Here is a 57,671-nt window from a genome sequence, read left to right on the forward strand (position 1 = left end):
TTTGAACAAAATAAATAATTTTTGTATCCGTTAAAATGATTCTCGCTCAAATTATTCAACAACAAATCAAATTGCTTGTTGAACGAAGGCTGCGGCTGAATGTGAAATTCAAATTTCTTAGTCGTCCTAAAAATAGCTTTAGAACTCAATTCAACTACCGAAAAATCCAGAGCACGCTTTACAAATGCTTTTTGATCCAGAAATAATTGTTCCGGAGTGGCATGTTTGATATCCTTAGACAATTTTTCAAAAGCTTCTTCGGCTCTTGCAAATTGTTTGTCTAATTGTGCCAATAAATCCTCGGTATTCTGAATAAAAAGTACTGTTTGCTCCGAAATATAATCTAAAAAACTCTCTCTATTTTCTTGAAAAACCTTGTTTTCTACATTGGGAATAATGGTAATTTTCTTTTGTTGTTCCAATGACAATTGGGTAGCCACATCAAAAGTCCGGATACTTTCGACCTCATCACCAAAAAACTCGATTCGGTACGGATTATCATTTGAAAAAGAAAACACATCCACAATCCCGCCACGAACTGAAAATTCGCCTGGCTCCGTTATAAAGTCGACTCTTTTAAATTCGTATTCGAATAAAACTTCATTGATAAAATCAATCGAAATTTTATCGCCCACACTTACTTTCAAGGTATTTTTATCCAAATCCCGACGAGTAACCACTTTTTCAAAAAGTGCTTCGGGATAACTCACAATTACCGCTGGTTTTTTACGGGAATTAATGCGGTTTAATACTTCGGCACGAAGCAAAACATTGGCATTGTCGGTTTCTTCTATTTGGTACGGACGGCGGTACGAACTGGGATAAAACAAAACATCCTGCTCGCCAATCATTTGTTCTAAATCGTTCAGATAATAAGCCGCTTCTTCTTTGTTATTTAAAATCACCAAAAAGGGAAGCTCTGCTTTTTTAAACGCCGAACGAATCACGAATGAAACAGCCGATCCCAGCAAACCGCTCAAATGTAATTTTACTGTATTTTTTTCCTGTAATAAAGCAACAATTTGCTGCGTTTTAGGCGAAGTTTCGTAGAGGGTATATAAGGCAGATTTACTCAACTCTGGCGTCGTTTGGGTTAATTATTGCTCGTGTACTGGCCGGGATAACGGATGGATTGGGCAATACCATATTCGGATTATTAGGAATCGCCCGAGCCGAATCCAATAACATTCTTCTCATTTCATCTTCTCCTTCTTCAACCGGAATTTTACTTTTCTCCGTTAAAATATCCATCTGACGTTGCAATGTGGCTAGTTCTTTATTGATTTCGCCCACTAATTGTACTACTTTCTGATCCGGAATTTCGTCCAGATGAATGTACATATCCATCAGACGAACCTTAGTAATCAAAACTGAAATACGGGTTTTTATTTGGGGTTTATTAAATAATTCCGGGACATTATTTCGTAGTGCCAATGCTTTCTTAGAAATTGCTTTGGCTTTTTGCTGGTAAGCACTAATGGTCATTTTAGGTTTACGAGCTAATTCCTCAATAAACAAGCGCAACTCATTCCAGGTTTTTACTGTTTCTTCGGTAGCTTCATTAATAGGTTCGTCATAAAAATCCCAGCCTTTTTTGATATTTTCAAAAATGACTTTTTTCTTTTGGGCATCTTTGGCATTTTCAGCCAGCCTTTTTTGTTCGTCTTCTCCTTTACAGGAAGCCAGCAAAATCAGCAGACCAAAAATATATACTAGTTTGTTTTTCATCGAATTTTTCATTGAACGGCAAAGTTACAAAGTAAATTGATATTAAAAGAGGCAAATCTTGCTATGAAAATGCTCTTTTTGGGCGTTACCCAAGGGTCGGGCTTTTCGTTTCAATCTTTTGTTTTTTAAAGAGAAAAACAAAAGGATTTACACTGCAATCCCTAACGCAACTCCCTACTTCACCTCAACACTATTATTTTTCAATTGTACATCAGCCATTAAACCACTTGGGTCAATGGTAATTTTTTTGATGCTGCTTTTAGGCTTTGAAATGGTCAACTCGTATTTTGGGTTAGCCCAAGGCCAGTCATTCAACACTGTTCTTTTTATTGACGGATTCGGATTTTCTTTTTCAAAATACATCATTCGCAACGGAATATAGAAACTTTCAACAGTTCCATCAGTATATTCGACTAAAAGATCAATAGGCATTGGCATGCTTCCTATTCTTTCCAAACTTACTAGTGTAGTTGCTCCTTTTTCTGTAACGGATTTAATTCCGTAATCAATAGTGTTTGTCGTTTGTGTCCAATCATTTAAATACCAATCGAGTTCTGCTCCCGAAACGCGTTCGGCAGTACGCTTAATATCATTAGGAGTAGGATGTTTGAATTTGAAATCCTGATAATATTTTTTGATCGTCTTAGCTAAATTATCCTGACCAATCAAATAACCCAATTGCGACAGAAAAATACTTCCTTTGATATAAGAAGAAATACTATAAGAGCGATTTTCGTCGTACCTGTCGCCATGTGTGGTTTGTGGCTGCTCTTTACCTGATTTTACCAAATCAGCATACAGTAAATAATTTGTTTTAAAAGGATTTGATTCTTTTTTAACTGCAAATTCATTGACAGCCAAATCCTCTACATACGTGGTAAAACCCTCATCCATCCACGGATGTTTAGACTCATTAGAAGCTAAAATATGCTGAAACCAGGCATGACCTAACTCGTGAGTAGCGGTACCAAAAATCCCTTCCAGAGTTCCGTTTCCTAAAATCAGAGTACACATGGCATACTCCATTCCGCCATCACCACCCTGAATAAAAGAATATTGTTTGTACGGATAATCGCCAATTGTTTTATTATAAAAATCCATCACCTGAACCATTAAAGGTTGTAGATTTTTCCAGTTTTCAATAATCTTTGGATTGTTTTTATATAAAAAATGCAAATCTACATCATTGGGTCCTTTTACCACATCATGGATGTATTCTTTATCGGCTGCCCAGGTAAAATCATGTACCATTGGCGCTACAAAATGCCAGGTCAGGTTTTTGGTTCTTTTGGGATATTTTACTTCAACACCGTTTTCCTGATAACCATGTCCTATTTCGTTAGCGTTTTGTAAATAACCTGAACCTCCTAAAACATAGTCTTTATCAATAGTAATTTTGACATCAAAATTACCCCAGACACCGTGAAATTCTCTGGCGATATAAGGATCGGCATGCCAGCCTTCAAAATCAAATTCGGCTATTTTAGGATACCATTGCGACATCGAAAAAGCGATACCTTCCACATTGTTTCTGCCCGAACGACGAATCTGAACCGGAACCTGTCCGTCAAAATTCAATGTAAAAGTAGTTTTAGAATGAGGCAAAATGGGCTTTGCCAAAACCACTTCTAAAATAGTACCGGTAATTTTTGTTTTTGCTTCAACACCATCTTGTTCAAAATTGCTGATTTTTAAATAGCCTGTTTCATCGGGTTTCAAATTCTGGATTCGGTTTTCTTTAACCTCTTTTCCATCCATTTTTGTTTTTCTCACCATTCGGGCATCGGCGTCCTTGATATTACCGGCTCTTTCGGCCATTTCGCTGCCGGGCTGGAAAGCATTTGGATACAAATGATAATATACTTTCTTCAAAGTATCCGAAGAATTATTGGTGTAAACCAGTTCCTGCGTGCCCTGGTATTGATATTTCTTAGCATCCATAACAACATCCATTTTATAATCAACGGCTTGCTGCCAATAAGGAGCATTTTGGGCAACTAAAGAAAATGCATTTGATAAAATTAACGATAACAGCAGAATTTTTCTCATTTGTATTTAATAAAAAAAGGAAGGATAAATACCCTTCCATTTGATTTTTAATTTATAAAATTATTTTTTAGCCATTTGATTTGCCATCAAAATGGCGTTATAAGCGTTTACTATTTTGCCAGTTTTTGATAATTCATTAAAAGGTCGAACGTCCTGTGGATTTCCACCTACCACAACATCGTTACTGATTACCACACCCGAATCCATCAAAATCTGTTTTACTTGTGAAGCCTTCAATTTTGGATAATACGAACGAATTAAAGCTGCAACTCCGGCAACATTTGGTGCAGCCATTGAAGTTCCCTGTAAAAACTTATAGGTATTCTCAGGAGTTGTAGCGTAAATTTTTACTCCGGGAGCAAATACATCTACATTTATTTTTCCAATGTTTGAAAAACGAGCCACGATATTTTTTCCATATTCAAAATTCAAAGCGCCCACAGTGATTAAATTATCTGAAATCTCCGTTTTTTTATCTTCAGAATCATTTGGGAAATTATCATAGAAATCAATATTTTTAGCATCATTTCCAGCGGCATGAACGATTAAAACATCTTTCTCAGCAGCATATTTTATAGCATCAAAAACCCAGTTTTTATGTGGAGAAAAACTTTTTCCAAAGCTTCCGTTAATTACTTTTGCTCCATTGTCAACAGCATAACGAATCGCTAATGCAATATCTTTGTCATACTCATCTCCATCAGGAACGGCACGTGCAGTAAGGATTTCAACATTATTAGCAATTCCGTCTCCTCCAATGTTGTTGTTTCTCACCTGCGCTACAATTCCGGCAACATGAGTTCCGTGTAAAGCTTCATTTTTATCGGGACCTATGACATTGTTGTTCCCATAATTAGTATCGGCAATATCATTAGGGTTATCTCCCAGTACTTTTCTATAGTCTGTATCTAAATTATCTTTTTTTAAGAGTTCCTCTTTAGCGTCTAATTCTTTTTGAATTTCTGTCTTCAAATCGGCAATTGGCATCCCAAAAGAAAACATCTTTTGGATAATCATAGTGCTTTTTTGAACCAAAGTATCCTTAGAATCAATAGTTTTCACCTCATCTAAGGTATAGATTTCTTTTTTTAATTGTTTTTTAATAATATCGTCCGCTTTAGTTGCTTGAGCTAATAAAGTACCTAGATAGTTTTTCTCGTTCTGTGCGTCAGAGATTTTTTTATCGTAGATTTTTTTAGCTTCCTGATAAGTGGCTTCATCTACCAGCGATTTGTCTTTAATGATTCTCTCATATTCTAAATGTTCTTTAGTAATGTCACCCAGAAAATTCCAACCATGAATATCATCTATATAGCCGTTTTTATCATCATCAATTCCGTTGTCAGGAATTTCTTTTGGGTTAGTCCAGACTACTGATTTTAAGTCTTCGTGTTCAATATCCACGCCAGAATCTACGATTCCAACGATTACTTTTTGAGCTTTTCTGTTTTTAAGCAATTCGGCATAAGCTCTATTGACACTCATTCCGGGAACGGTATCTTTTACGATATCATATTGATTCCAAAACTTCAATTGGTCATCCGTTAAAGCCTTCTTTTTTGTAACATTTTCTGGCGCTGTAATAGCAGTTATTGATTTATAATTGGGCAATTTTTGTGCCCCACATCCTGCTAAAACTATAGCAGAAAACAGCGAAAGGCTAAGGGATTTTACTGTATTCATATACATTCATTATTTTGTCAATTTCAAATATAGATTAAAAATAATTTTTCTATTCGAAAATTTTCAGGATTAACACTAGATTAAGATATCAGCACAACTAAAAACCTCCGATAATCGCACACCTTTTTCGGTGTGCTGCACCGTTATAATCTCGTTATGTGCATCATGTTCCATAAATAAATAGTAATTATTATCGGCTGCAGCGTTCATGAACTTTGTCTTTTCATCCATTGTTAAAAGTGGTCTTGTATCGTATCCCATCACATAAGGAATAGGAATATGTCCGGCTGTTGGCAACAAATCGGCACAAAAAACGATGGTTTTACCTTTGTACTGAATATGCGGAATCATCTGTTTTTCGGTATGTCCATCAACAAATAAAATTCCTAAATCCAACTCTGATTTTTCTAAAAAATCGGCTTCGTTTCTGGCAATAAAATGCAGCTGTCCGCTTTGCTGCACTGGCAAAATATTCTCACTCAGAAAAGAAGCTTTTTCACGGGAATTGGGTTCAGTTGCCCATTGCCAATGATTTTCATTCGACCAAAATCGAGCATTTTTAAAAGCCGGTTCGTAAGCTGTTTTATCTGCATTCCACTGAATACAACCTCCACAATGATCAAAATGCAAATGGGTCAGAAATACATCAGTAATATCGTCACGGTGAAACCCAAATTTAGCTAAAGAACCATCCATAGAATGCGTTCCCCAAAGCGAATAATACCCAAAAAACTTCTCTGATTGCTTATTTCCCATTCCGCTATCAATCAAAATTAAGCGATTGCCATCTTCAATGAGTAAACAACGTGCAGCAATATCAATTAGATTATTAGCGTCAGCGGGATTGGTTTTGTTCCAAATTGTTTTGGGTACAACACCAAACATGGCACCGCCATCCAGTTTAAAATTACCGGTTTCTATCGGATAAAGTTTCATATCTTTTATTTAAAAAATTCTAAAATAATTAGCAATGGCAATTTATGCAAAAGGAATGCATTTGTAAAAATAAAATGACTCAATATTATTTAATAAACCAAAATAAAATATACTCATTCTAAATAACTATGATAAATAACTATTATCTATTTGCTTATTAGTTATAAAAATGTTATCTATTGTGCAATACCGTTTTTATGCCTTATCTTTGCAGTTAATTTAGACAAAATCAACACACAATGATAAAGGTTTCTGATACTGCCAAAAAGAAAATCATCGACTTGATGAAAGAAGATGGTTTTGATGCCGCCACAGATTATGTAAGAGTAGGTGTTAAAAGCGGCGGATGCTCGGGCTTATCCTATGATTTAAAGTTCGACAAAAACAAAGGTGAAGACGATAAAATCTTCATAGACAACGACATTACGATTGCCGTAGAAAAAAAATCATTTCTATATCTGGCCGGAACAATTTTAGAATTTTCAGGTGGATTAAACGGAAAAGGATTTGTTTTTAACAACCCAAATGCAAGCAGAACTTGTGGATGTGGAGAAAGTTTTTCTTTGTAAAACCAGACTACAATTTTTTAAAGAATTTTTTTAATCTTTAAATTTTCACCCAAGTCTCACAGGCTGCCGGAGAAAATAATATTTAAATAAAAAAAATGAGTAAATATACAGAAGACGATTTAAAAATCGAACTCGAAACGAAAGAGTACGAGTACGGATTTTACACCAATTTGGAATCGGAAACGTTTCCTATTGGTTTAAATGAAGATATTGTTCGTGCCATTTCACAAAAGAAAGGCGAACCTCAGTGGATGACGGACTGGCGCATTGAAGCTTACAAAGCCTGGGAAGAAATGACTGAGCCGGAGTGGGCCAATGTAAATTATGTTAAACCTGATTTTCAGGCTATTTCTTACTATTCAGCACCAAAAACGGTAGACCCGAATAAAACACTTGACGATGTAGATCCTGAACTTTTGGAAATGTACAAAAAGTTAGGCATCTCTGTTGATGAGCAAAAAATGATGAATAATGTAGCTATGGATATTGTAGTTGACTCGGTTTCTGTTGCTACTACATTCAAGAAAACATTAGGCGAAAAAGGGATTATCTTTATGAGTATCTCTGAAGCTATCAAAGAACATCCGGAATTAGTACGTAAATATTTAGGAACAGTAGTACCGCAAAAAGATAACTTTTATGCCGCTTTGAACTCGGCTGTTTTCTCTGATGGTTCTTTTTGTTACATTCCAAAGGGTGTGAAATGCCCTATGGAATTATCAACTTATTTCCGTATCAATCAGGCGGGAACAGGTCAGTTTGAAAGAACTCTGGTTATTGCCGATGAAGGAAGTTATGTGTCTTACTTAGAAGGCTGTACAGCTCCAAGTCGTGATGAAAATCAATTGCACGCAGCAGTGGTAGAATTAATTGCACTTGACGATGCTGAAATTAAATATTCTACGGTTCAAAACTGGTTTCCTGGAAATAAAGAAGGAAAAGGTGGAGTTTACAATTTTGTAACCAAAAGAGGTTTATGCGAAACCAATGCTAAAATTTCGTGGACTCAGGTAGAAACAGGATCTGCGATTACGTGGAAATATCCTTCCTGTGTATTAAAAGGAGATAATTCAGTAGGCGAATTTTATTCTATTGCAGTCACAAACAACTTCCAGCAGGCAGATACCGGAACAAAAATGATTCATTTAGGTAAAAACACTAAATCGACTATTATTTCAAAAGGTATTTCTGCAGGAAAATCTCAAAATAGTTACAGAGGATTAGTGCAAATAAGTCCAAGAGCCGAAAACGCCCGTAACTTCTCTCAATGTGATTCCTTATTAATGGGTAACAATTGTGGAGCACATACTTTCCCTTATATCGAAAGTAAAAATCCAACCGCTAAAATTGAGCACGAAGCAACTACTTCTAAAATTGGAGAAGATCAGGTTTTCTATTGCAACCAACGTGGAATACCTACTGAAAAAGCGATTGCCTTAATCGTAAACGGTTTCAGTAAAGACGTATTGAACAAGTTGCCAATGGAATTTGCCGTTGAAGCTCAAAAATTACTGGAAATCTCATTAGAAGGTTCAGTAGGATAATCATAATCAAAGTATAAAAAACACATTCGAAAAATGTTATCAATAAAAAATCTACAAGCCTCAATAGGCGATAAAGAAATTCTTAAAGGAATTAACCTTGAAGTAAAAGCAGGAGAAGTTCATGCAATTATGGGACCGAATGGAGCCGGAAAAAGTACACTTTCTGCAATCATTGCAGGAAATGAAAACTACGAAGTTACAGAAGGTGAAATCTTGTTAGAAAACGAAGATATCTCTGAATTAGCTCCTGAAGAAAGAGCACACAAAGGCGTATTTCTTTCGTTCCAGTATCCTGTAGAAATTCCTGGAGTTTCGGTAACCAACTTCATGAAAACCGCTATCAACGAAACCCGTAAAGCCAATGGTCAGGAAGAAATGCCGGCTAACGAAATGTTGAAAGTAATTCGTGAGAAATCAGAATTATTAGAAATTGACCGTAAATTTTTGTCGCGTTCTCTTAACGAAGGGTTTTCAGGTGGAGAGAAAAAACGTAATGAGATTTTTCAAATGGCAATGTTAGAGCCTAAACTGGCTATTCTTGATGAAACTGATTCCGGATTAGACATCGATGCTTTACGAATTGTGGCTAATGGAGTAAACAAATTAAAAAGTGATAAAAACGCTATTATCGTAATTACACACTACCAAAGATTATTAGAATATATCGTTCCTGATTTTGTTCACGTATTATATAACGGTAAAATTGTAAAATCCGGTGACGCCAGTCTGGCTTTAGAATTAGAAGAAAAAGGATACGACTGGATTAAACAAGAGCAAGAAGTATAGAATTAGTTTACAGTTACAGTTAGCAGTTTACAAAACTCACAACTCATAACTTATAACTCACAACTAAAAAACAAAATGGAATTAAAAGAAAAATTAATATCATCGTTCATGGCCTTTGAAGAGCGCATCGATGTTCATTCAGAACTGCATGATGTGAGAACTTCAGCTTTAAAAAACTTTGAAACAAAAGGTTTCCCTACTAAAAAAGAAGAAGCCTGGAAATACACTTCGTTAAATGCCATACTGAAAAATGACTTTACCGTTTTTCCTAAAAAAGACAGTGCAATAGAATTTAATCAGGTAAAAAAATACTTTATTCACGAAATCGATACTTATAAAGTAGTTTTTATTGATGGTATTTTTAGTTCTCATTTGTCTTCAACCACTCACGATGGAATCGACGTTTGTTTGATGTCTTCGGCATTGACAAAACCAAAATACAAAATGGTTATTGATAATTATTTTAACAAAATTGCCAGTAAAGATGATAGCCTGACTTCATTAAACACTGCTTTTGCCTGTGAAGGTGCTTACATAAATATCCCAAAAAGCAAAGTAGCTGACAAACCTATTGAAATCATGTATTTCTCTACAGGAAATGAATCAGCATTGATGACACAGCCGAGAAACTTAGTGATTGTAGGCGAGAATTCTCATGTACAAATTATTGAACGTCACCAAAGTTTAAGTGAAAATCCTGTTCTGACTAATTCAGTTACCGAAATTTTTGCTCAAAAACGTGCTATTGTAGATTATTATAAAATTCAAAATGATAATCATCAGGCTAATCTAATTGACAATACTTATGTTTCTCAGCAAAAAGAAAGCCATGCTTCTGTGCATACTTTTTCTTTTGGTGGAAACCTTACCAGAAACAACCTGAACTTCTACCACTACGGCGAAAGGCTGACAAGTACACTGAACGGAATTACCATTATTGGTGAAAAACAACACGTAGATCACTACACATTAGTAAATCATGCGGAACCTAACTGTGAGAGTTTCCAAGATTACAAAGGAATCTTCTCGGACCGTTCAACAGGAGTTTTCAACGGAAAAGTGTATGTAGAAAAAGAAGCTCAGAAAACGAATGCTTTCCAAAAAAGCAACAACATTTTATTGAGTGATAAAGCAACTATCAATGCGAAACCACAATTGGAAATTTTTGCCGATGATGTAAAATGTTCACACGGATGTACTGTGGGGCAATTAGACGAAACGGCTTTATTCTATATGCAACAAAGAGGAATTCCTAAAAAAGAAGCCAAAGCTTTATTGATGTACGCTTTCTCTAATGCAGTTATAGAAAATATCAAAATACCGGAATTAAAACAAAGAATTACTAAAATCATCGCTATGAAATTAGGCGTGAAATTAGGATTTGATTTGTAATATTAAAAAAACAATACTGCTGACGCAAAGTTTTAATTCATTTAGAACTTTGCGTTTTTTTTATGACTGAAATTTTACAGCCAAAAAGACGTTTATTTATTTCATATCAATTAAACTGATACAACAATCAATCAAAACGAATAATAGCCGTTAAAAACAATTTTAGTTTTAGTACTTTTGTATAATAGAATTTTTCTAAATAGTTATGCTGGACATTCAAAAAATAAGAGCCGATTTTCCAATTCTGAACGAAAAAGTAAATGGAAAACCATTAGTATATTTCGACAACGGAGCTACTTCGCAAAAACCACAGGTGGTTATTGATGCGATTTCAAAATATTATCAGGAAATCAATGCCAACATTCACCGTGGCGTTCATACACTAAGCCAGTTAGCCACTGATGCTTATGAAATTTCCCGTAAAAAAGTACAAAATCACATTAATGCCAAACATGCTCACGAAGTACTTTTTACTTCAGGAACAACTTTTGGAATCAATTTGGTTGCTAATGGTTTTGCTTCCATTTTAAAACCAGATGATGAAGTGATCGTTTCACATTTAGAACATCACAGTAACATTGTGCCCTGGCAAATGCTTTGTGAAAAAACGGGAGCTGTATTGAAAGTCATCCCAATGAACGAAAACGGAGAATTAATCATGTCGGAATACGATAAATTACTTTCTGAGAAAACTAAAATTGTTACGGTAAATCATATCTCTAATGCTTTAGGTATTATCAACCCTGTTAAATACATGATTGATAAAGCTCATAAAGTGGGAGCTGCAGTATTTATTGACGGAGCACAATCAGCTGCACATTTAAAACCTGATGTTCAGGCGCTGGATTGTGATTTTTATGCCTTTTCAGGACATAAGATGTGCGGGCCAACCGGAACCGGAATTTTATACGGAAAAGAATCGTGGTTAAACAAATTACCGCCTTATCAGGGCGGTGGGGAAATGATTAAGGAAGTAACTTTCGAAAAAACTACTTACGCAGATTTACCTCATAAATTTGAAGCAGGAACGCCCAATATTGCCGGAGGAATCGTATTAGGAACCGCTATCGACTATTTGAATACTGTTGGGTTTGAAAACATTCAACAACAAGAATTGGAATTGTTAGCTTATGCAACCCAGCGTTTATCAGAAATTGAAGGTCTGCGTATTTATGGAAATTCAAAAAACAAAACCTCAGTGATTTCTTTTAATATCGAAGGAATTCATCCTTATGACATTGGCAGTATTATTGATAAATTAGGAATCGCAGTAAGAACAGGACACCATTGTGCCCAACCTATTATGAATTTTTATGGAATTCCCGGAACTATAAGAGCTTCATTCTCTTTTTACAACACCAAAGAAGAAATTGATGCCTTAGTTGAAGCGGTTAAAAAAGCCCAATTAATGTTATCCTAAAACAAATATGAAAATACTATCGTTATTATTATTGACCTTTTTTCTGGGCAAAGGCTGTCAGGGTGATGTACTACAAAATATGGATACAGCACAAATAACATACACAGCAAATACCAGAGGTTATTATTACGAAGTAATTATAGAAAAACATATTGCGAGTATAAAAAAAAACAGAGCAGAAAAAGCTGTTGTTGTTAAAATATCAGATACTGACTGGAAAGAGCTGGTTAATCTTTTTCAGGAGCTGGATTTAGAAGAACTGAAAAATCTGAAATCACCTACCGAAAAACGTTTTTATGATGGTGCAGCAATAGCCAGTCTGAAAATAAATTACGAAGGCAAAAACTATGAATCACAAAGTTTTGATCATGGTTTTCCACCTGTAGAGATAAAAAAATTAGTGACTAAAATAAATTCATTTGCAAAACAAAACAATGAAAATTAAAGATATACAAGAAGAAATAGTGGACGAATTTTCGATGTTTGATGACTGGATGCAGCGTTATGAATACATCATCGAACTGGGAAAAAACCTTCCGCTAATCAAAGAAGAATCAAAAATTGACGAAAACTTAATTAAAGGCTGTCAGTCTAAAGTGTGGTTACAAGGAGAGAAAAAGGATGATAAAATAGTTTTTACGGCTGATAGTGATGCCATATTAACCAAAGGGATTATTGCCATTTTAATTCGTGTTTTTTCAAATCAGACCCCTAAAGATATCATTGATGCCGAAATGGATTTCATTGACGAAATAGGCTTAAAAGAACACTTATCTCCTACCAGGGCTAATGGTTTGGTTTCGATGATTAAGAATATAAAAATGTACGCTTTAGCATTTGATTCAAAAAAATAAACTTTTTAAAACAGAAACAAAAAACTTATAGGACTTATATGTTTAAAAAAATAAGCCCTGTAATTTAACAAAAAAACAAAAAAATGGAACAAGAAATAGACACCAACCAATTAGGAGAAGCAATCGTAATGAAATTAAAAACAATTTACGACCCTGAAATTCCTGTAGATATTTACGAATTAGGATTGATTTACGATGTAATGATCAATACAGATTATGAAGTAAAAATCCTGATGACACTGACCTCTCCAAACTGTCCGGTAGCGGAAAGCTTGCCAAGAGAAGTTGAAGAAAAAGTAAAATCTATTGAAAACATCAAAGGTGCTGAAGTAGAAATTACTTTTGACCCGCCGTGGAGCAAAGATTTAATGAGCGAAGAAGCAAAATTAGAATTAGGAATGCTTTAAAAAATTGCAGTCAATGTTTAGGAATCAGTACACAACTGAAAACTAAACATTGAACACTGAACACTAGAATAATGGAAGAAATTGTAAATAAAGTAGCAAACAGCGCTTTGGAAGTTTTCGACTTAGAAGATTATTATCCAAAAGGCATTCGCTCGCAAATTGATATTTCGCAATGGTTACTCGAAGGATTTTTATTAAAAGAAAAAGACTTTAGAGAACAGCTTAAAAATCATGACTGGACTCAATATCAGGATCAGTACGTAGCAATTAATTGCAGTACTGATGCCATTGTTCCTGCATGGGCTTCTATTTTAGTAGCAATACAATTAGCCCCTTTTGCTAAAAAAATCATCAATGGAAACAAAGAAGATTTAGATGCAGCTTTATACGAAGAATTGTTACCTAAAATAGATTATAAAGTTTACGAAAATAAATCAGTTATTATAAAAGGCTGTTCTAAAAAACCAGTTCCCACAAGGGCTTACGTGTTAGCTGCCCATTATTTACAACCTTTTGCAAGAAGCATTATGTATGGAGAGGCCTGTTCAGCAGTGCCTTTGTATAAAGCAAAAAAGTAACTAAAACCCAAATAACATTTATATGAAAAAACTAATTCTATTTGTTGTTGCAATTCTGGCTACGTTTACAATACAGGCTCAGGAAACAGAAAAAGACACTACAAAAGTATGGACAAAAAAAGGCAATATGTCCTTATTGTTAAGTCAGTCAGCGTATAACAGACAATGGCTGGGTGGCGGAACTTCAAACGTGGCTGGGAATTTTGGTTTGAATTATGACTTTAATTATAAAAAAGGGGATGTAGTATGGGATAATAAATTTATACTTGCTTATGGTTTAAGTAAAATTAAAGGAAATGAAAATACAGCTAAAACAGACGACCGCCTCGAATTAAATTCTATGTGGGGAAAAAAAGCTAAAGCTAAAAACTGGTATTATTCGATGTATTTTAACTTTAAATCACAAATGGATGTGGGTCTTGACAAAAACAACGAGGTGATTTCTCACTTTTTCTCTCCGGCCTATTTTCAATTTGGACCTGGTTTCTTATGGAAAAAAGATAACAATGCCAGTATTAATATTGCTCCGGCAGCAGGAAAATTAATTTTGGTTCACAAGCATTTTACAGATTTAGGATCTTCATTTGGTGTTTTACAAGGTGATAATACCCGCTTTGAATTTGGAGCCAGCGTTTCTGCTTATTTCAAATTTGTTGCTGTCACAAATGTTTCTATAGAAAACCGTCTGAATTTATATTCTAATTATTTAGAAGATCCGCAAAACGTTGATATCGATTATCAAATGAACGTGGTGATGAAAATCAACAAATACCTTTCGGCAAATATTGCTTTGCAAACCATTTATGATGATAATGCTATAAAAGGGGTTCAGGTTAGAGAAGTTTTTGGATTAGGAGTTAATTATGGTTTCTAATCTGTTCTGTAGCATAAAAAATCCCTTTTTAGAACTGATTCTGAAAAGGGATTTTTTTTGAATTAAATTTCGTTGTTCTTACGTCCTATGATAAAACGAATACCAAAACCAACATTTAATGGATAAGTTCTGGCATTGGAATATTTTGAAAGCGGATTATTAGTAAAATGAATAGGGAATCCTAACAGAAAATCAAAACGAAAAGCCTTAGATCCCAAACCCATCAAAAATCCGGGCTCAACTACAAAATATTCCGAATGGATTTGATCTTTGGTTGTATTTAAATGATTTCCATCGTAGAATAAATAACTGTTTTTTAAACAAAAAACAGCATCTCCTTTAATTCCTCCTATAATTTTACCTCCGCTAATTCCTGCATTTAACTGAACAAAAGGACGACGAAAACTTCCTTCGTATTGTTTTGCTACATGTGTACTATCGGTAAAAGCAAAGTTTGAACCAAAACCCATTCCTCCGGAAACATATAGGTTTTTTGTAAAATATCCCGCAGCTACTTCTCCTTCGTGAGAACGATAATTACCTAATCCTCCGCCATTATACATTCCCATAACTCCAAAATGCTCTGTAAGAGCTACAGCCGCTTTGGTTGTAAAGCCCGAAGTACCTACTTCAGCAGAAACATGTACTTCTCCTTTATCATGGAATAATACAGGATTGACTGTTGGCGCAAAATACTTATAATTACCAGACTTACAAGATGATAAAATAATTAAACAGAAAAGTAAAATTGGCAAGGCTATTTTTTTCATAATTTAAATTTGAGCAAATCAAAGATACAAATCTACATTAGGAAACTTTTACTCTGTAACTATTCTATGAAAATTATAATTTTAAAGTCAATTGTTATTATGAGCACAAAATCCGCATGAGGGATGGCAGTGGAAATCCTTTTATGCAGTGCAACGAAATAAAAGATTGCAACGTACAGCCCGACCCAACTGGAACGCAGTGGAAGGTGGGTCATGCCCAAAAAAAATCCCTCTTGAAAAATTCAAAAGGGATTTGGTATATTTATATTTCGAAAAAAATTATTCTTTTTCTTCTTTTTCAATGGCATCCTTATAATCCGGATACAGGAATTTATTGTACGGGAAACGGGTAATATGAATTTGGCGCACAGCTTCGTAAACTCTCTCTCTGAATTCTTCGAAGTTTTCTTTGTTGGTAGCCGAAATGAATAAAGCCTTTTCCTCTCCTACACGACTCATCCAGGTGGCTTTCCACTCTTCTAACGTATAATGTTTGGTTGTTTTTTCGGTCATCAAATCGTCTTCGTCAATAGTCAAATGCCGGTAAGAATCAATTTTATTGAAAACCATAATTACCGGTTTATCAGCTGCTTTGATATCCACTAATATTTGGTTTACTGATGCAATATGATCTTCAAAATCAGGATGGGAAATATCCACTACATGCAATAACAAATCGGCTTCACGAACCTCATCAAGCGTACTTTTGAACGAATCTACTAACTGGGTTGGTAATTTTCGAATAAAACCTACCGTATCTGAAAGCAGGAAAGGCAGGTTTTTAATCACCACTTTTCGAACCGTTGTGTCTAATGTAGCAAACAATTTATTCTCTACAAAAACATCACTCTTACCAATGGCGTTCATCAAGGTGGATTTTCCCACATTGGTATAACCCACTAAAGCCACACGAACCATAGCACCGCGATTGCTTCGTTGAGTACCCATTTGCTTGTCGATAGCCTTGATTTTTTCTTTCAATAATGAAATACGGTCACGTACAATACGCCGGTCGGTTTCAATTTCCGTTTCTCCGGGACCACGCATTCCGATTCCCCCTTTTTGACGCTCTAAGTGTGTCCACAATCCCGAAAGACGCGGTAACAAATAGATACATTGCGCCAGTTCTACCTGAGTTCTGGCATAAGAAGTTTCGGCACGTTGTGCAAAAATATCCAGAATAAGATTGGTTCTGTCCAGAATTTTACAATCGATAATTTTGGAGATGTTCTTTTGTTGTGAAGGCGTTAACTCGTCATCAAAAATAATAGTCGAGATTCCGTTCTCTTTTACATAATGATGAATCTCGTCTATCTTTCCGGTACCCAGAAAAGTCTTTGGGTTAGGTTTGTCTACTTTTTGAAAAAACCGTTTTACCACTTGTCCACCAGCAGTGTAAGTCAAAAACTCTAATTCGTCCAGATATTCATTGAGCTTCTCTTCGCTTTGATTTTGAGTTACAATACCAACAATGGCTGTTTTTTCGAAATTTATTACTTCTTTTTCTAACATATCTTATAATAAGCAGCAAATTTAATGATTTGCTGCTTAGGAATTGAATTTATAATTTCTTAAAAATATTCCTTTTGTCTGAAAAAAAGAAATTTTAGTTTACTGAAATCAGTTTTACTTCAAAAATAAGTACTGATCCACCAGGAATACTTGCATAATCATTTCCACCATAACCCAGTTTTGCAGGAATAACAAGTATAGCACTCCCACCTTCTTTAAGATAAGAGATACCTTCTGTCCAGCCTTTTACAACCTGATTCAAACCAAAAGAAATTCCGTTTTCATCACTTTGGTCAAATACTTTTCCATCCATAAAATAACCTTTGTAAGCAACAGTTACATTTGAAGCCGGAGTAGCTTGTTTACCTGTTCCGGGATCTTTGATTACATAATACAATCCGGATTCGCTTTTAGTTCCTTTTAAACCTTTTTCAGCTACGTACTTTTCGATTTCTTTTTCATTTTTAGCTACATAAGGAATTTCACTTGGTGCTTCGCTGGAATTATTACTTTCTTTTTTACAGGAAATAAAAAGTGTTACAACCAATAGTGCTGATAATAGATGTTTCATAATAAAATTATTTTTTTAAAAAGCCAAATATAGTAAAATTCGAACTTAATTCAGTTTTCAGGATTTCATGAAAATAACTAGCCTGTATGAATTTCAGGACACTACAAGATACCACAGGATACGAATTGATTTACAGCTAATTATATTTACTCACTATTAACCAATAACCAAATCATTTATGACCAGAAAAACTACTTTTTCTTACCGTCTGCTATGCCTTAAAATTAGCCTGACGTTATGTTTTTTGTTTAGTTGCTGTACTTCTTTTGCACAACAATGGAATATACTAGGCAACGAACAAGCGATTTCTTCAGTTTCTTCAGCATACACCAGCATTGCTGTGCTTAAAAACGGAAACAATTTTACTCCTTATGTAGCCTTTACAGAAAGCGGAGTACCAAAAGTAAAAAGACGTTTAGCCGACGGAACTTGGGAGCAAGTTGGCGAAAACCTTGGCACTAATGCTTCTTACACTCGTATTTATGCCAATTCAATTGGGGATTTATATGTAACTTACATTGATCTTTCTGCCGGTTCCAAACTAGCCGTAAAAAAGTTTGACACTACCACAGAAACCTGGAATCCACTAAATCCTGAAGATGGTAATTCACTGTATGTTTCTACAGGGAATGCAAATGGTATGAGTGCTGTAGGTCAATACGGATCCACTCAACGCTGCTCTATGGCATTCGATTCATTCAATAGCCCTTATATCGCTTTTAGCGAAGCAGGAATGATCCCGTATGTAAAAAAATTCAATGAAACCGCATGGGAAACAGTAGGTACCGGAGCTGTTTCCGGAGATTTTGCAGCTGCAGTAGGTTTAGCAATTGATGCTAGTGACAAAATCTGGTTGGTTTATTCCAAATTAGCTGCTACCAATTCCAGTACAGGTAATATGACTTTATATGGTTTTGATGGCGGTACATGGTCTTTAGTATCTAACAATCCGATTCCAACAGTTGGAGTCCGGCATACTAATATTGCTGTAAGAGACAATGACAACATTTGTATCGCTTATTTCAATACTGGCTCTTCAAACAGAGCAACAGCAATTTTATACAACAAAACGACAAATGTTTGGGGAACAGCTACAACCCTTGCTTCAAGAGACTCCCCAAACATTAGTTTAATAAATGACAAATCCGGAAACCTATATTGTTCTTTTATAGATTACACTTCTTCGACAAACGTGTTTCCAACCCGGGTTCGTTTTCTGGCAGCAGGAAGTACAACATGGACTGAATTGAAAGATCCTGCAGTAATCAGAGGTATTGATGAACCTACAGGCTGGCCTTCCATTGCAATAGGAAATGCGCCTTATCCTTATGTGGTTTATACCAAAGCGAATTCAAATAACATAACTACTCCTATTGTCAGAAGATATGTTCCACCTCCTCCGCCAGCGGAACTTACAACTAATAACATCACGAATATCACTACCACCACAGCTGTAAGCGGAGGAAATATTACCTCTGATGGCGGACAAGCCATAACCGAAAGAGGAGTGGTTTACAGTAATTCAAACCCAAATCCTACTACAGCTAATGATAAAGTAGCAGATGTTACCGGAGGCACAGGCGATTTCTCTGTAACTCTTACCGGTCTTACACCCGGAACCTTTTATTATGCCAGAGCTTATGCTATCAATGGCGGAGCTGCTTCTTATGGAAACACTGTCAGATTAAACACCTTACAAGTTCCTGATGTCATAGTTACAGCTCCTAAACAGGTAGAGTTTTTAACAAGAGGTCTTGTAGCAATTCAAAAAACGACTAATTCGGTATTTTTAAGTTGGAGACTACTTGGAGATGACCCAGCTACCATTGCTTTTAATGTCTATAGAAACGGCATAAAAATAAATGCTGCTCCTGTAACCAATGCAACTAATTATACCGATGCGACTGATACTAATAATAACACTTATAGTATTAAAACGGTTATTAATGGTGTAGAAGGAAATGAAACCACTCCAGTAAGTGTATGGGAAAAAAATCAATTAGAAGTTCCTCTTCAAATACCTCCCGGAGGCACATTGCCTGACGGACGTACTTATACCTATACAGCAAATGATGCTTCTGTAGGTGATGTTGATGGTGACGGAGTATATGAAATTATTTTAAAATGGGATCCTACTATTGTTAATGACAATGCAGGCGGTTACAGTGGAAAACAACTTTTTGACTGCTATAGATTAGACGGGACCCGATTATGGCGTATTGATTTAGGAATAAATGTAAATGCAGGTCCGCATTATAATCCCTTTATGGTTTATGATTTTGATGGAGACGGCAAAGCCGAAATTATTTTAAAAACAGCCGATGGTACAATTGACGGTGCAGGTACTGTAATAGGCAATGCTACTGTTGACTATCGTAATACTTCAGGATGGGTGCAACAAGGACCTGAATTCCTAACAGTTTTTAATGGATTAACCGGAGCTGCTATGGCTACCATTACTTATCAGCCTGCCAGAGCAAATACTGCAGACTGGGGTGACAATTATGGAAATCGTCAGGATCGTTTTGTATCGGCCGTTGCTTATCTAGATGGTGCACGTCCAAGTATAATTGTAGGACGCGGCTATTATAATAAACTAATGCGTGCAGCCTATGACTGGCGTAACGGACAATTAACACTACGCTGGATTTTTGACAGTAAAGATCCCGCACATCCGGAATATGATTCTTACTCAGGACAAGGAAATCACCAAATGACAATAGGTGATGTAGATGGAGACGGTAAAGATGAAATCATCAATGGATCCAGTGCCATTAATGATGACGGAAAACCGCTTTGGACTTATGGAATGGGTCACGGTGATGCCTTACATATGACAGACATGGATTTAGACCGTCCGGGACAGGAAATCTGGATTTGTCTGGAATCTCCGGGAAGCTATGACGGAATGGGACTGAGACAATACGATGCTAAAACAGGAGAAACCAATTGGGGAATCCCAACTACGGGAGATGTTGGTCGTGCCATGGCTGCCGACATCGATCCTAATTATAAAGGCTATGAAATGTGGGGGTCATCAGGTGATGGCACATATGATGTTAAAGGAAATCTCATTAGTACCAATAGACCTTCTTACAATTCCGGAATTTGGTGGGATGGCGATTTAGGACGCGAATTATTAGACAGAACTTATATTGACAAATGGAATCCTGCTACTAAAAGTGCAGGCCGTTTATTTACTATTTATCAGGCGGCTCCTATTTCTTCTAATAATAGCACTAAAAGCAATCCTGCTTTACAGGCAGATTTATTTGGTGACTGGCGAGAAGAGGTCATGTACAGAAAAGCAGACAATACGGCACTTGTAATTTTTACGACTAATATTGCCAGTGATTATCGTATTCCAACTTTGATGCATGATCCACAATATCGTACTGCAATTGCCTGGCAAAATTCAGGTTACAACCAGCCGCCTTATACCAGTTATTATATAGGATATGATATGGATGTAAATAATATTCCAACAGCAAAAATTGCGGTTGTAGATGCTGTAGCACCAACAGTGACAGCCATTAACAGACTTACACCTGATTCTGAAAAAAATAATGCTGCAAGTGTTAGCTATCGTGTTACTTTTTCTGAAAATGTAAGTGGAGTTGACACAGCTGATTTTGTACTTTATACCACCGGAAATGTTTCGGGAACTATTGCTACTGTTGTTGCTGTTACCAGTACTTCATTTGATGTAACAGTAAATAACATTACAGGTGACGGAACGCTTCGTTTGGACATTAACCATGCTGATACCGGAATAACTGATGAAGCTAATAATCTTTTATCTGAAGGTTTTACAGATGGCGAAATTTATACTTTTGATCATACAGATCCGGTTATCACTATTCCTGCTGATCTTAACATTAACGCAGATAACGGAAGTTGTGAAGCTACAAATGTAATTTTAGGTACAGCATCAGCAAGCGACACTAACACAGTGGAAATAACGAATGACGCTCCAGAAATTTTTCCTGTTGGAATCACAATGGTTACCTGGACAGCTACAGATGCCGTAGGAAACAGTCAAGCGGCTATTCAAAAAGTAACCGTAACAGACGCACAAAAACCTGAGATTACTCAAGTTGTATCGCAATCATTCTGTTATGATTCAAACGATACTTATGTTGTCCCAATATTAGTTGCTACAGATAATTGTGGTATTGATTCGATTAGTTACATTATAAACGGTGCTACTTCAAGAAATGGTGATGGCAACGATGCCAGTGGTAAATTCAATGCAGGAATTTCTACAATTACATGGATTGTTACAGATATACATAATAATGAGACAACGATTACCAGCACAATTACTGTTAATCCGCCCGTTAGTGTAACAATTAATGATGTTTATGCCATAAACCAGAATACAGACAGCAAAAACACCTTGTATATTGGTTATGGTCCATCATCATTTACAATTACAGCTACAGTAAATAGTGGTAAAGCTCCTTACACTTATAACTGGAGTAATGGAGAAACAACAACATCTGTCAATGTTAATACAGCGGGAACTTATAGTGTAATTATTACTGATGCTAAAGGCTGTACAGCAACTACATCAATAGTTATCAATGTAGTAGATGTTCGCTGCGGCAACAAAAACGATAAGGTAACCATGTGTCATAACGGAAACGCTATTTGTGTAGCTTCATCCGCTGTTCAAAGTCACTTAAATCATGGAGACAAATTAGGAAGTTGCGAAACTTACAGCAAGATAAATGAATCTTCGGTTGCTAATGAATCTGCAATAAAAATTTATCCAAATCATACTTCAGGTGAATTTTCAATAGAAATTAACAGTTTGAAAGCTATTGAATCTACCATCACTATTGCCACTGTAAATGGACAAGTAATAGCGCAACGTGATGTTTTGTTAGCAGTAGGTACTCAATCTTTTTCATTTAATATTTCCGGTAAGGCTTCAGGAATATACCTGATAAAAGTAAGTAGTATTGAAGGTGTAAATACACAAAATTTATTACTAAAAAATTAATTATAACTTCTTTTGTTTGGCGGCTCGTAATTTGAAATTACGAGCCGTTTTTTTATTTCTAAACTAATCCCCGTAAACCTGAACATCATCTACTAAAAAAGCACCATCCAGAGCCAGATTTTTTCCGGAGCCAATATACTTAAAGGCGATATTAATTTTCCCGGTATAACCAGACAAATCAATCATTCCTGAACCGATAAACTCATTCCAGGGCGTAAGCTGAGTTGGAAGATTTGCTGAAACAGGAATCCACGTTGCTGTTTTAACATTTACTCCATCAAAGTTAGTCGACAGATATACTTTTAGGGTATTTAATGGAGAATCTACATCTAAATGATGCTGTGCAGTTCTGAACGAAAGGATTTCATTAGTATGCACATCCATATCAATTTTTGGAGAAATCAGCCATACAATATTCGACGCAACTTTAGTTCCTGTAATTACAAATTCGGCGTAGCCATTCGTTGAAGTAATTCCGCCTTTCCAAACAATAGCACCTGCTTCAATAATATTACTCCATCCTGGCAAACTTAGGTTAGTGCCATCAGCAACAGTCTGAAAATCTTCCACAAAAAAAGGAATATTTCTGGTTCCTTTCATCTGAACATCGGATTCTTTTCTGGCTATCAATTGGTAATCAGTTGCATATTTTGTCAAAACTCCCCGCACTTTCCCACTTCCGCCGGGAACAATATTTTTAGAAAAATCCGCAAAGCTGCTGGTTCTGAAAATTAGCTGATTGCCCTTTTTGTCCACAAGATTCCAGTTGGTAGCACCTCCCACATTATTGGTTTCTTCAAAGTAATGACGTCCAATAGCCGGTTCTGTAAATTGTACCTCAGACAATTCGATAAGTGTATTTAAATAGCTGTCGTTTATTTCACCTAAATCAATTGACCGAACCAGTTGTTCTTCTTTCACATTGGTACAGGAAGCATGCAATACTTTTTTATAATCATTTTGTGAAAGCCGCCCTACTCCGCCCTGATTAAAAGCACTAACATACAAATCCCCAATACGCAAACCGCCATAATAGAAATCAGTATATTGATTTTTTAGTTTTACATATACCTTATTTCCTATTCTGTAATCCACATATACATTTGTCGCATCTACAGGCACACTAAACCCAATTGCAGGTGTTGTGGCTGTAGCCAATGTCTGAAACGAAAGAGTCTTGAAAAAATTACCGTTTTCATCACTGGAAACCACATAGCCTTCTATCACATCATCATATCCATATTGGGCTACAATTTCAGCGGTAACTGACTTAATATCAGCTACAGTTTTGTTAACTTCAAAATCAGGCTGATTACACTTTAACTCCGGAATTTTTACCTCGTCACTGGCACAGGAACCTGCAGCAGTGATCAATAAAACCAATAACAAAAAGCAAATACTATCATTTTTCATACTAATAAAATTTAAATTAAAAACTGAAATTGAGATTTACAAAATACGTTCGGCCATATCCATAAAAATATTTATTACCAAAAGAAGGCGTCCCGCTGGAAACATCCTGATTGAGTTGTCTGAAATTAGCATTCCTGGCCTGTTCATAACCGCCGGTTTTATATTTACTGTCCAGCACATTATTGATACTTGCAAACAATCCCAGATATTTTCCTTTGATTCTCCATGATTTTCCACCAATCAGATTCAGCAGAATCACCGCATCAAATTGTTCCTGTTTCAGTAATTCTGCTGCTCTTTCCGGAGTGGCTTCTGGAAAAGGAAATCCACTGGCAGGATTGGTATAAAAGCGATTGGTTCTCGACACAGGCGAAACATCGATGTAATTCTCTGCCAGATAATTAACATTAGGAGCAATCCACCAATATTTAGGGTCACGATATTCCAATCCCAAACTATATGCCTGTTGCGGCATCCCTGCCTGTTTGTAATTTTTTAGAAATGCTGTACCAAAATCAAAAGACGGATTGGTATTTTCTGTCGTAGCCACCGCATCATTATTGATACTCACATTGGGATTACTGTCAAAAATAAATTGTCCGTAAGCTGCCGAAAAAGTTGTTTTTAAAGTAGCACTCAGCTGGTATTCAAAACTCAGTTCTGCTCCTGTATTTTTTCTGTCTAAATGCGTTAAAGTCTGACTCACAAAAGCATTAGTATTGGTATAACCGGCTTCATTATCAAATATTCCTTCGGCATAAAAAAAGCTGATTTTTGTAGCATCTTTTATCGTCGAATAATAGGCTGTTACTCTCGCTTTTAATTTTGGCGTTCTGAAAACGTAAGTTGCATCAAGACTGTTGAGCGTTTCACTTTCTAAACCGCTGACAATAGTATTATTTAATCGGGCATTTGAGAAACTGTTTCTCAAATTAGGCGCTTTAGTCAAATGAGCGGCATTAAAATTCAATGATTGCTTACCGGAAATTTTAAACAGTATACCGCCTTTAAACCCAAAATTTTCAAAATTCAGTTTTTGGCTTTTGCCAAAGGAAATTGTTTCATAAATTCCGTTTTTATATAAACCTTCCCGTTGATAATTAGTCTTAGAAAAAGATTGAGCCAGATAAAAATCTATTGTATTATAAGAAAACCGGAACTGACTAAAAGCTTCCAGAACCGTTGCTGTGAAATTGTAATTGTATCCGTATCTATCACCTGTTTTCACTTGCCTGTTTGGATTATTTAAATCAGATTGTGCCTGGGTTCCGCTGTAAAAACCGTCAATATCTTCAAAAAACGCACCCCCTAATAAATCCAATAATTTTTGATAGTTATGCGAATTGAAATCCCGAAACGAAATTCCGGCATTCACAATCAGATTTTCGCTAAGCTGTGAATTAAAATTAGAATTTACTGCAATGGTTTTGTCATCATTCCGATCCTCATACCACACATAATGGCTTTGTGCCGGTTCGTAACCAATAATATTTGAACCAGCATCTGTTACAGGATTCTGATTGGCACGATACATCGCTTCCCAGTCTATTTGCTGATTGGCTAAAAATGCAATTCTGTTTTGCTCAGCATTATCATAATCCGGAATAAAATCACCTGAAAACTCTCCTTTATCAGCCCCATAGAGAGCAGTGTAATAACTGGGCATTTTTCTAAAATAAGCCGGATCGGGACTATTGGCATTTTGATAATCGATATTGCTGTTTCCTATTTTTCCAAATTGGTACATTACTGCCGAATTCAGATTTGTATGATCATTAATTTTAAAATAATGATTCAGCATTACAATAGGTTCTTCGATAGTTTTTACTCTGGCATTTCTGATTTTTCCATTTTGATATCCCCAGTAGGAATTATAATTTTTAGAAGTTAAAGTATTGACCTCTTTTGTATTGGGTGAATTCTTACCCCGTTCATTAGGAGTGTAAAATCCGGTGATATTAACGGAATTCCGGTCATTTATTCTTTTTTCGATACTTAAAAAAAGTGAATTGGCATCATAAGTTGTTCCTTCAAAATGACCTTCTTCAGCATAGCGTTTCCCTGCTGAAATCACATAAGCCCAACCAGAATTACTCATTCCGGAAGCATAGGTTCCCATAATACGCCAACTGTAATTGGTATTGGTAGCCGAAACTGTAATCCTGCTCCCTGTACGATATAATGAAGCCCGGGTATTGATTTCCTGAGTGCCCAGAATTCCTCCAAACGTATAATCAGACGGTGTAGTGCCTATTGAAAATTCCTGATTTCTGGTGGCATCATTGAGTCCGCCCCAATTATTCCATTGCGGTCTTCCATCATAAATTTTATTCATGGTTATCCCGTTGATCATCGTATTGGCGTTTTCACTATCGAGACCACGAATTCTAAACCGCGCCTGTCCCCAGTTGAAAGCGGCAGCCTGCTGAAAAGCATCCCTGGAAGACTGTAATAGTCCCGAAGTATTTTCTGAACTGCTGTTATCATCGGTTAAATCATCTTCAAAAAGCTGAATTACGGCAGCTTGTTGCTCAGCCACCTGATCTAATTCCAGCAAAATGGTTCCCAAATCGAATGCTAAGGTATTTTCAACCGTTATGGGAAACAAGGCATCTTTATAACCCTGACTATGAAAAAGTACTAAATAATCTGCTGGCGGAATCGATTCAAAAACAACTGTCCCTTCAGAATTAGTCAGTTGCGTAAAGTTGGTGTTTTGAATTGAAACCACCACAGCAACTATTGGTTTTAGTGTTTTAGCATCTAAAACTTTAGCTGAAATTTGAGTTCCATTTTGTGCCAGTGCACTACCACTAATTCCAATACCAAAAAGTAAAACAAGAAAATATCTCATAAGCCCAACAGAATTAATTGCAAATCCTTTGCAGAAAAAATTTACAGCATCTTACCACTTAAAAATGTGGCTTCAAAGCATCAAAAAACAGTTCCAAAAGGGACTGTTTAAATATCAGTACGGATTGTTATTTCTGGAAATTGGGCATTTTTTCAAATTTCAAAAAACACTGGTATTAAATGACTTACCCAAGTCAATTGTGTTTTTGACAAATTAAAAGTAAGAAAAAAATTATTTGAATTTATTATTTTTTATATTATTTTTCACAAAATAAATATTACAAAAAAATAATCTGAAAAAAATGAGTAAATACGGGCTTTTGATTACAATAAAATTATTGAATTACTTTAATTCGGGGAACAAGAAAAGCAATAATAATTCCGAATATTCCTATAAAAGCAAATGAGAAGCGCAAACCGAGCAATTCTGCTATAAACCCAATTACAGGCGGTCCCATTAAAAAACCCAGAAAGCTCACACTCGAAACAGCGGTAAGTGCCTCACCAGGAGGAATCGTGGGATGTTTTCCTGCTATACTGTAAAGTGTAGGGACAATCGTAGAAACTCCTAATCCAACTAACATAAAACCTATAGTGGACGGAATTAGAAAAGGTAAAAAAACTGCGGTAAAAAGTCCGGAAGATATTAAAATTCCACCCGTTTGGATAACACGCTTTCGACCAAATTTATTAATCATTCCGTCTCCCAGAAAACGTCCGGTAGCCATCATAATCATAAAAGAGGTATAACCTAAAACTATCAGCGGACCCGGTGCCTGAACAATATCTTTAAAATAAATTCCACTCCAGTCAAACATAATTCCTTCGCTTGCCATCGATCCAAAACCTATAATTCCAAGCCAGATTAGAGACATATCGGGTTTTGAAAACAATTTCTTCTTTTCCACAACTTTTCGTTTTTCTTTAGCTTTAACCAAATATTTGTAATTAAAAGCAATAAGAGAAAGCGTAATTATTCCAACAACAATAAAATGATGAAAAGGCGTTAATTTTAAAGCCAGCATTGCTAATCCTACTAATGCACCGGTAAAGCCGGCAAAACTCCATACCCCGTGAAAAGATGCCATGATAGTTCTTTGAAAAAGCTGTTCTGTATATACGCCCTGAGTATTTACGGCAATATTATTCATATTTCCAAAAAGTCCGAAAGCGTACAAACCCAAAGCCAATTGCCAGGCCGTGGTGGCCAAACCTAAATTAGTCAGACAAAAGGCATACATACTCAATGACAAAACCACCAGGCGATGACTTCCATAACGGGTAACTAATTTTCCGGAAAAGGGCATCATCGTAAGCTGTCCCAACGGAAGAGCAAATAAAATAGTTCCTAAATCAGCATCACTAAGCTGGAGTGCTACTCTGATATCCGGAATCCGGCTTGCCCAGGTTGCAAAACACAATCCCATGCCGAAATAAAAAGAAGCAACGGCAATACGCACCCTTTTTAAATAAGAAAGTTTAGCATTTCTAAAACTCTTTTTGATTTTCCCCTGTGCTCTGAAGCTTCCTATAAAATTTAATCGTAACAAAGTCGCTGTGTTTTTAGAAATTGAAACCGCAAAAATACGAAAAGCAATCGGGAGGTGACATTAATTAAGTGTTACATCCATTTATTATATCGTTATCGTTTATAAGTTTAACAGATAGTGTACCCAAATGGAACATGGATGAAACAGATTTTAGTAGAGTAGCACAAATTTGAGTAAAAAAACCGCAGATTCGCAGATTAATTTAAAATCTGCGGATCTGCGGTTAATATTATAAGCAAAAAAAACTACAAATCAATCACTCTTTTTTCGGCACTACTTTGAATAGCGGCTTCAATAATTTGCATAACTCTTGCTCCGTCCTGAGCCGTAACAGGTTCTTCGGCATCATTAATAATTGAGTTATAAACGCCATTAAAAAAAGCATAATAATTCCCCTGAAGTGTCGGGATTTTACCGTGCATCACAGTACCCTCCATTTCAGCATGTAAAAAACCTTCTTTTTCCAGCGCTTCTGTTCCCCAGGAATCTAAATTAGGTTTTTTCATTAATTTTAAATCATCTTCCTGCACATCGCCACGTGGTTTTAAAAATGATCCTTTTTTCCCGTGAATTACATAAGCAGGATTGGGTTCGCGCACAAAGAAACTTGCTTTTAATCTTACCCTGAAATCAGCATAATATAACAAAATATCAACCCAGTCGTCTACGACTGAATTTTCTCTGGTAATTCTGATATCGGCAAAAACTGCTTTTGGAAAACCAAATAAGTACAAAGCCTGATCAATTAAATGCGGGCCTAAATCTTTCAGAATTCCCGAACCTGAATTCACAGTTTCCTTATGTTGTTTTGGACTCAACAGCGGATTATAACGGTCAAAATGGAATTCGGCCTCCACAATTTCGCCCAATACACCATCTGTTAAAACCTGACGTACGGTTTTCAAATCGCTGTCCCATCTTCTGTTTTGGAAAACGGCTAATTTTAATCCTTTTGCTTGGGCTAAAGCTGCTAACTCCTGTGCTTCGGCAACCGTTGTGGTAAATGCTTTCTCTACAATAGCGTGTTTTCCGGCTTCTAAAACGCGTTTTGCATATTCGAAATGAGTATCAATTGGCGTGTTTACAACAACCAAATCGATTTCGTCATTTGATAAAATTTCTTCCAGAGAAGCATAGCTTTTAACCGTCGGATAATCTTCCTGAATTAATTTCTTGCTTCTTTCCCAGGAACCCAAAAGTTCAAAACCCGGATGTAGTTCTAAAAAAGGTGCGTGAAATACTTTGCCTGACATTCCATAAGAAAGTAAGGCTGTTTTTATTTTTTTCATGTTTTTTATATTAGATTTTAGATTTATCAAAAATAGAATGTAGATTTCAGAATTCTAATCTCTAAAATTAGCAATCTAAAATTATTTTGCTCTTTCGTATTGCACAGGCCACGGAACTTCTGTTTCTAATGCTTTTGCAAAATGTAAAGCTAAATTAGGGTCGCGCAAAGATTCTCTGGCAAATAAAACCAAATCGGCTTTTCCGCTAACGATAATTTCTTCTGCCTGATGAGCCTCGGTAATTAATCCGACAGCGGCTGTTAAAATTCCGGTTTCCGTTTTTATTTTTTCAGCAAATGGCACCTGATAGCCCGGTTCTACCGGAATTTTTTGGTGCGAAACCAGTCCGCCCGAAGAAACATCAATCAAATCGACTCCTTTTTCTTTTAGGATTTTAGACAACTGTATGGATTCTTCAATATTCCAACCTCCTTCTGCCCAGTCTGTAGCTGAAATTCGAACAAACAAAGGCAAATCAGCAGGCCATTCGGTTTGCACTGCTTCGAGAACTTCCATCGTAAAACGAATTCGGTTTTCAAAACTGCCTCCGTATTCATCGGTTCTTTCATTCGATAATGGCGATAAAAACTGATGGTTCAAATAGCCGTGAGCCGCATGAATTTCAAGGACTTCGTATCCAGCCTGAACAGCTCTTCGGGTTGCTGTTTTAAAATCGGAAATGAGTTTTTGGATTCCGTTTCTATCCAAAGCTTCAGGAAGAAAAGGTTCCGTATCGTGATATGGTATTGCAGATGGAGCTACGGTTTGCCAGCCTCCATCAGCAGCAGTCAGCTTTTTATTACCATTCCAGGGTGAGGAAACACTGGCTTTTCGTCCGGCATGTGCCAATTGAATTCCCGGAACTGCATTCTGACTTTTGATAAAAGCGGTAATGGTTTTCAGTTTTTCGATATGCCCGTCCTTCCAGATTCCTAAATCTTCGGGTGAAATTCGGCCTTCGGGAGCTACCGCAGTGGCTTCCTGAATAATTAATCCCGCTCCGCCACTGGCACGACTGCCTAAATGTACCAAATGCCAGTCGTTAGCAAATCCATCTATGGATGAATATTGGCACATTGGAGAAATGGCGATTCGGTTTTTAAAGTTAATTTGTTTGATTGATATAGGAGAAAATAATTGGGATGTCATAGATTTTGTTTTTTTGAGAAACGTAAAGTTACGCTTCAAAAAGCAAAATGAAAATTATTAACAAACATTTATTATCCCAGCTAATCCTAAAATCTTTGCAACTAAAACAGAAAATGTTACTTTAGCCGAATATAAAAGAACCGAAAATTAAAAATGGAAATAATTATCAAGCTTTCTCAATTTTTATTGAGCTTATCATTACTGATTATACTACACGAATTAGGGCATTTTATCCCTGCTAAATTATTCAAAACCAGAGTCGAAAAATTCTATTTGTTTTTTGATGTGAAATATTCGCTGCTTAAAAAGAAAATCGGTGAAACCGAATACGGAATTGGGTGGCTGCCACTGGGTGGTTACGTAAAAATTTCAGGGATGATTGACGAAAGTATGGACAAGGAACAAATGGCTTTGCCTCCAAAACCTTGGGAATTTCGTTCTAAACCAGCCTGGCAACGTTTGATTATTATGCTGGGCGGAGTTACAGTCAACTTTATTTTAGCTTTTATTATTTACATTGGGATGGCATTTGCGTATGGCGATACTTATATTGCTATGGACGATTTGAAAGACGGACTTTTAATTGAAAATCCTGTTATGATCAAAGCCGGTTTTAAAACAGGAGATAAAATTCTTGCTGTTGATGGTACCCAAATTGAAAAATTTGACAATGACATTAACATGAAAGTTGCAATGGGTAAAGAAGTTCTTATCGAAAGAAACGGTGTTCAACAAACCATAAAATTACCAAATGATTTAATTAATCAGCTATCTACTAAAACTGAAAAAATACCTATTGTTTCTATCCGAATGCCATTTGTAATTGGTGCTATTGCTGAAGATTCTAAAAATACGGCTTTACAACCCAAAGATGTTTTGCTTTCGTTAAACGGACAAAAAATAAAATATCTGGATGAAGCTAAAACCATCCTAGAAAACAACAAAGGAAAAACAATTCCTGCCACTATATTGCGTGACCAAAAAGAAACGCAAGTTAATGTCACGGTAAACAAAGAAGGATTGTTAGGTGTTAAAATAGGAGGCTTAGGAATGGATTCTTTAGAAAAATTAGGTTATTATAAAGTTAGTACCGAAAAATTCAGTTTCATGGAGTCTATCCCTGTTGGAATCGAAAAAGGAAAAGACCAATTAATAGGTTACGGAAAACAATTGAAAATGATTTTCAATCCGGACACAGGAGCTTATAAACAAGTGGGCGGATTTGCAGCTATTTATAATATTTTTCCTGAAACATGGAGCTGGGAAGTGTTCTGGAATATTACTGCTTTATTATCGATTATGCTTGGCGTAATGAACTTATTGCCTATTCCGGCATTAGATGGTGGTCATGTGATGTTTTTATTATACGAAATAGTTTCCGGTAAAAAACCGAGCGATAAATTCCTAGAGAACGCACAAATGGTTGGTTTTGTTTTACTTATCACATTGTTAGTATTTGCTAATGGAAATGACATTTATAAGGCCATTGTAGGCAGGTAAAAAAAATCGAAATTTTTTTTATTTTTTGTTTGCTACATTGAAAAAAGCTCTTATATTTGCAACCGCTAAGAACAAGATAACACATCTTAAGAACAGCAAACAAAAACGTTCCTTACGCATATTAAATATACAGTTTCCTCCTTAGCTCAGTTGGTTAGAGCATCTGACTGTTAATCAGAGGGTCCTTGGTTCGAGCCCAAGAGGGGGAGCTTTTTTAGAAAGCCATTCAAGAAATTGAGTGGCTTTTTTTGTTTAAAAAATCCACTATATCTATGCACTTTGTTTACATCATTTATTCTGTAGAGAAAGACACTTTCTACATCGGTGAAACTTCAGATATTGAACTTCGATTACAATGGCACAACTCTGGTATATTTGAAAACTCATACACTAAAATAGCCAATGACTGGGTATTATTTCATATTATTGAATGTACCGATATTTTTCAAGCAAGAAAAATAGAGCGACACATAAAAGACATGAAAAGCAAAACATACATTTCTAATCTCAAAAAATATCCTGAAATTTCCGAAAAACTACTACTTAAACATCGTTAATCAGAGAGTCCTTGTTCCGATAGCTATCGGAACGAGCCCAAGAAGGGGAGCTTTTTTAGAAAAATCCAGTTTATTCATTTAAACTGGATTTTTTGTTTTAGACATATTTCGAACCTGGTTCGAGTCCGCCGCAGTGGAGGAGCTTTAGAAAGTCTTTACAGTGTAGAGACTTTTTTTTGTTTAAAACCTAAGCTTATTCAGATTAGTTCGAGTCCGCCGCTGCGGAGGAGCTTTTAGAAAGCCTTTACAACAATGTAGAGGCTTTTATTTGTTTAAAACCTAAGCTTATTCCGCTAGGTTCGAGGGATCAGGTTCAAAAGTTGGGGATTAAACAAAAAGTAGATAATCTGAATAGAAAAAAAATCAATTTTGGGATCAGGTGCAAAAGTTAGGCATTATGCAAAAAGGCTGTTTTTAGTAACTAAAAACAACCTTTTCTAAAAAAATAAAACAAAAACAAAATGCTACACTAATTAATCAAATATTTATTCTTGATTAATTGTTTTGTAGAAGCATCAATACCAAACTCTTTTAACAGCATATTGTCAACCGAACCGTATTTAGCAGCAACATCATTCCAAGCAGCTTCTAAATAAGAAGCTTTTACTCCCATTAGTAATTTCATCTTTTCTGCCGGAATCCCGTACATTGCCAATTTTTTATCATCTACATATTGAACAGCTTCATTTGATTTTAAATAGTCATTCATAATTTCATCCTTGGGAACATCCAAAATATGCAAGAACATGGAAGCCGCAAAACCAGTTCTGTCTTTTCCGGCTGAACAATGAAATAAAACTACCGATTTATCGTCTTTTAAACTTTCAAAAAAAGGCTTGAAATCGGCAATGTTAGCAACAAAACTTTTATTAGCATCTACCATTAAAGAATCGGCTTGTTGTGCTCCAAAATCGGGTTTTGCCAACGCTTTCATAAAACCCTGCATTGATTTTGATCCAATATCTCCAATAGGAGCATTTTTGACTTCGATATGACTTTCGGCAGGAACATAATCAGGTTCTCTTGTTATTTCAAAATCATTTCTAAAATCTACAATTGTCGTAATGTGTAAATTTTTGAATTGTTTTTTTTCGTCTTCATTAAGATTAGAAAAACTACCTGAGCGATAAATATTCGTTTTGATTTTTTTCCCTTCAGCATTTACAATTTCTGAAAAGTTTCTAAAATTAGGACTGTCCTGGAAAAACACTTTTTGTTGTGCACTTAATTGTAACCCTGAAAACATTGCCAATAACGGTACGTAAAATAAATTCTTTTTCATTTTTTTTTTAATTTTAAGATTTGGAAATAGCGCCCTGAACCGAAATCGATTTGCAGCTGCAGGACGCTTTAATTATTGTTTGTAATTATTAGAAAATTTGATATTTAACCCCTAACTGACCGTTAATAGCTGACCATTCACTGCTGGTAAATCTTTTTTCGTTAGTTCCTAAATACTGTTGAAAAGGAGTATTAGCTAAATTGCGTACTTCCATGAAAACTTTCAGCTTATCACTGATGGAATAATCTGCTGAAAAATCTACGGTGAAATTACTTCTGGCCGAGATATAATAATCAGGGCCTAAATTTTGATTAATCGTTTCTACTGATTTTCCTCTATAGTTTCCGGCAATTTTGAACATAAAACCATATTTTTCATAGAAAATAGAGGAATTAAATAAAAACTTCGATTGATTAGGCAAAGTTGTTTTATCCACTGCAACTAAACCTCCATCAGCATCAAATCGATTTACTTTTAAGCTGGATTTAATGAAAGCTCCATTTAAATCGATACCAAATCCGCCGAAGAAATTATCCCATTCGGTAAACCGTTTGGTAATTCCCATTTCAAAACCATATAAACTGGCATTTTCTACATTTTTGGGTTGTGTAATTAAGTAATCGAAATTGTCTATTTTTTGAACTGATAAATCTTTGAAAATATAATTTGACAAATCTTTGTAGAAAACACCGGCTGTAATCAAACCAATATCGTCCAGAAAATATTCGCCCATCAGATCAAAATTGTTTGCAAATGTTGGCAACAAATCAGCATTTCCTTTCGTAATTTTAACCAAGCCCGGATTTGTTGTATCTACATTTTCTCCAGGATTCAAATCTCCAAAATTAGCTCTGGAAAATGTTCTGGTATAGGCAGCCCTAATATTCATATAATCATTAGCAGCATATTTAATATGCAGCATAGGCAAAAAGGCATTATACGAATTGTTTTCTTCAACAGTAGTAACCGTTTTAGTTTCCACATCATATTTAGCACTCTTAATATTAATCATGGTATATTCATTACGAACACCACCTATAAGTGTTGTTTTGTCAGTCAATTTATAAGTAGTCATCAAATAATTACTAAACACATTCTCATGAGCCACATATTTTGTAGTAGGGTTTGATTTTGAAGAATAGTCTGCAAAACCATTATCAGCTAAATAATCTGGTGTAAATATTCGGAACAATTCGCCTTTAGTAATTGGGTCAACAATAAGAGGAGCAAAAGTCCCTCCTATTTCTTTAAACGAAGTTGACTCATTAGGATAAGCCTCTGTTTTAAATTCGCTCAAAGTCCGTAATGCCGGAGAACCCGGAATCCCTAAAGCTGCACCAGGCAAGAATGCTAAAGGAGTCAATTGACCCTCGTATTTTTTTAACTTCCCCTTAGCACCCATTTTCAAACTCAGCGCAGCGGTTGGATTGTATGTCAAATTAAACTGTGCGATTTTGTCTTTATCTTTTTGGTTGGTTTGATAAATAACCAACTGTGTCAATTGTAAACGTGTTGGATCTAAAAAGTCATTCGGATTAGTCAATTTTGGATCAATATTGAATAAATCAACTCCATTAGCATCCGGAGAATCAAATAAATTATAAACCAATCCATCTGTAGCGCGGTTTCCAAAATCTCCTGATAAATTTTGAGTAAACTGTGCAATAGGCAAACCTCTTTGGTTTTTAGGCATATTAGGCGGTGTATTCAAAATATAATCCATATCATTGCTTGATACTGACCAATCCACTTTTACCTTTGAACCTATCAAATGATTTCCTCCTACCTCAAATGAATTCAAAGCTGTTTCATAAAAAGAATAACGGTAGCTATACACATATCTTTTCTTTGCAAAATCATAAAATGATTCATAAACCGGACGAACATCTTCAAATTTATCAATCAGGAATTTACCAAAGAACTTGTTGCTTTCGTTCAACTCAAAATCTATAGTTCCACTAAAGGCTTTTGTTTTTCTGGATCCAAAATATCGTTTTGCATTCACACTATTGATGGCATAACGTTGACCCTGATTGGCAGCATTGATGTTATAATCAACTACCATTTCATCTGTAGAAAAATTTCTGTCCCAAATAGAAGCTGCTAAAACCACTCCTAATTTTTTATCAAAAAATCTTTTCCCAAAAACAACAGAACCATTATAAGTCGATTTATTTGCACGTTGATTGTAACCTCCGCCCAAACTTACATTCAGCATATCTTTACTTTGAGCAATACGGGAAATAAAATCAACCGACCCCCCAATAGCATCTCCTTCAATGTCGGGAGTGATGGCTTTTGACAATTGAATATATTGAATCATCTCGGTAGGAATCGCATCCAGCAAGGTGTTTCTCGAACCAAAAACGGAAGCACTCGGCAATCTGTTCCCATTGTACAAAGTAGAATTCCAACCAAAAGGAGTCCCTCTAACACTCACCTGATTGGCTTCGCCGTGGTATCTGTTCACACTTACGCCAGGCATTCTTTGTACAGCCTCAGCCGCATTACGGTCTGGTAATTTCCCTACCGCATCGGCAGCTAAAACATCCATAATGGCAAACGATTTCTTTTTAATACTTAAAGCTTTAATTTGTGAAGGAGCGGTAAATCCTTTAATTATAACCTCGCTCAACACGCCTTCTTCCTCATCCATTGTAATTGTTCCCAAATTGTTAACTCCGGGAGCTAAGTTTACTTCTTTTGTAATTTCTTTATAACCTAAATAACTAATAGCCACTTTTATCTTTTCACCAACCAGATTTGTCAGTTGAAAAGAACCGTCTAAATTTGTAGTCACTCCATTTTTTCCTTCAAGTACAACAACATTTACACCAGGCAAATATCCATTCCCATCTGAAATTTTACCCACAATTGAAGAACGATTTTGAGCGTAAAAATTAAGCCCGCACAAAATCATCCCGAATAACAATAATTGCTTTTTCATTTTCTATTATTTTAATTTTCGGCAAATGTATCGGGGAAGTTCAAGCAAGCAGTCTTTTTAAATTTAGACATACAGGATTTAAATTTAACTGTATTAATTTTGATTAAAAACAATTATAAAACACTGAAAAAAAATATATTAAACAATATTAACTTTGTATTAACGAATTGTAAAAAAGAAATTAATGAAAAATTAAATGTATCTAAAAACCATTGAATACTTCATTTAGTAGGATATTATACGAAATTCAAAAGCAGATTTTTTTGATATTCTTTTGGAGTAATTCCGTTAAGGAGTTTGAAGTTTTTATAAAAGGTCGATTTATTTTTAAATCCGCTTTCAATGCTAATATCTATTAAACTTGAGTTCTTAGATTTTTTAATTAATCGTTTGGATTCTTCAATTCTGAAATAATTAAGATAATTGTAAAAATTACTGTCCAATTTAATATTGAGTGCCTGAGTAATTTTTATTTTAGGAATATTGATATTTTGAGACAGTAAATCTAAACTAAAGTCAGGATTAAGATATACTTTTTGAGATTCGAAAGAGTGATTAATTTTATTGATGATGGCATCCATTTCATCCTCATTCAAATCATAATTTTTATACTTTTCTTTTGCTTTTTCAATTACATTACCCTCTTCGTTACTAAGCTGAAATTTATGAGTCAATTTTATTCTGTAATTTAAAGTAGTAATCATTATAACTAACAAAAAACCGTAATAGAAATACCTTAGATTGAGAATACTTTCAAAATGAATGATAGTAAAAAACAACCCCAAAACCGCCAAAAAACCAGAAAATAAAAGCATATAACTCAACAACTGAATCATTTTATTTCTTAAGCCAATAATAGTTTCATCTTTAAAATCGAAGCTAAAAGCTATTTTTTTTAAGCAAAAAAGAGAATACAAAAGCAAAGACGGAACAAAAAGCATCATCGAGAATATATCGTAAATTTCTACCCATTGATCGTTTTCTTCAAAGAAAAACAAATGAATCAGCATTCCTATATTAACCACCGAAGAAAAAAGAAACGGAAGGGTATGAAGAAATACTTTTTTATTTGTCAACTCAATTCCGTAAGCCGAAGCGTAGAAAAAATAAAGCACAGGTCCGTACAATAATGAAAAACTGGCATGAACTTTATTGAACACCAAATCATTAAAAAAATAAGACAAAGCCATTTTAAAAACGATATGCAGAAATACTATTCCAAAAAAAGACATTAAATAGTAATCTTCTTTTTTGTCCTTTTTATTCAGGAACAGCAAAAACACTAATACAAATGACTGAAATGCAACAAAAAAAAGAATATTAAGCATGTAAAAAAGATTTTTACAAAAATACTCTTGGTTGATTATTAAATTATTAACTCAACGTTAAACTTGAATTTACAAATGATAGTGAATAAAAGGGGAGGTTTACAAACAGTAATAAAGTCTTTATCTGAAAAACTATTGAATATACATTGAATTTTTATAAAACATTTTTAAGATCAAAAAAACCTTTACATCACTGCAAAGGTTTTTTTCTATTTTACATTTTCTTAAGAAATTTTAATCCATCAGCAATTGATAAGCAATCACACTATTATGATTAAAAGTAGGGATATATAAAATGTTTTCTTTAGGGTTATATCCTAAGTCAGCGGTGTTCATTTGTCCCTGTACGTCCTGTAATTTATTGATTTCACCATTGGCTTTTACATAATAAATCAAACCGGCCCAGCAGGTAACTATATAATCACCATTTTTAAGCTGTTCGAGTCCGTCACCGGATTTTTCAAAACCTTGCGCAATGACCGTTCTGTTTTTATTTTTATCAATTATTAAAAGTTCTGTATTGGCTAAAACATAGAGGTTTTTATTGATCCATTTTAAACCATTGGCACCATTTACATTTTCCAGATAAAGTTCTGCCTGTCCGTTTTTTATGCGATGAATTTTATTAGTACGGGTGTCAGATACATATACCACTCCTTTATTATCTACTGTTACATCATTCAGGAAAACAGCATTTTCAATTTCCAGTTTATTAATGATTTTTCCAGTTGTAATATCAATGCTCACCAATGCCGTAATATCAGCCACAAAAAGAGTGTTTTTATAACGCGCCAGACCTTTTGGTGCATCTAAACCTTCTACCCATTTTTCATTGCTTACCGAGCCATCGGTATTCAGAATAGCAACTCCGCCCTTTCCGTCTTTTACGTTGCCGGCACCATCAATCAGACTTACATATAGTTTGTTGTCAGTGGAACTATAAAGCACTGATTCAGGTACAGGCAGTTTATTGCTCTCCCATATGTTTTTTGAAAGTTGCTGAGCTTTAGTGGTAAAGCTTAGCAATACAAAAACAGACAGGGATAAAAATTTATATTTCATACTTTTAAATATTTCGTTATACATCATGGTTTATAACAAAAGTAAAATTTATTAACCAATTAGAAAACATCAGGTTTCGTTTATCTGATGCAATATGACTGAAACAGACATAATTTTACTACACTCAATTTTCAGTTCAATTGTGCATCGTCGCTGTAATATTTCAATTGAGAACCGCCTGTAAATAAATTGCCGCATATCACAGCTCACTGTCTTTTCTATTTAGAAAATTAAATTCTTTATTTCTTTAACACATTATTATCCGGTGCATATTTTTGTTGCCAGTCCGGATATTTATCCAGTACTTTTTGAGGACTGGAAGTATACCAGGCATATCCGCTGCGGCGTTCCACACTCACCTCAGCCAGCGAGTATAACAATTCACTGTTGCGATCAGAAAATAAAGGTCTATTGGTACCCAACTCATAATAACGCGTCCAGATAGGTGTCGCAGCAGAATCGGCTACAGCTCTGACATCTCTTTTTACGGTTTTATATTTAGACTCAAATGCATCAATTTCAAAAGACTCAATGCGGGTGTTATAGATTTTAGAGTCCTCAAACCATTTTACAGCACTTTGTACCGAGTGAATAATTCTTTCGTTTGGATTTTTTATTTTCATTAAAAACAGCACCACATCTGTACTTTCGCCATTGCAGATACTTGGCGGTTCAAATTTTCGTGCCCATGCAGGAGCTAAAGTCACCTCATCATGTTGTTGACACCAGGCAGTAAGTCTGCCATTATCTTTAATTTGCATGTTTAAAATGCAATCCAGTCCTTTATTGTAAGACTCTTTCGCCTTTGACCTGAGTGCTTCGTCTAAAAAAGAAAAATTAGGATTGTTATAAACTATTTTGTCTAACAAATTCATAATTCCCATATAAGCACCATCATTGAGAGTAATATGACGGCTGTAATTTTTTTCCAATGGATAATATTGCGGCCATCCACCATTAGCATATTGTGCATCAAGAATAAACTGAATTCCTCTTTGGCATGCTTGTTTATACTTTTCAATTTTAGTGGCTGTATAAACCTGAGCTAAGTAATACACATGAGTATAACTGGTTTCATTGTCAAAAGTAGTATGTAAAACAGCCTTAGTTGAAGCGACTTTTTCGACTTGTTCCGGTGTCAGAATCGCTTTCATATCATAATTTTTAGGCCAGCCACCATTGGCACGCTGAAAAAGAATCATGTTATCGGCAATTTTCGTGTAATCAGATTCGGCATATTTTGGCTGATTGGGTACCGGATTTACTAAATTATTTTCATCTTTAATTCCGTACCAGTGTCTTTCGCTGTCGCCAAAAGGTTTGGTAGTAATAGCATCAGTCTCTTTTTTGGCTTGGGCATTTGTAAAAGTATTCGACAATACAAATAGGATCAGAAATACCAAATAATTTCTTTTTTTTGTGGTCATGGTTGCTGGGATTTTTACGATTGGTTATAGTTAGAGTCTTAAAAACTCATTTGGTTTAAGTGCTCCGGGAGAAATTTGTATTTTATAAATAGCGCCTTTAAACCAGCTGACTTTATTCATTCGCACACCAATAGATGTTTGTCCTTCTTCAATGGGATTAAAAGTATAATCCTGATGTAATTCTTCCTTTCCATTAACATAAGTGGTCAGACTATTGGCTGTAACTACAAAAACCACATGATACCATTTTTCTAAAGGATGCATTAATTCTTCGGTTGCCAAGGCCAATTTCACTCCTTTGGAAGCTACAAAACCATCAAAATACCAATGATTGTTTACAGCACGTATTTCCAGCAGCATTCTGTCTGTTGTAACACCTCCAATATGTAAAATGCGCTGTTCAAAAACGCCATTACTTTCAGGTTTAAAAATCATCTCGACTGTAAAGGATTTCAAACCTTTTAATGGCATTTCTTTTAAAAACAAAGCATCATCAATACCATCAAAAGCAACTGCGTTTCCATAAGGAGACAGAACAATTGTTGGGTTTCCTAAAATTGTGGTTTGCTCTGTTTTATGTTGAAGGAAAGACGTCATCAGCCATTCGGTTTTTTTATTTGCTGCTGCATCCGTATGCTGAGCTTTCAATACAAAAGAAAAAACCGTTAAAAACAGTGCTGCAAATACCAAAGTTATTTTCATCTTTTATTATTTTTAAGAATGAATAAAATTGCTTCCTGAATAAAAAAATCTCCAAAATCAGCTGATTTTGGAGATTCCGGATATTTTAGTCTGTTATTTAAAATTTCACCGCTTTTTTAGGAACTTTTGCTCCTATAAATGTTTTCTTAGACAAATCAGAAGTTGATAAATCAATATTCTCAGAAGCTGCTCCGTTTATCGTAACTGCTTTTGGAGAAGTCGAATTGAATTCCACATTTTTAAGCGACAAATTTTTAGCATTATAAACATCAAATACTGCGGTGTCTTTAAGGTCTATCTCTGCATCAGTAATTTTAATTCCTTTGGCATCAATAATGGTAAAACCTTTATCTGCTTTTACTTTCAAATTCGAAATTTCAATATTTTCCAGATTCATTTCAGGTAATCCCTGTAAAAATACTGCCTGATTAGCTCCGGCTATAGTGATGTTTTTCATCGAAATATTCTTGAATTGTGGTGTTTTCTCATCCACAGGAATCATTTTATTTTCTACCGGTGTTCCTCCTTCTTCAAGAGTTTCAGCAATTGATTTTCCGCCATAATAAAGATTAAAAGAAATGGCCTGAGATGGAATATCAGTCATAAAAATATCCGAAATGAAGATATTTTCAACAACTCCCCCACGTCCGCGATTACTTTTAAAACGCAGTCCTACATCTGTTCCCATAAAAGTACAATTAGAAACATGCATGTTTTTTACCCCGCCGGACATTTCGCTTCCTACCGTTACTCCGCCATGTCCATGATACACAATATTATTTCGGATCACCAGATTTTCACACGGGATTCCTCTGTCACGTCCGTCTTTATCTTTTCCTGATTTGATACAAATGGCATCATCACCCACATCAAAACTGGAATTTTCTACCAATACATTTTTACAGGATTCTACATCAAGACCGTCACCATTTTGAGAAAACCAGGGATTACGAACCGATACATTTCGAACAATCAAATCCTCAATCATTAACGGGTGAATATTCCATGCCGGAGAATTTTGAAACACCGGTCCATCAAACAATACTCTTTTACTGTTTTGAATACTCACTAGAACCGGACGAAGAAAATCATGAATTTTTTCAAAATCTTCTTTGGTTTTTAAGTCCAAACGTACATTCTGGTCTGCACCTTCAGAAGCATTCATAAAAATTTCTGATGGATACCAGCTCGTTTTGGATGCATTCACAACTCCTCCCGAAGCTACAAATTTTTTCCATTGGCTTTCGGTTAGTTTGCTTCTTTTAACCTGTCTCCACACTTCGCCTGAACCATCCCAGACTCCTTTCCCAGTGAAAGCAACATTTTCCAGATTCTTACCGTAAAGAGGCGAAATACAACGCCAGGTATTCAAGCCTTCAAAACTGGTTTCTATAAGTGGATACAAACTTTTATCGGGTGAAAATTTAATTAAAGCTCCTGCCTGCGCATGTAATTCCAGATTACTTTTTAAAATAATAGGTCCTGTTAACCAAATTCCAGGAGGAATAATAACTTTTCCGCCACCTTTTTGGCTCACTGCTTCAATAGCTTTAGCAAAGGCTTCTGAGTTTAAAACATCGCCTCCGCTTACTGCACCAAAATCTTTAATGTTCACGGAATTATTTGGTATAACCGGTTCTTGAACTATCGCCATTTTAAATTCAATTCCTTCATAAGTTGCATTGGAATTGGAAACCTGAGCTACGCTGTTTTGTGACCAGCAGCTCAAGAAAGTAACAACAGCAATAAATAATAAATTTCCTGATTTAATTTTCATTCTGATTTTTTTTTGATTGTTTTTTTGTTATAATAAAAAATGTAATCGATTATCTCACAAATATATTTAAAATTATTTAATTAAAATAGTAATCATGCATCGTTTAAATTAAAAGCGATGTAACAAAAAAACCCCTCTTTTCATTGCTGAAAAAAAGGGGCCAATAATTTTAAAAAAACCGAATCAGGCTACTTTTTTCACCTTGTGTCCAAAAACTCCAAAATAAAGGATAATCAGGAAACACACTAACGGAATCAAATAACCTGATTGAATGTCATCATGATTCATATCAATCAAAGTTCCCATTCCGTATGGCAAAATGGCTCCGCCAATTATAGACATTACCAACCACGAAGAACCGATTTCGGTATTGTTTTTTAATCCTACTAAACCAAGAGAGAAAATCGTTGGGAACATAATAGACATAAAAAATCCAATTCCCCACAATGCATAAATAACATAAACTCCTGTACCATAAATCGCTACAGCACAAAGTATTGTACTCAGAACAGCATAAACAGAAAGCAACACATAATCTTTTACAAACTTCAAAAAGAAAGTTCCTGTAAATCGCCCTATCATAAACAACAATCCGTAAATACCATAATAGTAGGCAGCCATTTTTTCATCTAATCCTGCTTCTTTCTGAGCAATTCTGATAAAGAAACTCGTTACACATACCTGAGCTCCCACATAGAAAAACTGCGCTACTACAGCCCAGCTCAAATGACGGTGTTTCAACACTGAAAAAAATCCGGGCTTTACCTCTACTTCTGTATTCTCAGATTTCATTGATGGTAAATGCATGAAATAAAATAAAACAGCAACTAAAACCAATATAGATCCTAATATGATATAAGGCAATTTTACAGCTGCCGCTTCACCAGTCAGATAAGCTATTCGCTCTGCATCTGGCATTGCAGCCATTTGCTCCGGAGTATGATTAATCCCTGAAAGAATAAAAAAACCTCCCAAAAATCCTGCTACCGACACTGCCAGTCCATTAAAAGATGCAGCCAGATTCAATCGAAAAGAAGAAGATTCCGGCGGACCTAAAATTGCTGCATAAGGATTCGCACTGGTTTCCAGAATAGTCAGTCCGCATCCAATAATAAACAACGCAATTAAAAACAAATCATACGCTCGCGAATTAGCTGCGGGAACAAATAAAAAGGCTCCCGTTGCAAAAACTAACAAACCGGTAATGATACTGTTTTTATATCCAATTTTTTTAATAATCATTCCTGCCGGAATCGCCATTAGAAAATAAGCCAAATAAATTGCCGTATCAATCAATGTGGATTGTCTGTTGTTAAGCTGACAGGCTTTTTTAAGGTGCGGAATTAAAATTCCATCAAGTCCGTGAGCCATTCCCCAAAGGAAAAACAGCGTCGTTATTAAAATAAAAGGCAACAAATATTTTGAACCCTGTCCTTTTTCTGTAGGTACCTCATGGACATCTCCCATTTGATTGGTTATTTTCATAATTGATAATTATTGGTCATTTAATTTTTTCTTTTTACCAGTAACAAATGGTCGCAAACCATCACTACTTCTCCTCGCTGGTTGATAATTTCTACGTGCTCTGTCACCGTTCCCATCTCTGGTCTTTTGGCGTCTCCTTTTTCAGAAATCGTAATCTCTGAATGAATGGTATCCCCAATATGCACCGGTTTTACAAAACGCATCCGGTCATAACCCTTAGAAAAAGCTTCCGGATTAATCTCTGATGCGGTTAGCCCGATTCCAATTGCAAAAACCATTGTCCCATGAGCAATACGCTGACCAAAAGGCTGTGTTTTACACCATTCTTCATCCATGTGATGCGGAAAAAAATCACCGGTATGCCCGGCATGCACTACAAAATCCGTTTCGGTTATGGTTCTTCCCAGCGTCACACGCTTTTCATCTAATTGATACTCTTCAAAAAAAGTTGATTTGAAATACATATTTTTAGTTGTTTAGTACTTAGTCCCTAGTCCTTAGTGACTAGCCAAAATACTAAGGACTAATTGCTAAGGACTGAGGACTTTAATTTATTATTTTTATAACTCCATTTGTGGAACTCCACCTTTTTTATTACTGATATAACAGGCTTCCACGACCTTCATCGTTCCAAGAACGTTTTCAACACTAGCGTGTAATACCGTATCCGAACCTTCTTTGTAACGCATCAGGTTTGCCATTGTTCCCACAAAAGCTTCCGGGAACCACGAGCCTTCCAGCTGTACTTTATTCCATTCGTATTTTCCTTCATCATTGGCAACTGCATATTCAAAAACATCTTCCAGACCTGCCGGATAGTTCATCAGCAAGCCCATTTTAGCCTTGATAGCTCCTTTAGTTCCTTCCCATTTAATGTAGCTTTCTTCATGTTCCGGACCAAAATGATGATCGTGATTCGTATTGATAACCGCACGCATTGTATCGCCATAATCCAGAATAATAGTGGAACGCGAAGACGATAAATCCTTCAACGGATGTTTCCATGTTTTCGCTAAAACCGATTTTGGATCACCTGCAAACGAACGGATACAATCAATGTAATGCACACTGTGAAATAAAATCTCTAATCGCGGATGTACTTTGATTAACGGAAATAATTCCCAGGGTGTATTTACCGTTACTTTAAATTCCATGTCGTACAATTCACCAATGATCCCTTCGTTAATCAAATGACGGGCTGCTGCTACAAAAGGGGCAAAACGCAATTGGAAATTAATCGCACCCACTAATTTCTTTCTTTCGCAAACTTCCAGAATTCCTTTGGCTTCAGCCAGATCATTTCCCATGGGTTTCTGAATCAAAACTGCAGCACCATCAGGCAATTGTTCTAAAATTTCAATGTATTGTTCCGGTAAAACCGTAATATCATAAACGGCATTAGCCGGAGCGTTACGTACAGCATCAGCTACGGTTTCAAAAGCGTGGGGAATCCCAAATTCATTTGCCATTGCCTGAGCCTTGGCAAAAGTTCTGTTCGTAATCCCGAAAACCTCAAATCCTGCAATTTTATAAGCAGGTAAATGCGCATCTTTTACTATTCCGCTGGCACCAATAATTACTATAGGCTGATTGGTTTTTGGCAATTCGGGTTTATAAGGGATATGCATAATTATAGTATTTTTTCAATTTCAATTTGTGTGTTTTTTAATAAATCTGCCGATGGAATGTCTGTTTTTAAAGCAGTCAGCACCATTTGGTCTATCAGTATGGCAATATCCGGCCAAACTGCAATTTGTGGTAAAGTCAGTGCATTTTCATGTAAGCTCTCCAGCTTGTGGTAATACGGAATGGTTTCGTTAATCTCAGCATCTTTCCATGTGGATTTTCTGCAGCCTATTCCACCTTCATTAGTTAATAATTTATCACTTTCAGCAGTAGTAGCAAATCGTAAAAAATCATAGGCCAGCTTTTTATTTTTACTTCCTGTTCCAATTGTATACAACCAATAAACATTCAGTGAAGCTGTTTTTCCGCCTACCGCGAAGGGCAAAGTAGTAACATCAACTTTTCCTTTTACTTTTGATTCGGAAATAACTTCACACATTGAGGCAAAACCAAACCAGTTAATTGTCATAGCGGCTTCTCCGTTGGCGAAAGCCATTCCTGCTTCAACCGAACCAAAATCAGCAGAGCCAGGGTGAACAGCATCGGTGTTTTTAACAATATAACGGTAATAATCTAAGGTATCAATTGCGGCCTGGGTGTTGATATTCATTTTGTTTTCAGCATTTAATAGTGAACCGCCACGGGTCCATAAATGCAGGCAAAAATCAAATACCATATTGTGTCCGTCAGGATAATTAGCAAAAACACAGCCGTATAGATTTTTATCAGGACGATTAAAAAAAGTAGCGATTTGCTCAAATTCCTGCCAGGTTTGAGGCGGAGCTAATTCGTAACCAAACTGCTTTTTAAAATGTTCTTTTTCTATCGAATCTTCGAATAAATCTTTTCTGTAAATCAAACATTCAGGACCATCATGAAAAGGCAATCCATAAATTCCCCCTTCAATTTCCTGCAAATGCAATAAAGAATTATGCCAGCCTTCGGGAAAATTCTGAGGTGCTTCAGTAGCAATAAACGACGTTAAATCCTGAACTGCATTTGCATTAGCCGCATCAAAAATCCAGTCGGTGTTCATATGAGCAATATCCCAGTCTCCTTTTTTCAAACCGCCTTCACTGATAGTCTGTTCATACAAATCATGTAATTCCATTGGAACCATTTCGACCCCGATACTAATATCGTATTTTAAACAAAATGCATCCCAAAGTTGCTGCATGGCCGTTTCAAAAGGCCCAAATTTTCGAACTGCTATTCTAAAGACTGGATTTTCCATTAGCTAAGATTAAATTCGTTTATGATATTTTGATTGTCCTGACCCAATTTTGGCGATCCCTTACCCGAAGTAAATAATTCCCCATCAATTCTAACAGGACATCGGGTAGTTTTATAACTGTAGCCATCCAGCATTTCTACCTGCTGCACAAAGTCTAAAACCTTAAATCCTTCCTGAGCAAAAAGCTGCTCGTAATTTAACACATTGGCACACCAAATATCAGCCGGTTCTAAAATACCCAACCAATATTCCGAATCCTGTGTGCGTAAATGCGCTGCCAAAATTGATTTTATTTCGTCTCTTAATGTAAATTTATTTTCGGGAAATTGTTTTAGTTCTTCACAACTTAACAATTCAGCCAAAACAGGTATTGAACCCATGGCAAGGCTCATGTAACCATTTTTAGTCTGGTAAATTCCGTAAGGTGCACCCAGATAAGCATTCGCATTGTTGGTTTTAGTTCGTACCGGCAATTCGCCACCGTCATTAAAGAAAGTCGTAATGGTTTCAAACTGAAAATCAAATGCCGATTCCAGCATACTCACTTCTACTAAAGCACCTGTATTTTGAGTCACTTTTCGGTACAAAGCCGCTAAGATTCCCTGAGCCAAATGCGCTCCGGCCAGCATATCCACGATAGACAATCCCATAGGAACCGGCCCGTCGCCTTCGTTTCCTGTTAACCAGGTTAAAGCCGTCAAGGATTGCAACAGCAAGTCCTGTCCCGGCAAATCTTTATAAGCACCTTTTGAGCCGTAGCCACTTATCGAAGCATATACCACATTAGGATTTATCTTTTTTACCTCTTCATAACTCAGTCCAATGCGTTCCATAACGCCCGGTCTGAAATTATGCATCACCACATCGGCTTTCGCCAAAAGTTTCTTCAGTTTTGCTAATTCTTGCGGCTGTTTGAAATCAATTGCAAAGGATTCTTTATTTCGATTTATCGTATGAAAAACGGAAGATTCTCCGTTCATAATCAAATCCGAAGTGTATAAAGTTCTGCAAATATCACCTGTTCCCGGTTTCTCAATTTTTATCACGCGGGCTCCTAAATCGGCCAGACGCAAACTTGCCGAAGGTCCTGAAAGAAACTGGCTGAAATCTATTATTAAATAATCTTCTAATGGTTTCATCTTCTAATTGATAATAGTTTCAAGAATTATTTTATTATGTTCTCCTACTTTTGGTGCTGCTTTTCGACTCGTCAGAATTTCGCCATCTAACTGAATCGGACTTCTGGTAGTAACGATTTTTTTATGATCTGAATTTTCGATGGTTTGTTTCATTGGCATACCAAAATCTATTGCATCTAAGTCCTGATAGTTGAGTACTTTTCCGCACCAAACGCCTTTTTCCTGCAACAATTGCAACCAATAATCAGTTGTTTCTTTCGATAATCTATCACTCAACAGCGTTCTGATTTCGTCACGGAATTCAAACCACAAATGTTTTTCCTGGTATTTTTCAAGATTGACTTCCAGCAATTCACTAATGTACATTAAATCGCCCATAGCCAAAGAAAGATAACCATCCTGAGTTTTATAAACACCATAAGGCGCACTTAAAAAAGCATGCGCACTTCCGGCAACATCACCTCTTTCCTGCAATTTCCCACCATCGTTCAAATAGGAGGTAATGGCTTCAAACTGAACATCTAAAATCGATTCGATTAAAGAAACCTCAACCAAAACCCCTTTATTGGTTTTGGCTCTTTTTAATAAAGCTGCCAAAAGTCCTTGTACCAAATGATTGCCGCACATGATATCAGCCACGGATAAACCAAAAGGAACCGGTCCCTGACTTTTTCGACCACTTAACCAGGTTAAACCGGATAAGGATTGCACCAATAAATCCTGCCCCGGCTTTTTAGACCACGGTCCTTCATCCCCATAGCCGGAAACCACACCGTAGATAATTTTGGGATTGATATCCATAGCATCGGCGAAAGCCAGACCTATTTTATCCATTACACCCGGTCTGAAATTATGGGTCATAATATCAGCCTTGGTAATGAGTTTTTTAACCAATTCTAAATCGTCGGGATTTTTAAGGTCGGCGGCAAAAGAATCTTTATTTCGATTAATGGTATGAAATAACAAACTGTTTTCGTCAACAAATAAGTCTTTGATACTCAATTGACGGCAGGCTTCTCCTTTTACAGGTCTTTCAATTTTGATGACTCTGGCACCTAAATCGGCGAGTTTTAATCCTGCTGAAGGTCCTGCCAGAAACTGACAAAATTCTAAAACCACTACACCTTCTAAAGGTCTCATACTGTTGCGGGATTAAGTGATTTTACATACAAAGCATCCATTGCGGCTAAAACCTCTTTTTCATCACCCCCATTCATCAGATAATCACGCACAACATCGCCGGCATGATCCTGAAAATACATGTGACCGGAATATCTTGGACGCAAGAAAGCACGCTCTAAAGCCGGCAGCGTATTTTTAAAATAATCATGGGTGATGCCATTAATTCTTTCATTTTTCCATGCCTGTAAATGTCCGGGTTGTCCCCCATTATCGGCAAAAATATTTTGTTGTACCTGAGAAGAACCTGTAAACTCGGCATATTTTAATGCCTCTGGTAGGTTTTCGCTAAAAGCAGAAACAGCTAATCCTGTTCCGCCAAGCGAACTAATCATAGGCTGATCGTTCAACTTTACTAAATCATAAAAATGTAATAAATGCTTACTGTAACCAATTCTTGAATAATTAGAATATCCGTAAGCAAAGGGACAGTACGCTATTTCATCAGTATTGACCATGGCTTCATAGACCTGAATTGGATTTCGGTTAAAATTAGCAGGATCCATCAATTGCGCTAATTCACGGTGCATTTGTAACGCTTTAATTCCTGTTTCTTCCGAAATCACTTTTTGCTGAGATTGAAAAGGTGCTTCGCCTAAACTACAGCAAAACGAATAAAAACTCATTAATGAATCTACCGGGATTCCGGCAAATGCCACCAATCCTTTTTTGGCCAAAGCCAATAAATCGTCGTAAGTTTCAGGAACTTTTAAACCGTTTTTTTCTAAAATATCCAAACGGGCTGCCGCAACAGGAGTAGCTGCATCGATAGGCAAAGCCCATAGCTTGTTGTCAAAAACATAACTTTCGTATGATTTTCCTACAGTATTGACTTCCTGATCTTTGATATATTCAGCTGAAAAATGATCAGACAAAGGTACAATAGTGTTAGTCGCTGCACCAAAACCAGTCCACGGATGATCAATGACCAATAAATCAAATCTTTTAGCCAGATCTTCAATCGAAGCATCGGCAAATTCCTGTAAACTTCTCTTTTCCCAGCTAATCTCTACATCCGGATACAACTCTGTAAAACGCTGAGCCGTAGCAACCATTGGCAAAAGTCCTCTGGTATGGTTCCATGTAATTCCTTTCAATTTCTTCATCTTGTAACTTTTCATTTTTTTTATTTAGAACACAGATTTGCAAAAATTAAAATTAAGAAAACTAATTAATTCATTTTTATCCGTTATTATCTCTGTTCTGTCTATTTTTTTCATTTTAAAAACAATCCTAAATGTAATTATAAATCGTCAATTTGAGCTTTTTTTTATTTTGCATTTCGCTTTGTATCAATATTTTGCACAATACTTAAACTGATTTAAAAAACAAAAAATGCCTGTTTATTACAGACAGGCATTTTTGTGTCGAAAATGACTCTAATTGCTATATTATGATTGCGTCACTTCGAGTGTTTTTGGCTTCGGAAACTTGAATTCAGAATAAATTTCAAATCAGCCAAAAATGTATCGAGAAGCCTTGTTTCGATAAAAATTCACTCGAACTGACGTACAATAAATGTTTTATTACAACGCTACATCTCCGCAAAAGTGAACCTGAATTCCCAGTTCCTGTAGAGCTGCTGCTTTAATTCGGCACAATTTGTTGGCTTCAGCTTCGTTTTCAGCATACACCACATGAATGTGATTCGCTTTGTGACGACCCATCATCTGGTCACGGCTTACTCCTTTTAAAGTAGCGTTCATAATAGGCCATTGTGGTGTAGTCATATTCCATCTACGGTCTAATTCTTCTTTTGGTAAATCTACCGATTCTCCAATTCCTAAATCACAATGCAGGGCGTCATCCATTACATAAATACGACTCCAGACAATAGATCCCGGTTTACTTACACCTTTTACGCTTCCACCGCCTAATCTAAAGTACATTTCAGGCTGTCTTTCGCTTGAAGTTCCTTCATAACCTCCTACAAAATGTTCCGGTGGTGCTGCTCCACTAATTAAGAATACCCAAACAAATCCGTCGATAGATTCGTTTTTAAAATATTCTCCATAGCGTAAATCGTGCAGGGTATTTTCGCCTTTCAAGCCCATAGAGCGCCATAAATTGTAAGTCAGTAATGCATCGATTCCGGCACATTCATCGACTTCGTTAAAATGTGGCAAAGCTTCTCCGGCAAATAATTCATTACCTTCTTCGTCAAAAACAGGAGGACGGTTTTGATTGTTCAGTAAACCTTCAACCAGATCACTCGCCGGAACTAAATCCTTCAAGCCCTGCTGGTACTGGATTCCGATAGTATCACAACCAAATTCGGCTGCAATGCGTACTGCAGCAATGTACATTTTGCATTGTAACAAAGTTTGGTTTCTGGTTAATTGAGTCCCTTCATCCGTTCCCCAATTGAATTTCATTCCTTTATCCAGCAGCCATTGTAAGACCATTTCTGCCTCTTCGTCTTTCACTGTCTGCATTTTTGCGTAAAGCGAAGACTGCGATAATCTTTCTTTATAAATTCCGGTTGGATGTAACAAATGATCCGGAACAATCGCATTGAACATTCCCATACAACCTTCGTCAAAAACACCCATAATGGCTTTTTCATTTCTGAAAGCTTTTGCAAAAGCAACTCCTTTAGCCAGTTCGTCCGAAGGAATTAATGCTTTGTCAAAAGCTTTTACGTGACTTAAATCTGGTTTTACTGTAGCGGTCTGCATCCAGTTTTTCAAATTATTTTTGAAAAAATCATCACTAAAATCCACACTCCATAACGTGCTGTATGTAACTCCTGCTTTAGTTAAAGAACCATTTAAATTTAACATTCCTACTAGTCCCGGCCATTCTCCGCTCCAGTTGGCCACCGTTAAAATTGGACCTTTGTGTGTAATTAAACCTGCCAGAACGTGGTGTGAATATTGCCAGACACTTTCAGCAACAATAAGCGGAGCGGTAGGATCAATATTTTTAAAAACCTGCATTCCCATTTTCTGGCTGTCAATAAAACCATGTTGTTTTTTCTCATCATAGGCATGAGCTCTTATGATTTTTCCGCCTGCTTCGGCAACTGCTTCTGATAATAATTGTTCCATTTGGGCTTGTGCTTCCCAACATACCTGATTTGCTGACAAACGCAAATCGCCACTGGCTACTAAATAAATGTTCATTTTTTTAAATTATTTATAAGCAATAGAGCACAAAGCAATTTGAATTTTAAACTCAAATTGCTTTGTGACATGCTATTAATGATTATTTGTTATTTCTTAAACTTTCTAAACTAAGAGTCTGATTAATTTTTCTGTCACACTGAGCCTGTCGAAATGTTTTCTATCTAAAAATGAGGTTTTCAACAGGTTCAGACTGACAGTAGAAATCTCTTAAACTTAATCAAACTGACTATAATTTCAAGAATAAAAACCTATTATCAAATATGCTAAAAATCAGCATTTATTCATTGTTAGTTATTTGCATGTATTTATAGGATATTATCATAAAAATATTTGTAATTGTAAAATTTACACTAATTTTGCATCCTAAATCGAAACCAGCTGTTTATGAAGCCTTTATTTCACAAAGTACCCACCAGCATCCAAAGCTCTTTTGAAGTGCGCCACAACAAAGAACCTAATTTTGGGAAGATCTGGCATTACCATCCCGAGCTGGAACTGCATTATGTAATCAAAGGTGAAGGGGTACGTTTTATAGGGGACAACATCAGTAATTTCAGCTCTGGAGAGCTTATTTTGCTGGGTGAAAATTTGCCTCATACCTGGCGTTGTCACGAGGAATATTATCAGAATAAAAAGGATTTGGATGTAGAAGCCATTGTAATTCAGTTTTTACCGGATTGTTTAGGCAAAGATTTTATACATTTACCCGAATCTTTTCTGATTCCGAAACTCTTTGAAAAAGCAAAAAAAGGCATGATTATTCATGGAAAAACCCGTGAAAAAGTGATGGAGCAAATGAAAAAAGCGTCTCATGCCAATCATATCGACAAGCTGATTATTTTATTAAACATCTTAAAATTTCTATCGGAAACGGAAGAATATACCGAAATCACCGCTTCGCATGCGTTTTATCAATCCAATGAATCAGATTCGATCAGACTCAACCGAATATGCAGTTACACCCTTTCGAATTACAAGAGAGAGATTACCTTAAAAGAAATTGCAGCCTTTAGTAACTTAAGTGTGACTTCTTTTTGCCGCTATTTTAAACTGATGACCAAGAAAACCTATTATGATTTTCTAATAGAAATCCGAATCAGTCATGCCTGCAGGCTGCTGATTGAAAACAAAATCCCAACCGAAATGATTTGTTTTGAATGCGGTTTTAATAATGTGTCTAATTTTTACCGCCATTTTAAAAAAGTAACAGGAATTACCCCTATGGAATACAAGAAAAGGTATTTATCGAATTGAAAAAGAAGCAAGAGAAAAGAAGCAAGAGGAAAGATAAAAGAAAACAGACGATACAAGCTAAAGTTGATGTCCCCAAAAAAACTGCGGTAATTTAAAAATTTTCGCAAAGATTTTAAAAGAAATTAGTGCATTCGTGGCAACAGTAAACGACAAGCGATTCAAAAATTATTAAACCATCTGTTCGAAAAATTTCCATTGGAAATTGTATTCAGAACAAAAATTATGGTCAAAAAAAGTTCTTACATTTCTATACAATGACCTAATTGGGAGGAACGGTCAATACACAAAAACAATCGAACAGACGACTTAATAATCACTAAAAACTAACACTAACCATACACTAACCAAAATGTATTTCTTTTTATAAACTAGAATGACAATTCATTCTGGAGCATATCATATTCTGTTTGCAGCTGATCTACTGCATATTTTACAATAGGAGAAAAATCCCCTACTTCTCTGCGGGTGAAATTTGAAATAGGCAAACCTCTTTTTTGTAAAGCATATTTAGCCACAATAGGATACACATCATGCATAACCCCCATATTAGACTCTAAAAATTGTTGTACTGCTGCTAATTCCTCTTTCTTAGAAGTATCATTATAATTGTCGCAAATCCAGACAATTAATTCCGGGAAAAAGTTCCCCTGAATACAGGACAATCCTGCCGAACCTGCTTTTAACGATTCGATAGCATGTACCATATACGCATCATACAAACCAAATTCAGGATTTTTTACTACACTCAGTTTTGCCTTAATCTGATTGATATCTAAGCTGGTGTCTTTATGGTAAATTACTCTTCCTGTATTGACAAAATCTTCTAGCTGAGCCGCTGTCAGTACTCTTTTATAAGGAACCGGACATTCATAAAAACCCGTTGGAATTCCCGGTGTTAAATCCAGCAGCTGGTGTACATTATCCACAAACACAGCATCTGAATCTGTTTCTTTAGCCAGTAAACCGGATATTAAAATCACAGCATCGATTCCCGTACCGTATATTTTTTTAGTAAAATCGGCCTGTTCACTAATCGTTCCTTCAAAAGTCCCGGTAGCTACAATTGGCACCTGACCTGCCACGACATCAACCACGTGTTTGGTTACCTGAAGACGTTCTGCTTCGGATAATTCAAACATTTCACTTGACAAACAATTGGCAAATAAACCCGTAACTCCAGACTTTAAATACAATTCTGTAAGAGCTGTTAAAGTTTTGTAATCAATGCTGCCATCATTATTAAATGGCGTTAACATTACCGGAATAAATCCTTTTTTTGAATTGTTCATCGTTTTTTATTTAATAATTAGTGATTAGTGATGGTAATCAGTCAAAAACCACTGCTTTAATCTTTATTCTTCCTTCTTTTTCTTTTTTAAACACAAAGCGCACTAAGATTTTTTTCTTTGATGTCCTTTATAAAAACACAAACCTCACAAAGCCACTCTCTGCTTTCTTTCCTCTTGCTTCTTTCCTCTTCCCTCTAACTTCTTGCTTCCTAAATACTGCTTTCCAGTTTCTTCCCTCTGATTCTCGTAATAATAATTCCTGTCAAAAAGATACTTAACGTTCCTATTACAATAATCATATTAGTATCAAAAGGGCTTTTTAAAACCGGATAACTGGCCGCAATTTTATCTGAGAGTGACATCCATAAAATCACCACTAACCCAATGGCCGTTGCAATCATCGCTTCTAAATTTTTAGACTGTCTGCTCAGAATTCCTAATAAAAACAGTCCCAGCATTCCACCTGAGAATATTCCGCTCAGTTCCCACCAGATATCTAATACACTCTTAGTTCCTATCAGCATAATTCCAACACCCATTCCGGCGATTCCAAAAACAGCCGTAGCAATATAAAGCAGTCTTAAAAATTGTGTTTCTCCTAAATTAGGATTGAAATATCTTTTATAAATATCAATACAAAAAACTGTTGCCGTAGCATTCATCCCGGAACTGATGGTACTCATCGCCGCCGACATAATAGCCGAAATAATCAGTCCTACTAGTCCGGACGGAATTTCTTTTACCATAAACATTGGCATCACTTTATCGCCATAATCTGATGGTTTCAGTGTTTGCGCTGCAGCCTTAATCTGTTCGGCAGTGCTTCGTAAAGGAAGTCCTTCGGCAGCTGCTTTTAATTTAACTCCTTCAATTAATTCAGGATTAATATGGTAATAAGCATACAGACAGGAACCAATAATAAAAAACAGCAATGAAATAGGCACGTACATCAAAACACAAATCCATAAGGATTTAGCCGCTTCTTTTTTAGTTGTTGCCGCATGGTATCTTTGTACATAATTCTGGTCGATACCAAAGTTGTTCAGGTTGATAAAGAAACCATACAATAAGATCACCCAGAAAGTAGGCGAACTAAAATCCAGAGAAAAAGAACCCAGACTGAATTTATCATCGGCATTTCCTATTTCGATAATCTCACTTACGCCACCCGGTACTTTGTTGATGATAGTAAACAAAATCAATAAGGCTCCAAAAGTCAGCAAAACCGCCTGAATTACCTCAGTCCAAATTACTGCTTCAATTCCGCCCGAAACCGTATAAATTACAATACAAATACCCACAACCAGCATGATTGACTGCATATCATAACCCGTAAGCGCCTGTAAACTCAATGCAATTCCAAAGAATATCGAACCCATTCTGGCCAGTTGTGTAAAAATAAAACACACCACCGCATAGGTTCTGGCCCATAATCCAAAACGTTTTTCCAAATGCGAATAAGCCGAAACTTCCTGTACACTTCTGTAAAACGGAATGAATAATTTGTACGCAATAATGGCCGCAAAAGGCATCGACAAACTAAACACAAAAGCACTCCAGTTACTCCCAAAAGCTTTTCCCGGAACCCCTAAAAAAGTATTACTGCTCAGGAAAGTAGCATACAATGACAGACCTATTGCCCAGCCCGGAATGGCTCCCGAAGCCTTAGTATACTGCTCTGAACTCTTGTTTTTTCTGGAGAAATAAATTCCCACGCCAATCATAATCATCAGGTAAATGATAATAATAGCGATATCTAATAATGGTAAATTTTTCATTTATTAAAGATGGGATTTTATATTCAGTTTCTCGCCATCAAT

At 36.0% G+C, this 57,671-nt stretch carries 44 protein-coding genes and 1 tRNA gene (1 of these 45 running past the window's edge); 15 read left to right on the plus strand and 30 right to left on the minus strand.

The window, feature by feature from the left end; translation table 11 throughout:
* The 5 genes from mfd to ABS764_RS03800 form a co-directional block, all read right to left on the minus strand.
* Window positions 1-1,076, minus strand: the 5' portion of a protein-coding gene (mfd, locus tag ABS764_RS03780; protein ID WP_408080130.1) for a transcription-repair coupling factor. It extends 2,299 nt beyond the left edge of the window; the window shows 1,076 of its 3,375 coding nt (coding positions 1-1,076); its start codon is at window positions 1,074-1,076; the stop codon falls past the left edge of the window.
* The gene (locus tag ABS764_RS03785; RefSeq protein WP_408080132.1) at window positions 1,069-1,728 is read right to left on the minus strand and encodes a hypothetical protein; all 660 of its coding nucleotides are present in this window, start codon (window positions 1,726-1,728) and stop codon (window positions 1,069-1,071) included. The genes mfd and ABS764_RS03785 overlap by 8 nt, the downstream gene beginning before the upstream one ends.
* Window positions 1,729-1,902: 174 nt before the next feature.
* Window positions 1,903-3,777 carry a M1 family metallopeptidase gene (locus ABS764_RS03790; RefSeq protein WP_408080134.1) on the minus strand — a complete coding sequence of 625 codons (1,875 nt, stop codon included), beginning with the start codon at window positions 3,775-3,777 and terminating at the stop codon, window positions 1,903-1,905.
* 60 nt (window positions 3,778-3,837) lie between these two features.
* Window positions 3,838-5,460: a S8 family peptidase gene (locus ABS764_RS03795; protein WP_408080136.1), complete on the minus strand. Its 1,623-nt coding sequence runs from the start codon at window positions 5,458-5,460 to the stop codon at window positions 3,838-3,840.
* A 75-nt stretch (window positions 5,461-5,535) separates the two neighbouring features.
* The gene (locus tag ABS764_RS03800) at window positions 5,536-6,396 is read right to left on the minus strand and encodes an MBL fold metallo-hydrolase (protein ID WP_408080138.1); all 861 of its coding nucleotides are present in this window, start codon (window positions 6,394-6,396) and stop codon (window positions 5,536-5,538) included.
* Between the two features lie 239 nt (window positions 6,397-6,635).
* Between ABS764_RS03800 and ABS764_RS03805 the strand changes: the two genes are divergently transcribed.
* The 10 genes from ABS764_RS03805 to ABS764_RS03850 all read left to right on the plus strand — a co-directional run bounded on the left by ABS764_RS03805 (window position 6,636) and on the right by ABS764_RS03850 (window position 14,820).
* On the plus strand, window positions 6,636-6,965 hold the full coding sequence (locus ABS764_RS03805) for a HesB/IscA family protein (protein ID WP_408080140.1): 330 nt from the start codon (window positions 6,636-6,638) through the stop codon (window positions 6,963-6,965).
* Window positions 6,966-7,060: 95 nt separating this feature from the next.
* Complete coding sequence (sufB, locus tag ABS764_RS03810) at window positions 7,061-8,509, plus strand: Fe-S cluster assembly protein SufB (RefSeq protein WP_408080142.1); 1,449 nt, start codon at window positions 7,061-7,063, stop codon at window positions 8,507-8,509.
* A 33-nt stretch (window positions 8,510-8,542) separates the two neighbouring features.
* Window positions 8,543-9,295, plus strand: coding sequence for a Fe-S cluster assembly ATPase SufC (gene sufC / locus ABS764_RS03815; protein WP_408080144.1), 753 nt, complete (start codon window positions 8,543-8,545; stop codon window positions 9,293-9,295).
* 75 nt (window positions 9,296-9,370) lie between these two features.
* Complete coding sequence (sufD, locus tag ABS764_RS03820) at window positions 9,371-10,687, plus strand: Fe-S cluster assembly protein SufD (protein ID WP_408080146.1); 1,317 nt, start codon at window positions 9,371-9,373, stop codon at window positions 10,685-10,687.
* 205 nt (window positions 10,688-10,892) lie between these two features.
* A complete protein-coding gene (locus ABS764_RS03825; RefSeq protein ID WP_408080148.1) occupies window positions 10,893-12,107 on the plus strand; it encodes an aminotransferase class V-fold PLP-dependent enzyme in 1,215 nt (404 codons plus the stop codon).
* Window positions 12,108-12,114: 7 nt separating this feature from the next.
* Entirely contained in the window at window positions 12,115-12,552 is a 438-nt protein-coding gene (locus tag ABS764_RS03830) for a hypothetical protein (protein WP_408080150.1), read from the plus strand.
* Entirely contained in the window at window positions 12,542-12,961 is a 420-nt protein-coding gene (locus tag ABS764_RS03835) for a SufE family protein (RefSeq protein ID WP_408080152.1), read from the plus strand. Before ABS764_RS03830 ends, ABS764_RS03835 begins: the two co-directional genes overlap by 11 nt.
* Before the next feature lie 83 nt (window positions 12,962-13,044).
* Window positions 13,045-13,368, plus strand: a complete 324-nt coding sequence (locus ABS764_RS03840) for an SUF system Fe-S cluster assembly protein (RefSeq protein WP_408080154.1) — start codon at window positions 13,045-13,047, stop codon at window positions 13,366-13,368.
* A gap of 71 nt (window positions 13,369-13,439) precedes the next feature.
* Window positions 13,440-13,946, plus strand: a complete 507-nt coding sequence (locus ABS764_RS03845) for a DUF2480 family protein (protein WP_408080156.1) — start codon at window positions 13,440-13,442, stop codon at window positions 13,944-13,946.
* Between the two features lie 22 nt (window positions 13,947-13,968).
* Window positions 13,969-14,820: a DUF3078 domain-containing protein gene (locus ABS764_RS03850; RefSeq protein WP_408080158.1), complete on the plus strand. Its 852-nt coding sequence runs from the start codon at window positions 13,969-13,971 to the stop codon at window positions 14,818-14,820.
* 62 nt (window positions 14,821-14,882) lie between these two features.
* On the opposite strand, the gene ABS764_RS03855 is transcribed toward ABS764_RS03850, so the two are convergent.
* From ABS764_RS03855 to ABS764_RS03865, 3 genes are all read right to left on the minus strand, one after another.
* Window positions 14,883-15,590 (minus strand): hypothetical protein, encoded by a 708-nt coding sequence (locus ABS764_RS03855; RefSeq protein ID WP_408080160.1) that lies wholly within the window; start codon window positions 15,588-15,590, stop codon window positions 14,883-14,885.
* Window positions 15,591-15,869: 279 nt separating this feature from the next.
* A complete protein-coding gene (gene hflX, locus ABS764_RS03860; protein ID WP_408080162.1) occupies window positions 15,870-17,102 on the minus strand; it encodes a GTPase HflX in 1,233 nt (410 codons plus the stop codon).
* A gap of 94 nt (window positions 17,103-17,196) precedes the next feature.
* Window positions 17,197-17,673 carry an FKBP-type peptidyl-prolyl cis-trans isomerase gene (locus tag ABS764_RS03865; RefSeq protein WP_408080164.1) on the minus strand — a complete coding sequence of 159 codons (477 nt, stop codon included), beginning with the start codon at window positions 17,671-17,673 and terminating at the stop codon, window positions 17,197-17,199.
* A gap of 178 nt (window positions 17,674-17,851) precedes the next feature.
* On the opposite strand from ABS764_RS03865, the gene ABS764_RS03870 reads away from it, so the two are divergent.
* Complete coding sequence (locus ABS764_RS03870) at window positions 17,852-22,681, plus strand: rhamnogalacturonan lyase family protein (RefSeq protein ID WP_408080166.1); 4,830 nt, start codon at window positions 17,852-17,854, stop codon at window positions 22,679-22,681.
* 63 nt (window positions 22,682-22,744) lie between these two features.
* On the opposite strand, the gene ABS764_RS03875 is transcribed toward ABS764_RS03870, so the two are convergent.
* From ABS764_RS03875 to ABS764_RS03895, 5 genes are all read right to left on the minus strand, one after another.
* The gene (locus tag ABS764_RS03875; protein ID WP_408080168.1) at window positions 22,745-24,094 is read right to left on the minus strand and encodes a DUF5689 domain-containing protein; all 1,350 of its coding nucleotides are present in this window, start codon (window positions 24,092-24,094) and stop codon (window positions 22,745-22,747) included.
* Window positions 24,095-24,110: 16 nt separating this feature from the next.
* Window positions 24,111-26,948: a TonB-dependent receptor gene (locus ABS764_RS03880; protein WP_408080170.1), complete on the minus strand. Its 2,838-nt coding sequence runs from the start codon at window positions 26,946-26,948 to the stop codon at window positions 24,111-24,113.
* A 334-nt stretch (window positions 26,949-27,282) separates the two neighbouring features.
* The gene (locus ABS764_RS03885) at window positions 27,283-28,497 is read right to left on the minus strand and encodes an MFS transporter (RefSeq protein ID WP_408080172.1); all 1,215 of its coding nucleotides are present in this window, start codon (window positions 28,495-28,497) and stop codon (window positions 27,283-27,285) included.
* A 245-nt stretch (window positions 28,498-28,742) separates the two neighbouring features.
* Window positions 28,743-29,786 carry a Gfo/Idh/MocA family oxidoreductase gene (locus ABS764_RS03890; RefSeq protein WP_408080174.1) on the minus strand — a complete coding sequence of 348 codons (1,044 nt, stop codon included), beginning with the start codon at window positions 29,784-29,786 and terminating at the stop codon, window positions 28,743-28,745.
* Between the two features lie 81 nt (window positions 29,787-29,867).
* Window positions 29,868-30,935 (minus strand): NADH:flavin oxidoreductase/NADH oxidase, encoded by a 1,068-nt coding sequence (locus tag ABS764_RS03895; RefSeq protein WP_408080176.1) that lies wholly within the window; start codon window positions 30,933-30,935, stop codon window positions 29,868-29,870.
* Window positions 30,936-31,088: 153 nt separating this feature from the next.
* Between ABS764_RS03895 and rseP the strand changes: the two genes are divergently transcribed.
* The 3 genes from rseP (at window position 31,089) to ABS764_RS03910 (ending at window position 32,992) form a co-directional block, all read left to right on the plus strand.
* Window positions 31,089-32,435: an RIP metalloprotease RseP gene (gene rseP, locus ABS764_RS03900; RefSeq protein ID WP_408080178.1), complete on the plus strand. Its 1,347-nt coding sequence runs from the start codon at window positions 31,089-31,091 to the stop codon at window positions 32,433-32,435.
* A gap of 135 nt (window positions 32,436-32,570) precedes the next feature.
* Window positions 32,571-32,644, plus strand: a tRNA-Asn gene (locus ABS764_RS03905).
* 63 nt (window positions 32,645-32,707) lie between these two features.
* The gene (locus tag ABS764_RS03910) at window positions 32,708-32,992 is read left to right on the plus strand and encodes a GIY-YIG nuclease family protein (protein WP_408080180.1); all 285 of its coding nucleotides are present in this window, start codon (window positions 32,708-32,710) and stop codon (window positions 32,990-32,992) included.
* 469 nt (window positions 32,993-33,461) lie between these two features.
* On the opposite strand, the gene ABS764_RS03915 is transcribed toward ABS764_RS03910, so the two are convergent.
* The 15 genes from ABS764_RS03915 to ABS764_RS03985 form a co-directional block, all read right to left on the minus strand.
* A complete protein-coding gene (locus ABS764_RS03915) occupies window positions 33,462-34,274 on the minus strand; it encodes a tyrosine-protein phosphatase (RefSeq protein WP_408080182.1) in 813 nt (270 codons plus the stop codon).
* Between the two features lie 88 nt (window positions 34,275-34,362).
* Window positions 34,363-37,221 carry a TonB-dependent receptor gene (locus ABS764_RS03920; protein ID WP_408080184.1) on the minus strand — a complete coding sequence of 953 codons (2,859 nt, stop codon included), beginning with the start codon at window positions 37,219-37,221 and terminating at the stop codon, window positions 34,363-34,365.
* A gap of 236 nt (window positions 37,222-37,457) precedes the next feature.
* On the minus strand, window positions 37,458-38,549 hold the full coding sequence (locus ABS764_RS03925) for an AraC family transcriptional regulator (protein ID WP_408080186.1): 1,092 nt from the start codon (window positions 38,547-38,549) through the stop codon (window positions 37,458-37,460).
* A 234-nt stretch (window positions 38,550-38,783) separates the two neighbouring features.
* Complete coding sequence (locus ABS764_RS03930; protein ID WP_408080188.1) at window positions 38,784-39,611, minus strand: SMP-30/gluconolactonase/LRE family protein; 828 nt, start codon at window positions 39,609-39,611, stop codon at window positions 38,784-38,786.
* Window positions 39,612-39,850: 239 nt separating this feature from the next.
* Window positions 39,851-41,038, minus strand: a complete 1,188-nt coding sequence (pelA, locus tag ABS764_RS03935) for a pectate lyase (protein WP_408080190.1) — start codon at window positions 41,036-41,038, stop codon at window positions 39,851-39,853.
* A 30-nt stretch (window positions 41,039-41,068) separates the two neighbouring features.
* The gene (locus ABS764_RS03940) at window positions 41,069-41,740 is read right to left on the minus strand and encodes a LamG domain-containing protein (RefSeq protein WP_408080192.1); all 672 of its coding nucleotides are present in this window, start codon (window positions 41,738-41,740) and stop codon (window positions 41,069-41,071) included.
* Window positions 41,741-41,837: 97 nt separating this feature from the next.
* Window positions 41,838-43,517, minus strand: a complete 1,680-nt coding sequence (locus ABS764_RS03945) for a glycoside hydrolase family 28 protein (RefSeq protein ID WP_408080194.1) — start codon at window positions 43,515-43,517, stop codon at window positions 41,838-41,840.
* 183 nt (window positions 43,518-43,700) lie between these two features.
* Complete coding sequence (gene fucP / locus ABS764_RS03950; RefSeq protein WP_408080196.1) at window positions 43,701-45,002, minus strand: L-fucose:H+ symporter permease; 1,302 nt, start codon at window positions 45,000-45,002, stop codon at window positions 43,701-43,703.
* A gap of 20 nt (window positions 45,003-45,022) precedes the next feature.
* Complete coding sequence (locus ABS764_RS03955; RefSeq protein ID WP_408080198.1) at window positions 45,023-45,466, minus strand: MaoC/PaaZ C-terminal domain-containing protein; 444 nt, start codon at window positions 45,464-45,466, stop codon at window positions 45,023-45,025.
* Between the two features lie 96 nt (window positions 45,467-45,562).
* Entirely contained in the window at window positions 45,563-46,630 is a 1,068-nt protein-coding gene (locus ABS764_RS03960) for a Gfo/Idh/MocA family protein (RefSeq protein ID WP_408080200.1), read from the minus strand.
* A 2-nt stretch (window positions 46,631-46,632) separates the two neighbouring features.
* Entirely contained in the window at window positions 46,633-47,862 is a 1,230-nt protein-coding gene (locus tag ABS764_RS03965) for an extracellular solute-binding protein (protein WP_408080202.1), read from the minus strand.
* Window positions 47,862-49,001, minus strand: coding sequence for a CaiB/BaiF CoA transferase family protein (locus tag ABS764_RS03970; RefSeq protein WP_408080204.1), 1,140 nt, complete (start codon window positions 48,999-49,001; stop codon window positions 47,862-47,864). Before ABS764_RS03970 ends, ABS764_RS03965 begins: the two co-directional genes overlap by 1 nt.
* Window positions 49,002-49,004: 3 nt before the next feature.
* Window positions 49,005-50,141, minus strand: a complete 1,137-nt coding sequence (locus tag ABS764_RS03975) for a CaiB/BaiF CoA transferase family protein (protein ID WP_408080206.1) — start codon at window positions 50,139-50,141, stop codon at window positions 49,005-49,007.
* Window positions 50,138-51,286, minus strand: coding sequence for an ABC transporter substrate-binding protein (locus ABS764_RS03980; protein WP_408080208.1), 1,149 nt, complete (start codon window positions 51,284-51,286; stop codon window positions 50,138-50,140). Before ABS764_RS03980 ends, ABS764_RS03975 begins: the two co-directional genes overlap by 4 nt.
* 420 nt (window positions 51,287-51,706) lie before the next feature.
* Window positions 51,707-53,305 carry a hypothetical protein gene (locus ABS764_RS03985; protein ID WP_408080210.1) on the minus strand — a complete coding sequence of 533 codons (1,599 nt, stop codon included), beginning with the start codon at window positions 53,303-53,305 and terminating at the stop codon, window positions 51,707-51,709.
* A gap of 387 nt (window positions 53,306-53,692) precedes the next feature.
* On the opposite strand from ABS764_RS03985, the gene ABS764_RS03990 reads away from it, so the two are divergent.
* On the plus strand, window positions 53,693-54,562 hold the full coding sequence (locus ABS764_RS03990; protein ID WP_408080212.1) for an AraC family transcriptional regulator: 870 nt from the start codon (window positions 53,693-53,695) through the stop codon (window positions 54,560-54,562).
* Window positions 54,563-54,930: 368 nt separating this feature from the next.
* On the opposite strand, the gene ABS764_RS03995 is transcribed toward ABS764_RS03990, so the two are convergent.
* Window positions 54,931-55,851, minus strand: a complete 921-nt coding sequence (locus ABS764_RS03995; protein ID WP_408080214.1) for a dihydrodipicolinate synthase family protein — start codon at window positions 55,849-55,851, stop codon at window positions 54,931-54,933.
* Window positions 55,852-56,060: 209 nt separating this feature from the next.
* A complete protein-coding gene (locus ABS764_RS04000; protein WP_408080216.1) occupies window positions 56,061-57,629 on the minus strand; it encodes a sodium:solute symporter in 1,569 nt (522 codons plus the stop codon).
* Window positions 57,630-57,671: the final 42 nt, after the last annotated feature.

Origin of the sequence: Flavobacterium plantiphilum (assembly GCF_046000495.1) — a bacterium.
GTDB lineage: Bacteria > Bacteroidota > Bacteroidia > Flavobacteriales > Flavobacteriaceae > Flavobacterium > Flavobacterium plantiphilum.

Coding starts and splice junctions, on each gene's coding strand:
- ABS764_RS03785 (WP_408080132.1), bottom strand. CDS start 1,728: ATGAAAAACAAACTAGTATATATTTTTGGTCTGCTGATTTTGCTGGCT.
- ABS764_RS03790 (WP_408080134.1), bottom strand. CDS start 3,777: ATGAGAAAAATTCTGCTGTTATCGTTAATTTTATCAAATGCATTTTCT.
- ABS764_RS03795 (WP_408080136.1), bottom strand. CDS start 5,460: ATGAATACAGTAAAATCCCTTAGCCTTTCGCTGTTTTCTGCTATAGTT.
- ABS764_RS03800 (WP_408080138.1), bottom strand. CDS start 6,396: ATGAAACTTTATCCGATAGAAACCGGTAATTTTAAACTGGATGGCGGT.
- ABS764_RS03805 (WP_408080140.1), top strand. CDS start 6,636: ATGATAAAGGTTTCTGATACTGCCAAAAAGAAAATCATCGACTTGATG.
- sufB (WP_408080142.1), top strand. CDS start 7,061: ATGAGTAAATATACAGAAGACGATTTAAAAATCGAACTCGAAACGAAA.
- sufC (WP_408080144.1), top strand. CDS start 8,543: ATGTTATCAATAAAAAATCTACAAGCCTCAATAGGCGATAAAGAAATT.
- sufD (WP_408080146.1), top strand. CDS start 9,371: ATGGAATTAAAAGAAAAATTAATATCATCGTTCATGGCCTTTGAAGAG.
- ABS764_RS03825 (WP_408080148.1), top strand. CDS start 10,893: ATGCTGGACATTCAAAAAATAAGAGCCGATTTTCCAATTCTGAACGAA.
- ABS764_RS03830 (WP_408080150.1), top strand. CDS start 12,115: ATGAAAATACTATCGTTATTATTATTGACCTTTTTTCTGGGCAAAGGC.
- ABS764_RS03835 (WP_408080152.1), top strand. CDS start 12,542: ATGAAAATTAAAGATATACAAGAAGAAATAGTGGACGAATTTTCGATG.
- ABS764_RS03840 (WP_408080154.1), top strand. CDS start 13,045: ATGGAACAAGAAATAGACACCAACCAATTAGGAGAAGCAATCGTAATG.
- ABS764_RS03845 (WP_408080156.1), top strand. CDS start 13,440: ATGGAAGAAATTGTAAATAAAGTAGCAAACAGCGCTTTGGAAGTTTTC.
- ABS764_RS03850 (WP_408080158.1), top strand. CDS start 13,969: ATGAAAAAACTAATTCTATTTGTTGTTGCAATTCTGGCTACGTTTACA.
- ABS764_RS03855 (WP_408080160.1), bottom strand. CDS start 15,590: ATGAAAAAAATAGCCTTGCCAATTTTACTTTTCTGTTTAATTATTTTA.
- hflX (WP_408080162.1), bottom strand. CDS start 17,102: ATGTTAGAAAAAGAAGTAATAAATTTCGAAAAAACAGCCATTGTTGGT.
- ABS764_RS03865 (WP_408080164.1), bottom strand. CDS start 17,673: ATGAAACATCTATTATCAGCACTATTGGTTGTAACACTTTTTATTTCC.
- ABS764_RS03870 (WP_408080166.1), top strand. CDS start 17,852: ATGACCAGAAAAACTACTTTTTCTTACCGTCTGCTATGCCTTAAAATT.
- ABS764_RS03875 (WP_408080168.1), bottom strand. CDS start 24,094: ATGAAAAATGATAGTATTTGCTTTTTGTTATTGGTTTTATTGATCACT.
- ABS764_RS03880 (WP_408080170.1), bottom strand. CDS start 26,948: ATGAGATATTTTCTTGTTTTACTTTTTGGTATTGGAATTAGTGGTAGT.
- ABS764_RS03890 (WP_408080174.1), bottom strand. CDS start 29,786: ATGAAAAAAATAAAAACAGCCTTACTTTCTTATGGAATGTCAGGCAAA.
- ABS764_RS03895 (WP_408080176.1), bottom strand. CDS start 30,935: ATGACATCCCAATTATTTTCTCCTATATCAATCAAACAAATTAACTTT.
- rseP (WP_408080178.1), top strand. CDS start 31,089: ATGGAAATAATTATCAAGCTTTCTCAATTTTTATTGAGCTTATCATTA.
- ABS764_RS03910 (WP_408080180.1), top strand. CDS start 32,708: ATGCACTTTGTTTACATCATTTATTCTGTAGAGAAAGACACTTTCTAC.
- ABS764_RS03915 (WP_408080182.1), bottom strand. CDS start 34,274: ATGAAAAAGAATTTATTTTACGTACCGTTATTGGCAATGTTTTCAGGG.
- ABS764_RS03920 (WP_408080184.1), bottom strand. CDS start 37,221: ATGAAAAAGCAATTATTGTTATTCGGGATGATTTTGTGCGGGCTTAAT.
- ABS764_RS03925 (WP_408080186.1), bottom strand. CDS start 38,549: ATGCTTAATATTCTTTTTTTTGTTGCATTTCAGTCATTTGTATTAGTG.
- ABS764_RS03930 (WP_408080188.1), bottom strand. CDS start 39,611: ATGAAATATAAATTTTTATCCCTGTCTGTTTTTGTATTGCTAAGCTTT.
- pelA (WP_408080190.1), bottom strand. CDS start 41,038: ATGACCACAAAAAAAAGAAATTATTTGGTATTTCTGATCCTATTTGTA.
- ABS764_RS03940 (WP_408080192.1), bottom strand. CDS start 41,740: ATGAAAATAACTTTGGTATTTGCAGCACTGTTTTTAACGGTTTTTTCT.
- ABS764_RS03945 (WP_408080194.1), bottom strand. CDS start 43,517: ATGAAAATTAAATCAGGAAATTTATTATTTATTGCTGTTGTTACTTTC.
- fucP (WP_408080196.1), bottom strand. CDS start 45,002: ATGAAAATAACCAATCAAATGGGAGATGTCCATGAGGTACCTACAGAA.
- ABS764_RS03955 (WP_408080198.1), bottom strand. CDS start 45,466: ATGTATTTCAAATCAACTTTTTTTGAAGAGTATCAATTAGATGAAAAG.
- ABS764_RS03960 (WP_408080200.1), bottom strand. CDS start 46,630: ATGCATATCCCTTATAAACCCGAATTGCCAAAAACCAATCAGCCTATA.
- ABS764_RS03965 (WP_408080202.1), bottom strand. CDS start 47,862: ATGGAAAATCCAGTCTTTAGAATAGCAGTTCGAAAATTTGGGCCTTTT.
- ABS764_RS03970 (WP_408080204.1), bottom strand. CDS start 49,001: ATGAAACCATTAGAAGATTATTTAATAATAGATTTCAGCCAGTTTCTT.
- ABS764_RS03975 (WP_408080206.1), bottom strand. CDS start 50,141: ATGAGACCTTTAGAAGGTGTAGTGGTTTTAGAATTTTGTCAGTTTCTG.
- ABS764_RS03980 (WP_408080208.1), bottom strand. CDS start 51,286: ATGAAGAAATTGAAAGGAATTACATGGAACCATACCAGAGGACTTTTG.
- ABS764_RS03985 (WP_408080210.1), bottom strand. CDS start 53,305: ATGAACATTTATTTAGTAGCCAGTGGCGATTTGCGTTTGTCAGCAAAT.
- ABS764_RS03990 (WP_408080212.1), top strand. CDS start 53,693: ATGAAGCCTTTATTTCACAAAGTACCCACCAGCATCCAAAGCTCTTTT.
- ABS764_RS03995 (WP_408080214.1), bottom strand. CDS start 55,851: ATGAACAATTCAAAAAAAGGATTTATTCCGGTAATGTTAACGCCATTT.
- ABS764_RS04000 (WP_408080216.1), bottom strand. CDS start 57,629: ATGAAAAATTTACCATTATTAGATATCGCTATTATTATCATTTACCTG.